The 57,671-nt window shown below is 71.7% G+C and carries 44 protein-coding genes and 2 tRNA genes (1 of these 46 running past the window's edge); 32 read left to right on the top strand and 14 right to left on the bottom strand.

Annotated elements, in window-relative coordinates; translation table 11 throughout:
• From pepN (ACZ60W_RS27745) to ACZ60W_RS27725, 5 genes are all read right to left on the bottom strand, one after another.
• On the bottom strand, nt 1-1,939 hold the 5' portion of the coding sequence (gene pepN / locus ACZ60W_RS27745) for an aminopeptidase N (RefSeq protein WP_469758102.1). 635 nt of this gene lie to the left of the window's left edge; 1,939 of the gene's 2,574 nt are visible here — the first part of the coding sequence; the start codon lies at nt 1,937-1,939; its stop codon lies off the left edge, out of view.
• A 52-nt stretch (nt 1,940-1,991) separates the two neighbouring features.
• Nucleotides 1,992-3,176, bottom strand: a complete 1,185-nt coding sequence (locus ACZ60W_RS27740) for a TerD family protein (protein ID WP_469758101.1) — start codon at nt 3,174-3,176, stop codon at nt 1,992-1,994.
• A gap of 91 nt (nt 3,177-3,267) precedes the next feature.
• Nucleotides 3,268-4,284 carry an aspartate-semialdehyde dehydrogenase gene (locus ACZ60W_RS27735; protein ID WP_469758100.1) on the bottom strand — a complete coding sequence of 339 codons (1,017 nt, stop codon included), beginning with the start codon at nt 4,282-4,284 and terminating at the stop codon, nt 3,268-3,270.
• A 164-nt stretch (nt 4,285-4,448) separates the two neighbouring features.
• Nucleotides 4,449-7,769 carry a S8 family serine peptidase gene (locus tag ACZ60W_RS27730; protein WP_469758099.1) on the bottom strand — a complete coding sequence of 1,107 codons (3,321 nt, stop codon included), beginning with the start codon at nt 7,767-7,769 and terminating at the stop codon, nt 4,449-4,451.
• Between the two features lie 194 nt (nt 7,770-7,963).
• Nucleotides 7,964-8,506 carry a CGNR zinc finger domain-containing protein gene (locus ACZ60W_RS27725; RefSeq protein ID WP_469758098.1) on the bottom strand — a complete coding sequence of 181 codons (543 nt, stop codon included), beginning with the start codon at nt 8,504-8,506 and terminating at the stop codon, nt 7,964-7,966.
• A 138-nt stretch (nt 8,507-8,644) separates the two neighbouring features.
• On the opposite strand from ACZ60W_RS27725, the gene ACZ60W_RS27720 reads away from it, so the two are divergent.
• The 3 genes from ACZ60W_RS27720 (at nt 8,645) to ACZ60W_RS27710 (ending at nt 11,469) form a co-directional block, all read left to right on the top strand.
• Nucleotides 8,645-9,508: a pyridoxamine 5'-phosphate oxidase family protein gene (locus ACZ60W_RS27720; RefSeq protein ID WP_469758097.1), complete on the top strand. Its 864-nt coding sequence runs from the start codon at nt 8,645-8,647 to the stop codon at nt 9,506-9,508.
• Nucleotides 9,509-9,755: 247 nt separating this feature from the next.
• Nucleotides 9,756-10,223, top strand: coding sequence for an NUDIX hydrolase (locus ACZ60W_RS27715; RefSeq protein ID WP_469758096.1), 468 nt, complete (start codon nt 9,756-9,758; stop codon nt 10,221-10,223).
• A 112-nt stretch (nt 10,224-10,335) separates the two neighbouring features.
• Nucleotides 10,336-11,469, top strand: a complete 1,134-nt coding sequence (locus tag ACZ60W_RS27710) for a serine hydrolase domain-containing protein (protein WP_469758095.1) — start codon at nt 10,336-10,338, stop codon at nt 11,467-11,469.
• A 3-nt stretch (nt 11,470-11,472) separates the two neighbouring features.
• On the opposite strand, the gene ACZ60W_RS27705 is transcribed toward ACZ60W_RS27710, so the two are convergent.
• Both ACZ60W_RS27705 and pepN (ACZ60W_RS27700) read right to left on the bottom strand, forming a co-directional pair.
• On the bottom strand, nt 11,473-12,477 hold the full coding sequence (locus ACZ60W_RS27705) for a hypothetical protein (RefSeq protein WP_469758094.1): 1,005 nt from the start codon (nt 12,475-12,477) through the stop codon (nt 11,473-11,475).
• Between the two features lie 158 nt (nt 12,478-12,635).
• Nucleotides 12,636-15,182, bottom strand: coding sequence for an aminopeptidase N (pepN, locus tag ACZ60W_RS27700; RefSeq protein ID WP_469758093.1), 2,547 nt, complete (start codon nt 15,180-15,182; stop codon nt 12,636-12,638).
• A gap of 148 nt (nt 15,183-15,330) precedes the next feature.
• On the opposite strand from pepN (ACZ60W_RS27700), the gene ACZ60W_RS27695 reads away from it, so the two are divergent.
• Complete coding sequence (locus ACZ60W_RS27695) at nt 15,331-15,966, top strand: mycothiol-dependent nitroreductase Rv2466c family protein (RefSeq protein WP_469758092.1); 636 nt, start codon at nt 15,331-15,333, stop codon at nt 15,964-15,966.
• 133 nt (nt 15,967-16,099) lie between these two features.
• On the opposite strand, the gene ACZ60W_RS27690 is transcribed toward ACZ60W_RS27695, so the two are convergent.
• From ACZ60W_RS27690 to ACZ60W_RS27680, 3 genes are all read right to left on the bottom strand, one after another.
• Entirely contained in the window at nt 16,100-16,744 is a 645-nt protein-coding gene (locus ACZ60W_RS27690) for a superoxide dismutase (RefSeq protein ID WP_469758091.1), read from the bottom strand.
• A 205-nt stretch (nt 16,745-16,949) separates the two neighbouring features.
• Entirely contained in the window at nt 16,950-18,362 is a 1,413-nt protein-coding gene (locus tag ACZ60W_RS27685) for an amino acid permease (protein WP_469758090.1), read from the bottom strand.
• A 115-nt stretch (nt 18,363-18,477) separates the two neighbouring features.
• Entirely contained in the window at nt 18,478-19,863 is a 1,386-nt protein-coding gene (locus tag ACZ60W_RS27680; RefSeq protein WP_469758089.1) for an amino acid permease, read from the bottom strand.
• 261 nt (nt 19,864-20,124) lie between these two features.
• On the opposite strand from ACZ60W_RS27680, the gene ACZ60W_RS27675 reads away from it, so the two are divergent.
• Nucleotides 20,125-20,718: a biotin transporter BioY gene (locus ACZ60W_RS27675; RefSeq protein ID WP_469758088.1), complete on the top strand. Its 594-nt coding sequence runs from the start codon at nt 20,125-20,127 to the stop codon at nt 20,716-20,718.
• A 75-nt stretch (nt 20,719-20,793) separates the two neighbouring features.
• On the opposite strand, the gene ACZ60W_RS27670 is transcribed toward ACZ60W_RS27675, so the two are convergent.
• Nucleotides 20,794-22,236: an amino acid permease gene (locus ACZ60W_RS27670; RefSeq protein ID WP_469758087.1), complete on the bottom strand. Its 1,443-nt coding sequence runs from the start codon at nt 22,234-22,236 to the stop codon at nt 20,794-20,796.
• Between the two features lie 196 nt (nt 22,237-22,432).
• On the opposite strand from ACZ60W_RS27670, the gene ACZ60W_RS27665 reads away from it, so the two are divergent.
• Together ACZ60W_RS27665 and ACZ60W_RS27660 are read left to right on the top strand one after the other, a co-directional pair.
• Nucleotides 22,433-22,927 carry a ribose-5-phosphate isomerase gene (locus ACZ60W_RS27665; RefSeq protein WP_469758086.1) on the top strand — a complete coding sequence of 165 codons (495 nt, stop codon included), beginning with the start codon at nt 22,433-22,435 and terminating at the stop codon, nt 22,925-22,927.
• Nucleotides 22,927-23,736 (top strand): Fpg/Nei family DNA glycosylase, encoded by an 810-nt coding sequence (locus ACZ60W_RS27660; RefSeq protein ID WP_469758085.1) that lies wholly within the window; start codon nt 22,927-22,929, stop codon nt 23,734-23,736. The genes ACZ60W_RS27665 and ACZ60W_RS27660 overlap by 1 nt, the downstream gene beginning before the upstream one ends.
• A 49-nt stretch (nt 23,737-23,785) precedes the next feature.
• On the opposite strand, the gene ACZ60W_RS27655 is transcribed toward ACZ60W_RS27660, so the two are convergent.
• Complete coding sequence (locus tag ACZ60W_RS27655; RefSeq protein ID WP_469758084.1) at nt 23,786-25,015, bottom strand: GNAT family N-acetyltransferase; 1,230 nt, start codon at nt 25,013-25,015, stop codon at nt 23,786-23,788.
• Nucleotides 25,016-25,121: 106 nt separating this feature from the next.
• Here ACZ60W_RS27655 and ACZ60W_RS27650 point away from each other — a divergent pair, with 106 nt between their 5' ends.
• Together ACZ60W_RS27650 and ACZ60W_RS27645 are read left to right on the top strand one after the other, a co-directional pair.
• Nucleotides 25,122-26,267, top strand: coding sequence for a PP2C family protein-serine/threonine phosphatase (locus ACZ60W_RS27650; RefSeq protein WP_469758083.1), 1,146 nt, complete (start codon nt 25,122-25,124; stop codon nt 26,265-26,267).
• Nucleotides 26,268-26,518: 251 nt separating this feature from the next.
• A complete protein-coding gene (locus tag ACZ60W_RS27645; RefSeq protein ID WP_056558898.1) occupies nt 26,519-26,713 on the top strand; it encodes a hypothetical protein in 195 nt (64 codons plus the stop codon).
• A 125-nt stretch (nt 26,714-26,838) separates the two neighbouring features.
• On the opposite strand, the gene ACZ60W_RS27640 is transcribed toward ACZ60W_RS27645, so the two are convergent.
• A tRNA-Gly gene (locus tag ACZ60W_RS27640) sits at nt 26,839-26,909 on the bottom strand.
• A gap of 131 nt (nt 26,910-27,040) precedes the next feature.
• Here ACZ60W_RS27640 and ACZ60W_RS27635 point away from each other — a divergent pair.
• The 5 genes from ACZ60W_RS27635 (at nt 27,041) to clpX (ending at nt 31,698) form a co-directional block, all read left to right on the top strand.
• Nucleotides 27,041-27,117 (top strand) — tRNA-Pro (locus ACZ60W_RS27635).
• A gap of 171 nt (nt 27,118-27,288) precedes the next feature.
• Nucleotides 27,289-28,674 (top strand): trigger factor, encoded by a 1,386-nt coding sequence (tig, locus tag ACZ60W_RS27630; RefSeq protein ID WP_469758082.1) that lies wholly within the window; start codon nt 27,289-27,291, stop codon nt 28,672-28,674.
• A gap of 238 nt (nt 28,675-28,912) precedes the next feature.
• Entirely contained in the window at nt 28,913-29,530 is a 618-nt protein-coding gene (locus tag ACZ60W_RS27625) for an ATP-dependent Clp protease proteolytic subunit (protein WP_352017586.1), read from the top strand.
• 65 nt (nt 29,531-29,595) lie between these two features.
• Entirely contained in the window at nt 29,596-30,258 is a 663-nt protein-coding gene (locus ACZ60W_RS27620) for an ATP-dependent Clp protease proteolytic subunit (protein WP_362572546.1), read from the top strand.
• Nucleotides 30,259-30,414: 156 nt separating this feature from the next.
• On the top strand, nt 30,415-31,698 hold the full coding sequence (gene clpX / locus ACZ60W_RS27615) for an ATP-dependent Clp protease ATP-binding subunit ClpX (RefSeq protein ID WP_030210686.1): 1,284 nt from the start codon (nt 30,415-30,417) through the stop codon (nt 31,696-31,698).
• A gap of 69 nt (nt 31,699-31,767) precedes the next feature.
• Here the strand turns inward: clpX and ACZ60W_RS27610 are convergent, their stop codons facing one another.
• Nucleotides 31,768-32,721, bottom strand: a complete 954-nt coding sequence (locus ACZ60W_RS27610; RefSeq protein WP_469758081.1) for a hypothetical protein — start codon at nt 32,719-32,721, stop codon at nt 31,768-31,770.
• A gap of 138 nt (nt 32,722-32,859) precedes the next feature.
• On the opposite strand from ACZ60W_RS27610, the gene ACZ60W_RS27605 reads away from it, so the two are divergent.
• From ACZ60W_RS27605 to obgE, 18 genes are all read left to right on the top strand, one after another.
• Nucleotides 32,860-35,481, top strand: coding sequence for a valine--tRNA ligase (locus tag ACZ60W_RS27605; protein WP_469758080.1), 2,622 nt, complete (start codon nt 32,860-32,862; stop codon nt 35,479-35,481).
• A 155-nt stretch (nt 35,482-35,636) separates the two neighbouring features.
• Nucleotides 35,637-36,776, top strand: coding sequence for a sensor histidine kinase (locus ACZ60W_RS27600; protein WP_469758079.1), 1,140 nt, complete (start codon nt 35,637-35,639; stop codon nt 36,774-36,776).
• Between the two features lie 285 nt (nt 36,777-37,061).
• On the top strand, nt 37,062-38,561 hold the full coding sequence (folC, locus tag ACZ60W_RS27595) for a bifunctional tetrahydrofolate synthase/dihydrofolate synthase (RefSeq protein WP_469758078.1): 1,500 nt from the start codon (nt 37,062-37,064) through the stop codon (nt 38,559-38,561).
• Between the two features lie 5 nt (nt 38,562-38,566).
• Nucleotides 38,567-38,932 carry a DUF4233 domain-containing protein gene (locus tag ACZ60W_RS27590; RefSeq protein ID WP_469758077.1) on the top strand — a complete coding sequence of 122 codons (366 nt, stop codon included), beginning with the start codon at nt 38,567-38,569 and terminating at the stop codon, nt 38,930-38,932.
• Nucleotides 38,933-38,998: 66 nt separating this feature from the next.
• Nucleotides 38,999-39,412, top strand: a complete 414-nt coding sequence (gene ndk, locus ACZ60W_RS27585; protein ID WP_015033594.1) for a nucleoside-diphosphate kinase — start codon at nt 38,999-39,001, stop codon at nt 39,410-39,412.
• 231 nt (nt 39,413-39,643) lie between these two features.
• On the top strand, nt 39,644-40,663 hold the full coding sequence (locus ACZ60W_RS27580; RefSeq protein ID WP_017239313.1) for a rod shape-determining protein: 1,020 nt from the start codon (nt 39,644-39,646) through the stop codon (nt 40,661-40,663).
• Between the two features lie 92 nt (nt 40,664-40,755).
• Nucleotides 40,756-41,754: a rod shape-determining protein MreC gene (gene mreC / locus ACZ60W_RS27575; protein ID WP_366305968.1), complete on the top strand. Its 999-nt coding sequence runs from the start codon at nt 40,756-40,758 to the stop codon at nt 41,752-41,754.
• A complete protein-coding gene (gene mreD, locus ACZ60W_RS27570; RefSeq protein ID WP_469758076.1) occupies nt 41,751-42,419 on the top strand; it encodes a rod shape-determining protein MreD in 669 nt (222 codons plus the stop codon). Before mreC ends, mreD begins: the two co-directional genes overlap by 4 nt.
• Nucleotides 42,420-42,438: 19 nt before the next feature.
• Complete coding sequence (gene mrdA, locus ACZ60W_RS27565) at nt 42,439-44,664, top strand: penicillin-binding protein 2 (RefSeq protein WP_469758075.1); 2,226 nt, start codon at nt 42,439-42,441, stop codon at nt 44,662-44,664.
• 4 nt (nt 44,665-44,668) lie between these two features.
• Complete coding sequence (gene rodA, locus ACZ60W_RS27560) at nt 44,669-45,868, top strand: rod shape-determining protein RodA (protein ID WP_469758074.1); 1,200 nt, start codon at nt 44,669-44,671, stop codon at nt 45,866-45,868.
• Nucleotides 45,869-45,887: 19 nt separating this feature from the next.
• Nucleotides 45,888-47,405, top strand: a complete 1,518-nt coding sequence (locus ACZ60W_RS27555) for a CYTH and CHAD domain-containing protein (protein WP_469758073.1) — start codon at nt 45,888-45,890, stop codon at nt 47,403-47,405.
• A 52-nt stretch (nt 47,406-47,457) separates the two neighbouring features.
• Entirely contained in the window at nt 47,458-49,389 is a 1,932-nt protein-coding gene (locus ACZ60W_RS27550; RefSeq protein WP_469758072.1) for a TIGR03960 family B12-binding radical SAM protein, read from the top strand.
• Between the two features lie 61 nt (nt 49,390-49,450).
• Complete coding sequence (locus tag ACZ60W_RS27545; RefSeq protein WP_469758071.1) at nt 49,451-50,113, top strand: hypothetical protein; 663 nt, start codon at nt 49,451-49,453, stop codon at nt 50,111-50,113.
• Nucleotides 50,114-50,342: 229 nt separating this feature from the next.
• Nucleotides 50,343-51,134: a TIGR03936 family radical SAM-associated protein gene (locus ACZ60W_RS27540; RefSeq protein ID WP_469758070.1), complete on the top strand. Its 792-nt coding sequence runs from the start codon at nt 50,343-50,345 to the stop codon at nt 51,132-51,134.
• Nucleotides 51,135-51,368: 234 nt separating this feature from the next.
• Nucleotides 51,369-55,184 carry an Rne/Rng family ribonuclease gene (locus tag ACZ60W_RS27535; RefSeq protein WP_469758069.1) on the top strand — a complete coding sequence of 1,272 codons (3,816 nt, stop codon included), beginning with the start codon at nt 51,369-51,371 and terminating at the stop codon, nt 55,182-55,184.
• Nucleotides 55,185-55,428: 244 nt separating this feature from the next.
• Nucleotides 55,429-55,749 carry a 50S ribosomal protein L21 gene (rplU, locus tag ACZ60W_RS27530; RefSeq protein WP_015033583.1) on the top strand — a complete coding sequence of 107 codons (321 nt, stop codon included), beginning with the start codon at nt 55,429-55,431 and terminating at the stop codon, nt 55,747-55,749.
• A gap of 13 nt (nt 55,750-55,762) precedes the next feature.
• Complete coding sequence (gene rpmA, locus ACZ60W_RS27525) at nt 55,763-56,017, top strand: 50S ribosomal protein L27 (protein WP_003976205.1); 255 nt, start codon at nt 55,763-55,765, stop codon at nt 56,015-56,017.
• A 112-nt stretch (nt 56,018-56,129) separates the two neighbouring features.
• Nucleotides 56,130-57,569: a GTPase ObgE gene (gene obgE / locus ACZ60W_RS27520; protein WP_469758068.1), complete on the top strand. Its 1,440-nt coding sequence runs from the start codon at nt 56,130-56,132 to the stop codon at nt 57,567-57,569.
• Nucleotides 57,570-57,671 lie beyond the last annotated feature (102 nt).

Here is a 57,671-nt window from a genome sequence, read left to right as displayed (position 1 = left end):
CAGCGCGCAGCTGCTCCTGGGCGAAGGCGCCCCAGCGCGCCAGGCCCGTGGCCCGCCACTCCGGCGCCGCGTACAGCTCCAGCGCCGCCTTGACCTGGCCCTGGAGCGACTGGACCACGCCGATGTCGGACTCCTTGGTGATGCCCGAGAGCACCAGGTCCAGGTAGTCGCGGGTGGCCATCTCGCCGTCGCGGGTCATGTCCCAGGCCGAGGCCCAGCACAGGGCGCGCGGCAGGGACTCGGCGAAGTCGCCGAGGTGCTCGGTGACGTGGGCGAGCGACACCGCGTCGAGACGGACCTTCGCGTACGACAGGTCGTCGTCGTTGAGGAGGACGACCGCCGGACGGGCCTTGCCCACCAGCTGCGGCACGGCGGTCAGCCCGGCCGCGTCGATGTCCAGCTCCAGGCGGTCGGTGCGGACCAGCTTGCCGGCCGCGTCCAGGTCGTAGAAGCCGATCGCGATGCGGTGCGGGCGCAGGACCGCCTCGCCCTTGGCGCCGACGGGCAGCGCCGGGGCCTCCTGGCGGACGGCGAAGGCGGTGATGGCGCCGCTCTCGTCGGTCTCGATCTCCGGGCGGAGGATGTTGATGCCGGCGGTCTCCAGCCACGCCTTCGACCAGGTCTTCAGGTCGCGGCCGGAGGTCTCCTCCAGCGCGCCGAGGAGGTCGGACAGGCGCGTGTTGCCGAAGGCGTGCGCCTGGAAGTACGCCTGGACGCCCTTGAAGAACTCGTCCTGGCCGACGTAGGCGACGAGCTGCTTCAGGACGCTCGCGCCCTTGGCGTACGTGATCCCGTCGAAGTTGACGAGCACGTCCTCCAGGTCGTTGATCTCGGCCATGATCGGGTGCGTCGACGGCAGCTGGTCCTGGCGGTAGGCCCAGGTCTTCTCCGCGTTGGCGAAGGTCGTCCAGGCGTGCGGCCAGCGGGTGCCCGCCACGGACGCCTGGCAGGCGACCGAGGTGTAGGTGGCGAACGACTCGTTCAGCCACAGGTCGTTCCACCACTCCATGGTCACGAGGTCGCCGAACCACATGTGGGCGAGCTCGTGCAGGATCGTCTCGGCACGCCGCTCGTACGCCGCGTCCGTCACCTTCGAGCGGAAGACGTACTGGTCGCGGATGGTGACCGCGCCCGCGTTCTCCATCGCGCCCGCGTTGAACTCCGGCACGAACAGCTGGTCGTACTTGGCGAACGGGTAGTCGTACGCGAACTTCTCCTGGAACCAGTCGAAGCCCTGGCGGGTGACGTCGAAGATGTGCTCCGCGTCCAGGAACTCGGCCAGCGACGGACGGCAGTAGATGCCCAGCGGGACGGTCTGGCCGTCCTTCTCGTACGAGGAGTGCACCGCGTGGTACGGGCCCACGATCAGCGCGGTGATGTACGACGAGATGCGCGGCGTCGGCTCGAAGACCCAGACGTCGTCCTTCGGCTCCGGCGTCGGCGAGTTGGAGATGACCTTCCACCCGGCCGGGGCCTTCACGGTGAACTGGAAGGTCGCCTTCAGGTCGGGCTGCTCGAACGAGGCGAAGACCCGCCGCGCGTCCGGCACCTCGAACTGGGTGTACAGATAGGCCTGGTCGTCGACCGGGTCGACGAAGCGGTGCAGACCCTCACCGGTGTTGGTGTACGCGCAGTCGGCGACGACCTTGAGCTCGTTGCGGCCCTCGGCCAGGTGGGCCAGCGCGATCCGCGAGTCGCGGAAGACGGCGGCCACGTCCAGCGAGCGGCCGTTCAGCACGGCCTCGTGGACGGCGGGGGCGACGAGGTCGATGAAGGTGGAGGCACCGGCCTCGGCGGAATCGAAGCGGACGGTGGTGACGGACCGGTAGGTGCCGCCCTCCTGCGCACCGGAGAGGTCGAGTTCGACCTCGTACGCGTCCACGGACAGCAGCGCCGCCCGCTGCTGAGCCTCTTCACGGGTCAGGTTTGTGCCAGGCACCCGGTCAACTCCTCGGTTTCGTGACGTTTGGCCCATCCTTCCACGGGGTGCCTCAGCGGCGCACCGCGCATTTCCAAGGGCCGTCGCCGCTGATCCGCAGCAGTCCGGGACCGGGCACCGGGGCGCCGACCCGGACCTCCCCGATCTCGTTCACCAGCAGGTCCTGCTCCTCGTCGTCGTAGAGCGGGTCCCGCGGAGGGGTGTGCTGGTGGACGGTGAAGTTCGACTCCCCGTGGTGCTGGAAGTCGAGCACCCCGCCCGGTCCGTCGTAGATCACCAGATCGTGGGCGAGTCCCTCGATGTGGCTGTCGAACCGGCGGGCGTGGGAGAGCGGCAGCACCCGCAGCGTCCAGGGGGCGTCGGCCTCCACCCGCAGCGACAGCGGGCGGGCGCGCGGCACCAGCGCGACCGTCCGGGCGCGCACGTCGTCCTCGTACGCCATGAGCAGGAACTCCTCGGCCCGCCCGTACGCGTCGCACGCCTCGACGGTGGTCGACAGCGAGTGGTACGACTCGATCTCCAGGAGCACCCAGTGCCCCGCCGGCAGGCCCGGGTCGCAGTGCACGGTCTCCTTCCCGCGCCCCTGGTACACGGCCGGCCGGAAGGTGCCCCCGTACGGGTCGGCGACCGGGACCGGCGGCGCCGCGGGCGCGGGCGGCGGGGGCGGCGGGACGTAGCCGGGGCCCGGGATGGGCGGCGGCGGTGACTCCACCACGATGCCGAAGTCCGTCGCGAGGCCGGCCAGCCCCGAGGCGTACCCCTGGCCGACGGCGCGGAAGCGCCAGCCGCCGGAGCGCCGGTAGAACTCGCCGAAGACGAACGCCGTCTCCGTCGTCGCGTCCCCGATCGCGCAGTACGCCACCGGGTTCCCGGCCGCGTCCGTGACCCGCACGTCGAGCGCCGGCACCTGACCGAAGGCACCGCCGTCGGCGGAGGCGGCGATGACCAGCCGCCCCACGTCCGGCTCCACGCGCGCGAGGTCCAGCCACAGCCAGTCCGCCGCCGGGCTGCCCGCCTCGCCGGGGGCCGACTTCCCCAGGTGCCGCACCGCGCCCGAGGGATGCTCCGCGTGGTTGTAGAAGACCAGGTCCGCGTCGCCCCGGACCCGCTCCCCGGCCCCCAGGAGCAGCGCCGACACGTCCACGTCGGGCACCCCGTACCCGGTCCGCCAGCTCACCGCGACGTGCAGGGCCTGCGGGGGCACCGGGACGTGCGCACCCTTGGGTATCTGGGTCATGGAGGCACTCTGGCACGCCCGGGCACGACGGAGGGGCGGCTCCCCGCAACGGGAAGCCGCCCCTCCGAAAGCCCTGGAGGCGTCCTGTCGGTCAGCCGCGGAGCTCGGCGGCGACGAGCTCCGCGATCTGCACCGCGTTCAGCGCCGCGCCCTTGCGCAGGTTGTCGTTGGAGAGGAACAGCGCGAGGCCGTTGTCGACGGTCTCGTCCACGCGGATCCGGCCCACGTAGGAGGCGTCCTTGCCGGCCGCCTGGAGCGGGGTCGGGATCTCGGAGAGCACGACGCCCTCGGCGTCCTTCAGCAGCTCGTAGGCGCGCTCGACGCCGATCGGCCGCTCGAAGCGCACGTTGACCTGGAGCGAGTGGCCCGAGAAGACCGGGACGCGGACGCAGGTGCCGGAGACCTTGAGCTCCGGGATCTCCAGGATCTTGCGGGACTCGTGGCGGAGCTTCTGCTCCTCGTCGGTCTCGAAGGAGCCGTCGTCGACGATCGAGCCGGCCAGCGGGACCACGTTGAAGGCGATCGGACGCTTGTAGACGGCGGGCTCGGGGAACGCGACGGCCTCGCCGTCGAAGGCCAGCTGGTCGGCGTTCTCGGCCACGGCGCACGCCTGCGTGCGCAGCTCGGCGACGCCGGCCACGCCCGAGCCGGAGACGGCCTGGTAGGTGGTGGCGATCAGCGCGGTGAGGCCGGCCTCCTGGTGGAGCGGCTTGAGGACCGGCATGGCGGCCATCGTGGTGCAGTTCGGGTTCGCGATGATGCCCTTGGGGCGGTCCTTGATCGCGTGCGGGTTGACCTCGGAGACGACCAGCGGGACCTCGGGGTCGCGGCGCCAGGCGGAGGAGTTGTCGATCACGACGGCGCCCTGGGAGGCGACCTTCTCGGCCAGGGCCTTGGAGGTGGCGCCGCCGGCGGAGAAGAGCACGATGTCCAGGCCGGTGTAGTCGGCGGTGGAGGCGTCCTCGACGGTCACGCCGTCGACGACGGAACCGGCGGAGCGCGCGGAGGCGAACAGCCGCAGCTCGTCCACCGGGAAGTTCCGCTCGGCCAGGATCTTCCGCATGACTGTGCCGACCTGACCGGTGGCTCCGACGATTCCGACCTTCACGGGGACTCCTCCGTACGTATGTGCAGGGTGCTGCCGGTCCATGATGCGTATGTCCCGGGGCGCCTTGTCCAATCCATTGTCCAAGGGCCGGGACGCGAAGGGGGGGGGGGGAGGGGGGGGGGGGGGCCCCCGCCCCCCCCCCCCCCCCCCTCACTCGTACGGTGCTACGGGGTGACGGCGCCGATCAGGACGCTGCCGGTGCCCGCGACGGTGCCGCGGGCGTTCAGGAGCTGGACCTCGCCGAAGAACTGACGTCCCTCGGGAGCCGCACCGGCGACGACGACCTCGGCCGAGACCGGGGCGGAGGCGCCGTTGGCCAGGGTGACCGGCTTGGAGCCGTCCACCTTCACGGTGCCGAGCGCGGACGAGTAGTACACGTCCTTGTAGTCGTACGTGGTGCCGCCCGCGGCCTGGACCGAGTAGCCGTCGATGACGACGGTGTACGTGCCGGCGGCCGGCTTCACGAGGGAGACGGCCTCCTCCGAGTCGCCGTCCGCGGCCTGGCCGACCTGCTTGCCGTCCAGCAGGACGGTGAGGTCGAGGTCGGCGGCCTTGTCCGAGGTGTTGCCGATGGCGATGTCGAGCCGCTCCACGCCCTCACCGATGGTGACGGTCCTGGTCTGCTGCTCGTGGTGCTGGATGGTCGGCGTCTCGCTCTTCTGCGAGCCGAGCGAGCCGCCCTTGAGCGTGCCCGAGAGGGCCGCGAAGCGGTTCGTGACCGTCCACTGCACGGCCGCCGGGGTGCCGATCTTCGCCTCCGGAACCGTCTGCACGGCCGGGTCGAAGTCGGCGCCGAGGGCGGTGACGTTCAGCTTGTACGGGTTGTCCAGGTCCGGCGACGTGCGACGGGCCTCGACCTCGACCTCCCAGACGCCGGGCGTCGGGTTCGCGTAGGACCGCAGGTCCGGGCGGCAGGTGTTGGCGGGGTTGTAGTGCGGGTAGCACTGCGTGGTGGCGCTGTCCTCGACGGCCACGCCGTACGGGTGGACGGAGATGAACCGGGTCTGGCTCTTCTCCTTCAGACCGCCGAGCGCGACCTCCAGCGTCTTGGTGCCCTCGGGCACGGTGACGAAGTAGGAGGTGCTGCTGTTGCGCTGCACCGAGCCGGTGGCGGTGAGGCCGTAGCCGGGGGCGGCCAGGTCGGTGGAGACGATCGAGGTGGCGAGGATCTGCTTGTCGACGCCCTCGGTGCGCTCGTCGTCGGCCTCCAGGATGACGCTGTGCGCACCGGCGGTGGCGGCGCGGGCCTGGAGCCTGACGGTGACCGGCTTGTTCAGCGGCAGGTCGATCTCGTCGTCGCCGAGGATGCGGAAGGTGCCGTCGTTGTACTTGAGGTCCAGCTCGTGCTCGATGGGCCGGTTCGGGCCGCTCGTGCGCGTGAGGGTGACGTCGTAGGTCCGCTTCTCGCCGACCTTGAGGCCGCCCTCGCGGTCGTACACGCCGGTGCCGGTGTGCGGGGCCGGGAAGATGACGGTGTCGACCGGGGCCTCGACCTTGTAGTCGTGCGCGGTCGCGCCGTCCTTGATCGACTCCCAGGCCTCCTCGATGTCCATGAGGCCGGCGCCCTGCTCGTGCGCCGCCACACCGGGGATGCGCTTCGCGGTCGAGGTGAGCGCGGTCCGCAGGGTGAGCGGGGAGAGCGCGAGGCCCTTCTGCTTCGCGGCCGAGATCAGCAGCGCGCTCGCGCCCGCCGCCTGCGGCGAGGACATCGAGGTGCCGTTGAGCATGCCGTAGCCGGCGGGCAGCTGGTAGCCGGACTCGGGCACGCCGGCGCCCGGCAGCCAGGTCGGGATGGTGTTCACGGCGGAGCCGGGAGCGGTGAGGGTCGGGGTGAAGCCGCCGTCCTCACGCGGGCCGCGCGAGGAGAAGGGGAACATGGCGTACTTCTTCTCGACGGCGGAGCCGTAGTTGGCGGCCCAGGTCTCCTTGGAGACCGCGGCGCCGACCGAGATGACCTTGTCGGCCAGGCCGGGGTCGCCGATCGTGTTGATGCCGGGGCCCTCGTTGCCGGCCGAGATGACCAGCTGGACGCCGTACTGGTCGATCAGACGGGTGTAGAGGCGCGAGCGGACGTTGTCGCCGTCGTTCTGCTGCGGCAGGCCGCCGATCGACATGTTGACGATGTCGACGCCGCGGTTGACGACGAGGTCCGTCATGCCCTCGGTGAGGGCGGTGTTGGTGCAGCCGCCGGACCAGGTGCACGCGCGCGAGGAGACGATCTTCGCTCCGGGGGCGGCGCCGCTCATCTTCCCGCCGAAGAGGCCGTGGGCGGCGGTGATGCCGGCCACGTGGGTGCCGTGCGAGGACTCGACGAGACCGATGTTGACGAAGTCCCGCTTCTGGCCGACCCAGGTCCCGCCGAGCGGGTCCATCGGGACGTCCTTGCGGATCTCCACGACGAACGGGGTCTTCTCGACGACCTCGGTGGCCGGGTCGTCGGTGCCGAAGTAGCCGACCTGGAACCCGTCCTTGTACGCCTTCATCGGCGCGTTGTCCGTGAAGTCGTTGTTCTGGTCGGTGTCCACGCGGACGGTGCCGGCGGCCGGGTCGTACAGCATGCCGAAGACGTCGGTGGTGTCGCCGTCCCGGTTGATGTCGCCCTTCGGGTCGCCGCCCGCCGTGACCGACTCGGTGAAGCGGCTGAACTGGTACGAGCCGGCCGGGGCCGTCCAGCTCTGCGAGGAGGCGGTGAAGACGGGGCCGGCGACCGGGGTGACCTGGGCGCGCCAGGTGGCGTCGCCCTCGGTCAGCGGGTCGGTGGCGGTGACCCAGTCGACGATCTTGCGCTCGCCGGTCGTGGTCTTCTGCAGGGCCGGGTGGGCGAGGTCCACGCCGGAGTCCAGGATGCCGATGGTCACGCCGCGGCCGTCGGCCTTCGGGTGCTCCTTGACGAAGTCGACCGCGCCCGTCTCGTGCGACGGGTTGTAGGGGTTCTTCGCCGGGGTGCTCCGGCCCGGGGCCGGGTACGTCCTGGCGACGGTGGTGCCGGCGACGGCACCCGTCGCGGCGCCCGCGTCCGGGGTCGGGTCGTCCAGGGGGATCTCGGCCTGGAGGTCGATCGACTGGACGGAGGAGAGCTGCGTGGCGGCCTTGATCGCCGCGGCGGCCTTGGCGGTCGGCAGGGTGGCGCGGACGTAGCCGAGCGCGTCCTGCTGCTTGCCGACGGAGGCACCGGGGACCGCGTCGAGCTGGCCGGCGACCTGCTCGGTGGCGCCGGGCACGGTGGCGACGAGGACGGTGACGTTCTTCTCGCCGCCGGCCTGGGCCTCGGTGAGGCGCTGGGCGTCGATGGCGCCGAGCTTGTCGGCGGGGTTCGAGGCCTTGACCGGGGGAGTGGTCTCCGGGGCGTCGGCGGCGAGCACGGGGGCCGCGCCGGTCGCGACCAGCGCGGCGACGAGACCGGCGGCGGCGGCGATGCGCGCCGCACGTCTGCGCCCGTGCGTCGAGCTGCCGGGTATGGAGCTCCGAGTTTCGGGGGTGGTCATCTACATCCCTGTTTGTGAAAGGAGAGGGTCCGGATTTCGGTGCCGGATGACCGCTCAGCCTTTCGCAAGTGACAGGGGTTTGTGGAGAGTTCCCCCGGGCCGGGTTGCCGCCGCGGCGCAAACCCGCCAGCGGGTCCGATGCGCCACGCCGGACGAAACCCCTCCAAGCAGGGCGAGTTGTCGCCCCGGGGCAGTCAGCTCTCCTTCGTCCGGGCGTAATGGCGGGACGCCTTGGCGCGGTTGCCGCAGACCGCCATCGAGCACCAGCGGCGGGTGCCGTTCCGCGAGGTGTCGAAGAAGTGGAGGATGCACGCCTCGTGGGCGCAGGCGCGGATCCGGTCGGGGGCGGTGCGCAGCAGGTCGAGGTAGTCGCGGGCGGCGGTCCAGCCGGGGCCCCACGCCGGGTCGGCGAACTCGGCCGTCTCGCCGGGTCCGTCGGCGGTGAGGGTGGCCCGGATGCGGCCGTGGCCGAGGACGGCGTCGACCCGTGCGGTGGCGGCGGGGTCGCCGGGGCGGTCGACGAGCGCGGCGAGCGCGTCCCGGGCGGTGAGCGTGTGACGCAGGGCCGTGGCGTCGGCGGGGAACCGTCCGGTCAGGCCGTTGGCGCCGAGCCAGACGGCGAGGCCCTCGACGCCGGTGAGCAGGTCCCGGCGGACGCCCTCGTCGTTCCAGCGGGTGTTGAGCAGGTCGAGGGAGACGGGCTCGCCGGTGAGCGGCCGGGGGTCGATGGCGGTCATGGGCGGGGCACCCTCCTCGGTGAACTAACCCCTCAAGAGTACGTGAGCGGTTGACGCGCTTCCTTTATAACCTCTAAAGTCAATGTGAGAGGTTATATCCCGAGAGATGTCCGCCCCCTCCCCCCTCCGGAGGCCCGCATGAACACCGCGTACCACCCCGGCTCCCTCGCCGTTCAGGAGCGCGAAGGCGTCCGCGACCTCGCCGACCACGTGGGCCGCTCCATCGCCGACGGCATCCGGCCCGTCGTCGCCGCCTTCCTCGAAGCCCAGCCGATGCTGGTGATCGGCGCCGCGGACCGCGACGGCCGCGTCTGGTCGAGCCTGCTCACCGGCGCCCCCGGCTTCGTCCGGGCGACCGGCCCGCACACCGTCCGCGTGGCCGCCGCCCTCCCCGGAGGCACACCCGACGGCGCCCCCGTCGGCACCCTCGCCCTCGACCCGCGCACCCGCCGCCGGCTGCGCCTCAACGGCACCGCGCGGGCCGGCGCGCGCGGCTTCACCGTCGAGACCGAGCAGGTCTTCTCCAACTGCCCCAAGTACCTCCAGAAGCGGGAGCTGTACGGTGCCCTCCCCGCCCGTCCCGAGGCCGGAGCCGTCCGGCACGGCACGGAGCTCACCCCCGGCCAGATGCGCCGGATCCGTGCCGCCGACACCTTCTTCGTCTCCACCGCGGCCCCCGACGGCGTCGACACCAGCCACCGGGGCGGCAACCCCGGCTTCGTCCGCGTCGCCGGCCCCCGGGAGCTGAGCTGGCGCGACTACCCCGGCAACGCGATGTTCCTGACCCTGGGCAACCTGGAGTCGGACGGCCGGGCCGGCCTGCTCCTCCTCGACTGGGAGACGGGCGCGACGCTCCGGCTCAGCGGCCTCGCGCACACCGAATACGGCCCGGAGGGGCGCGTCACCCGCTTCCGCGTCGCGCGCGTCGTCGAGGACCCGGCCGGCAGCCCGCTGCGCTGGTCGCCCCCGGAGTACTCCCCGGCCAACCCGGCCACCCCCTGACCACCACGAGACCCCGCCACCGGCCCCGCCGGGCACCCCGCACGGCGCCGGTGGCGGGCGCGCCCGAGCCGCCGCCCGCCCAGCCGCGCTCACCCGAGGCGGCGCCGTCGTCGCCCTCCAGGCCCCCTCGCCGTGGTCGTTTCTCGGCCTCCTCGCGCTCGCCTCGCTCCTCCTGGTCGCCGTCGCGCTCGTGGCGGCCCGCGTCACGGGGCGGACGTATCCGGCGTACTGGTTCTAACCTCGTCCCATGCAACAGGAGTTGAGGGTGGCGGCCTACGCCGTGTGCGTACGGGACGACGCGGTGCTCCTCGCCCGCTGGGTCGCGAAGGACGGCGTCAAGCGGTGGACCCTGCCGGGCGGCGGCATGGACCACGGCGAGGACCCCGTCCACACCGTCGTCCGCGAGGTCGAGGAGGAGACCGGCTACACGACCGAGCCCGCCGCCCTCCTCGGCATCGACTCCATCCGCCGCTCCTGGCTCCGCCGGCTCGCCGGCCCCGGCGACTGGCAGGGGCTGCGGATCATCTACGAGGCGCGGATCACCGGCGGGGCCCTGCGCAACGAGGAGGGCGGCTCCACCGACCTCGCCGCCTGGCACCCGCTCGCCTCCGTGCCCTCCCTCACCCGCGTCGAGCTCGTCGACATCGGCCTCCAGCTCTGGCGCGACCGGCCGCCCGTGGGCCGCTCGCACCTCACCGACCCCACCAACGGCTGACCCACCGCGAAACGGCCGAAAAGCGCCCCACCGTCCCCGGTGGGATCAACCTTGCGCACCCCCGCCGCCGTCCCCTCCCCCGACCGCAGCACGACGAACAGGGGAGCCCCGCATGTCAGCCGCACGCACCGCCGTCGCCGCCACCCTCGTGGCGGGTCTCACCGCCACCGCCCTCGCCACGCCGGCCCTGGCGGCGCCGGCACACCGGCAGGACCACGCGGCCACCCGGCAGGCCCTGGAGGCGGCCGTCGCCGACGGCGTGCCCGGCGTCGTCGCGCAGGCCCGGGACGGACACGACCGCTGGACCGGCACCGCCGGAGTCCGCGGCGGCGCCGACCGCTACCGGGTCGGCTCCATCACCAAGACCTTCACCGCCACCGTCCTCCTCCAGCTCCAGGCCGAGGGCCGCCTCGACCTCGACGACCCCGTCGAGAAGTGGCTCCCCGGCGTCGTCCGGGGCAACGGCCACGACGGCCGCGAGATCACCGTCCGCCGGCTGCTCAACCACACCAGCGGCATCTACAGCTACACGGAGGACCCCGCCTTCCAGGAGAAGGTCTTCGGCGCCGGCTTCCTGCGGCACCGCTACGACACGTGGACCCCGCGACAGCTCGTCTCCGTCGCCATGGCCCACCGGCCCGACTTCGCCCCCGGCACCGGCTGGAACTACTCCAACACCAACTTCGTCCTCGCCGGCATGGTGATCGAGAAGGTCACCGGACGCCCGTACGGCACGGCCGTCGAGAACCGCATCATCAAGCCGCTCAAGCTGCGCGCCACCACCGTCCCCGGGACCCGCTCGGCCATGCCGCGGCCCAGCAGCCCGGCCTACTCCAAGCTCTCCACCGACGTGAACGCCCCCGTCCACGAGGTCTCCGCGCTCAACCCGAGCATCGCCGGCGCGGCGGGCGAGATGATCTCCGACTCCCGCGACCTGCAGACCTTCTACCGGGCCCTGCTCTCGGGCCGGGTCCTCCCGAAGGGCGCGCTGAAGGAGATGACCACCACCGTCCCGATCTCCCCCGAGCTCCCAGGCGTGGAGTACGGCCTCGGGCTCATGAAGCAGAAGCTCAGCTGCGGCAAGGAGGTCTGGGGCCACGGCGGCGGCATCCACGGCTCGACCTCGGAGGCCCAGGTGACCCGCGACGGCGAGCACTCCCTCGCCGCCAACTTCAACGCCGACTGGGCGGGGGACAGCCGGCTGGTCGTCGAGGCCGAGTTCTGCGGCACCGTCCCGGAGAAGTAGGCGTCACCGGGGCAGGACGACGACGTACGTGGCGGGCTTGCGGTCCGGCGCGGCCATCAGGGCCGTGCGGACCACGGTGGCCTGCTGGTCCATCGCCTCGCGCAGCTTGCGCGGGGTGAGGTGGACGACCGTGATGCCGAGCCGCTCCAGGTGCTCCCGCTTGCGGGTGTGCTCGGACCACAGCGCGTCGTCGTCCTGCCGGGGCGCCCGGGTGTCCAGCTCGACGGCGACCGCCTGGTCCGGCCAGTAGGCGTCCACCCCGCCCAGGTGCGGCCCGCCCGGCAGCCGCAGGTCCACGTTCCACAGCGGGTCCGGCAGGCCGAACTCGCGCACCATCTCGTACAGCCGCTCCTCGGAGAGCGTCCGGCCCTCGGCGAGCAGCGCGTCCACCGCGTCCACCACGTGCGGCCGGGTCAGCAGCCGGGCGCGGTTCAACTCCCGCACCACCGCGCCCGGTTCGCAGTGACCGCCGCGCACCGCCTCGGTGAGCAGCCGGCGCACCAGTGTCGCGTCCGAGAGACCCGACACCGCGTCCACCACGGCCCGGGCGACCGGCGCGACCGGAAGGCCGGTGAGCTCCACCGGTTCCGGCGCCTCGTGGGCGCGCACCACCCGCACCCAGCCGGTGGAGCGCAGCCGACGGGTGCGCGGCACCAGCACGTCGATCCGGTCCAGGGCGGTGAGCGGGGGAGCGGCCGCGAAGCGGTGCAGGGTCAGGGCGGCCAGGCCGGTGATCATCGCGTCCGGCCCCTGCGCGGGAACGGCCCCGGTCCTGCGGGCGTACAGGAGCGCGGCGTGCAGCCGGTCCTCGCTGGTGGGCGGTCCGGGGTGGAGCAGGAACACTCCGGGCAGCAGCTGCTGCCAGGCGCCGGGCCGGCACTGCGCGGCCACCTCGGCGGCCGGCACCCCCTGGGTCCTCAACTGGTCCGCGGACGCGACGCGCTGCGGCCGTCCGGTGAGGGAGGAGAGGGGGAGGGGGCGGGGGGTGATGGGGGTGTTGTGGTTCATGCCGGGGGTCTTCCGCTCCCGAAGGCTCCCCTAACCCCTGTTACACGCTCGTCGACATTCAGGGACAAGACCGCCCTAAAGTACGCGCGTTCGACTGCCGATGAGGGCGGGTCCCGGGAGCGGCGCCCGACGGGGGCGCCGCTCCGGGGACCTCACGGCTACCCGGCCAGGCGGTCGCGGTCCTGGGCGCGCAGCGCCCGCGCCAGGTCGTCCCGCGCCTCCAGGACCAGACGGCGCAGGGCCGGCGCGGCCGACGCGTGCGCCGCGAGCCAGGCGTCCGTCGCGTCGAGCGTCGACGCGTCGTCCTGGAGCCCGGGGAACAGCCCGCGGACCACGTCCATGCCGATCTGGATGGAGCGCTCGGCCCACAGCCGCTCGATCGCGGCGAAGTACTTCTCCGCGTACGGGGCGATCAGCGCGCGCTGCGAGGGCTGGACGAAGCCCGCGATGGTCGCCTCGACCAGCGCGTTCGACAGGGTGTCCGACTCGACGACCTGAGCCCAGGCCTGTGCCTTGACCTCCGCCGAGGGGCGCGAGGCGAGCAGCCGGACCTGGTGGCGCTTGCCCGACGCGGTGTCGTCCCGGGACAGCTCCTCGCCGATCCGGGTCTCGTCGGCGCGGCCGTGCGCGGCCAGCGGGGAGAGCAGCGCCCAGCGCAGCTCCTGGTCGACGTCGAGCCCGTCGATCTTCGTTGTGCCGTCGAGCAGCCCGTCGAGGAGCTGGAGGTCGGCGTCGGACGAGGCCGTCGCCGCGAAGAACCGCGCCCAGGTCAGCTGGTGCTCGCTGCCCGGCTCGGCCACCCGCAGCTCGCGCAGCCCGCCCTCGGCGAGCAGCCGCCCGCCCTCCTCGCGCCAGTCCGGCGCCGCGTAGTGGGTGACGGCCGACTTCGTCCACGCGTGCACCATCTGGAGCACGCCGATGTCGCTCTCGCGGCCCGCGGAGGCGAGGGCGACGGCGACGAAGTCCCGGGCGGGCATGAGGCCGTCCCGGGTCAGGTTCCACAGCGCCGACCAGCACAGGGCGCGGGCGAGGGGGTCGGTGACGTCGCCGAGGTGCGCGCGCAGGGTGGCGAGCGAGCCCTCGTCGAAGCGGATCTTGCAGTAGGTCAGGTCGTCGTCGTTGACGAGCACCAGGTCGGGCCTCTCCTCGCCCGCGAGCTCGGAGACGACGGTCCGGGCGCCGGTGAGGTCGGCCTCGGCCCGCGCGTACCGGGTCAGCTGTCCGTCGGCGAGCCGGTAGAGGCCGACGGCCGCGCGGTGCGGACGGAGCTCGTCGCCCTCCTGGAGGACGGCGAGCTCGGTGACGCGGCCCTCGGCGTCGTAGGTGACGGCCGGCGTCAGCGCGTTCACGCCGGAGGTCTGCAGCCAGGACTTCGCCCAGGTCTTCATGTCCCGGCCGGAGGTCTCCTCCAGGATCGCGAGGAGGTCGGCGAGCCGCGTGTTCCCGTAGGCGTGGCGCTTGAAGTAGCGGCGCGCGCCCTCCAGGAACGCGTCCCGGCCGGCGTACGCGACGAGCTGCTTGAGCACCGACGCGCCCTTGGCGTAGGTGATGCCGTCGAAGTTGAGCTTGGCGTCCTCCAGGTCACGGATGTCGGCCGTGATCGGGTGCGTGGACGGCAGCTGGTCGGCGCGGTAGGCCCAGGACTTGCGGTTGTTGGCGAAGGTCACCCAGCTGTTGGTGAAGCGGGTGGCCTCGGCGTTGACGAACGAGCCCATGAAGTCCGCGAAGGACTCCTTCAGCCACAGGTCGTCCCACCACACCATGGTGACGAGGTCGCCGAACCACATGTGCGCCATCTCGTGGAGGATGACGTTGGCCCGGCTCTCGTACGCGGCCTGGGTGACCTTGCCCCGGTAGATGTACTCCTCGCGGAAGGTCACCATGCCCGGGTTCTCCATCGCGCCGAGGTTGTACTCGGGGACGAAGGCCTGGTCGTACTTCCCGAAGGGGTACGGGTAGTCGAAGTTGTCGTGGAAGAAGTCGAAGCCCTGCTTGGTGATCAGGAAGACGTCGTCCGCGTCGAAGTGCCGGGCCAGCGACTTCCGGCACATCGCGCCGAGCGGGATCTCCAGCTCGCCGCGCCGGTAGGTGTCGGTCACGTAGTGGTACGGACCGGCCACGACGCAGGTGATGTACGTGGAGATCGGCGCGGTCTCGGCGAACCGCCAGGTCCCGTCGGCGTCCCGCTCCCCGGCGCCGTTCGACCAGACCGTCCACCCCTCGGGCGCGGTCACCGAGAAGCGGTAGGGGGCCTTGAGGTCGGGCTGCTCGAAGTCGGCGTGGACCCGGCGGGCGTCGGCCGGCTCGTACTGCGTGTAGAGGTAGACCTCGCCGTCCTCGGGGTCGACGAAGCGGTGCATGCCCTCGCCGGTCCGGCTGTAGGCGCACTGCGCGTCCACCACGAGCGTGTTCTCGTCGGCGAGGCCGTCGAGCGTGATCCGCGAGCCGTCGAAGACGACCGCCGGGTCGAGGGAGCGTCCGTTGAGGGTGACCGAGGTCACGGAGGGCGCGATCAGGTCGACGAACGTGCTCGTGCCCGTCCCCGTGCGGCGGAAGCGGATCGTCGTCTCCGAGCGGAACGTGCGCACCGCCTCGGTGGTGTCGCCGACGGCCGAGCGGAGGTCGAGCGCGACCTCGTACCCGTCGACGGACAGCAGCTCGGCCCGCTCCTGGGCCTCGTCGCGGGACAGATTCTCACCGGGCACGGTCACTCCTTCGTGGCGCGTTCGAAACAGCACCGATCCTCCCATGTGCGGCTGTCACCCGGGATACGGGAATGCGCCCGGACCCCGGCGGGTTCCCTTCTTTCGGCGCACCGCCTACTTCCGAACCGTGGCCGTACCGAGGAGTGACATGTCCGAGAGCAGGACCACCGCCGACTTCTACTTCGACCCGCTGTGCCCGTGGGCCTGGATGACGTCCCGCTGGATGCTGGAGGTCGAGCAGGTCCGCCCGGTCGACGTGCGCTGGAAGGTCATGAGCCTGGCGGTCCTCAACGAGAACCGCATCGACGAGCTCCCGGAGGAGTACCGGGAGATGCTGCAGACCAAGGCCTGGGGCCCGGTCCGGGTCGTCATAGCCGCCCAGCAGCTGCACGGCGACGAGGTCGTCGGCAAGCTCTACACGGCGCTCGGCACCCGCTTCCACAACGACGGCGAGGGACCGACCCGCGAGGCCATCGCCGGCGCCCTGAAGGACGTCGGTCTGCCGGAGGACCTGGTCGAGTACGCCGACAAGGACACCTACGACACCGAGCTGCGCGCCTCCCACCAGGAGGGCATCGACAAGGTCGGCCAGGACGTCGGCACCCCCGTCATCGCGGTGCCGGGCCCGACGGGCGACGAGGTCGCCTTCTTCGGCCCGGTCGTCACCCCGACCCCGCGCGGCGACGCGGCGGCCCGGCTGTGGGACGGCACCCTGCTCGTGGCGTCGACGCCCGGCTTCTACGAGATCAAGCGCACCCGGACGGCGGCGCCCAGCTTCGAGTAGTCCGCCCGGCAGGCACGGAAGAACCCCCGCGATTCACGTCATCGCGGGGGTTCTTCCGTCGTTCCGTCCGCACGCGAAGGCTGAGAAGACGATCACGGGCAGGACGACGGGGGGAGCCCTCCCGGGCCCCGGATCAGAAGGAGATCAGCGGGGCGGAGGCCCGGGCGGCGTGGTAGCGCCTGCTCACGTCCTGCCAGTTGACGACCTGCCACATGGCCTCGATGAAGTCGACCTTCTGGTTCTTGTACTGCAGGTAGAAGGCGTGCTCCCAGGCGTCGAAGACCAGGATCGGGACGGAGCCCTGGCCGACGTTGCCCTGGTGGTCGTAGACCTGCTCGACGATGAGACGGCCGCTGACCGGCTCGTACGCGAGGACGCCCCAGCCGGAGCCCTGGGTGGTCGCGGAGGCCTTGGTCAGCTGCGCCTTGAACTTGGCGAAGGAGCCGAAGGACTCGGTGATCGCGTCCGCGAGGTCGCCGACACCGTCGGCGGCCAGCGGCTCGCCGCCGCCCCCGTCCTTCGGGCTGTTCATGTTGTTCCAGTAGATGGAGTGGAGGATGTGGCCGGAGAGGTGGAACGCGAGGTTCTTCTCCAGGCCGGTGACCGCGCCCCACTGGTCCTTGTCGCGCGCCTCTTCCAGCTGCTCCAGGGTGTCGTTCGCGCCCTTGACGTAAGCGGCGTGGTGCTTGTCGTGGTGCAGCTCGATGATCTGCGGATTGATCACCGGCTCCAGCGCCGCGTAGTCGTACGGCAGCTCCGGAAGTGTGTAGATCGCCATGTGCCCGGCCCCTTCGACTGCTCCTGCTTATTGCAACCTATATGCAAGTGCAGGTTAACAGTAGATGCGGGGAAAATTGATCAACCCTTCGTCCCAGGTCCCGCGGTCCGGTGCCGGCGGCCCCGGACGCCACGAAGCCCCCGGGCACGGCGAAGCCCCCGGACCCGAGGGGGTCCGGGGGCTTCGCGGGAGCCGGGGGGCGGGGTCAGACCGTCCGGCGGGCCGCCGCCCTCTGGCGGACCAGGCCGACCGCGGCGAGCAGCAGCGTCAGACCACCCGTCCAGTACAGCTGGACGCGCGTGCCCTCCTCACGGGCCATCAGGACGAAGATCGTCGCCATGCCGGCCAGCGCCACCCAGGTCAGCACGGGGAAGGCCCACATGCGCACGACCAGGCGTTCCGGGGCCTCGCGCTCGGTGCGGCGGCGCAGCACCAGCTGCGAGGCGGCGATGAAGAACCAGACGACCAGGATGATCGCGCCGATCGTGTTGAGCAGCCAGATGAAGATGTCGTCCGGCCGCCAGTAGCTCAGCAGCACGCAGCCGAAGCCGAAGACGGAGGAGACCAGCACGGCCGCGCGCGGCACGCCGCCGGACAGGCGGCCCAGCGCCTTCGGGCCCTGGCCGCGGGCGACGAGCGAGCCGGCCATGCGGGAGGCGCCGTAGATGTTGGCGTTCATCGCCGAGAGCAGGGCGACCAGCACGACGACGTTCATGATCTGGCCGGCCGCCGGGATGCCCAGGTGGTCCAGGGTGGCGACGTACGGACCCTTCTCCACGACCGCCGCGTCGCCCCACGGGACGAGGGTCACGATGACCGCCATCGAGCCGACGTAGAAGAGCGCGATCCGCCACATCGCCGTCCGGACGGCCTTGGCGACGCCCTGCACCGGGTGCTCGGACTCGGCGGCCGCGATGGTCACCGTCTCCAGGCCGCCGTAGGCGAAGACCGAGGCGAGCAGGCCCACGATCAGCCCCTCCGAGCCGTGCGGGAAGAAGCCGCCGTCGCCGGTGAGGTTGGCGGTGCCCGGCGCGTCCGTGCCCGGCAGGGCGCCGGCGATCGCCAGGACGCCGATGCCGAGGAAGAGGACGATCGCGCCGACCTTGAGCGCGGCGAACCAGAACTCGAACTCGCCGAAGTTCTTCACGGCCGCCAGGTTGGTCGCGCAGAACACCACCATGAAGAGCGCGACCCACGCCCACTCCGGGCTGCCCGGGAACCAGCCGGTCATGATCTTCGCGGCGCCGATGCCCTCCAGGCCGACGGCGACGCAGAGCAGGAACCAGAAGGCCCACCCCGAGGTGAAGCCGGCCCACGAGCCGAAGGCGCGCTCGGCGTGGACGGAGAAGGAGCCGGAGGCCGGGTTCGCCGCCGACATCTCGCCCAGCATCCGCATCACGAGCATCACGAGGACGCCGGAGAGGGCATAGGCGATCACGATCGACGGACCGGCGGCGGCGATGCCGGCGCCGGAGCCCACGAAGAGTCCGGCGCCGATGACGCCGCCGAGGGCGATCATCGAGAGGTGGCGCTGCTTGAGGCCGTGGGAGAGCCCCTCGGCGGGGGTCGCGGCGTCGTCCTCGCGGTCGACGGACGCGGGCGCGGTGGTCCGGGACATGGGCCGCCCTGTTCACTGGCTGAGACGGGGGAACGCGCCACAGTCTGGGTGCGTGCACCGCTCAGAGGGAACACGCGTCCGCTATACGGGCACGACCTTCACACAAAGTGAAGGCTCAAGCCCGCTTCGTGCGCAGCTCCCGCACCCCCGCGACCAGCAGGACCGCGCCGGTCGCCGCCGCCGACCACAGCACCTGCGGCCGCGCCCCGTCGTCGCACAGCATCAGGACGAGCACCGCCCCCATCGCGGCCAGCGCCACCCACGTCAGCCACGGGAAGCCCCACATCCGCAGCGTCAGCGTCTCGGGCGCCTCCCGCTCGATCCGGCGACGCAGCCGCAGCTGCGAGACCGCGATCAGGGCCCAGACGAAGAGCAGCACCGCCCCGACCGCGTTCAGCATGTACAGGAAGACGGAATCCGGCCACTTCAGATTGAGCAGCACCGACACGAAGCCGAACGCCACCGACGCCAGCACCGCCCGGCGCGGCACCCCGCCGCCGGAGATCCGCAGCAGCCCCTTCGGCGCCTCCCCGCGCTCCGCGAGCGAGAACACCATCCGCGAGGAGCCGTACAGGTTCGCGTTGAGCGCCGAGAGCAGCGCCACGAACACCACGACGTTCATGATCTGGCCGGCCCCCGGCACCCCGATCGCGTCCAGGACCGCCACGTACGGCGACTCCCCGGGCTTCATCGCGGTCCACGGCAGCAGTGTCACGATGACCAGCATCGAGCCCACGTAGAAGAGCAGGATCCGCCAGACCGCGCTGCGCACCGCGCGCGCCACGTTCCGCGCCGGGTCGTCGGACTCGGCCGCCGCGATCGTGACGACCTCCAGGCCGCCGAAGGCGAAGACGACCGCCAGCACCCCGGAGACCACCCCGGCCCAGCCGTTCGGCAGGAAGCCGCCCTGCCCGGTCAGGTTCGCCAGGCCCACCGGGTCCGTGTCGGGCAGCCACCCGGCGATCGCGAGCACGCCGAGGACGAGGAAGAGCACGATCGCGCCGACCTTCAGGGCCGCGAACCAGAACTCGAACTCGCCGAAGTTCTTCACCGCCGCCAGGTTGGCGAGGGTGAACACGACCATGAAGACCAGCACCCAGCCCCACTGCGGGACCCCCGGCACCCAGCCGTGCGCGATCCGCGCCGCGCCGGTCGCCTCCACGGCGAGCACCACCACCAGCAGGAACCAGTACAGCCAGCCCACCGAGAAGCCGGCCCACCGGCCGAGCGCCCGCTCCGCGTGCACCGAGAAGGCGCCCGAGGCGGGCATCGCCGCGGACATCTCGCCCAGCATCCGCATGACGAGCATCGCCAGCGCGCCCGCGATCAGGTACGAGACCACGATGCCGGGACCGGCGACGGCGATGCCCGCGCCCGAACCGACGAAGAGCCCGGCGCCGATCACCCCGCCCAGCCCCAGCATCGTCAGGTGACGCTGCTTCAGGCCGTGGGAGAGGGGCTCCGGTTCGGTGAGGGACGGGGACGGCGGGGCGTCGCGCATGGTGGGGGCTCGCGCTCTCGGAGAGGTGACACTTTATGGAGACCCCACAGTCTCTCCGCTGACGTCCCCTTGACGCAAAAGGGGCGTCTCCTCCTGATGGGCCAGTGACGAGGGTCACGTGGCGCACGAGGGTAAAGCCGTCCTTTGTCGGAACTCCATGAAGCGGTCCGCTCAGCCTTTGTCGGCGGCTGACGGTGATCGAGCGCTCACCGCTGGCATACGGTCGACCTGTCCCTCCCACCCTCACCCCGCGGAGTACCGATGAGCACCGCCGCCGCCCCCGCCCGTTCCCTCCGTACGGGCATCGTCCTCGCCGACCTCATCCCGGCGAGCCGCGCCCGCGACATCGCCCTGGTCGTCGGCGGCGCCGCCCTCACCGGCCTCGCCGCGCAGATCTCCGTCCCGGTCCCCGGCTCCCCGGTCCCCGTCTCCGGCCAGACCTTCGCCGCCCTCCTCGTCGGCACCGCGCTCGGCGCCCGCCGGGGCTTCCTCGCCCTCGCGCTGTACGCCGTGGCGGGCATGGCGGGCGTGCCGTGGTTCGCGCAGGCCACCTCGGGCTACGGGATGCCGTCCTTCGGCTACATCCTCGGCATGCTCCTCGCCTCGACCGTCGTCGGCGCGCTCGCCCGCCGCGGCGCGGACCGCTCGGTCCCGCGCACGGCCGGCGCCATGGTCCTCGGCTCCGCGATCATCTACGCGGTCGGCGTGCCCTACCTGGCCCTCGCCACCGGCATGACCTTCGGCCAGGCGGTCGCCGCCGGTCTCACCCCGTTCCTCATCGGCGACGCCCTGAAGGCCGCGCTCGCCATGGGCGCCCTCCCGGCCGCCTGGAAGCTGGCCGGCCGCAAGGGCTGAGCCCCGCGCGTACGAGGAGGGCCCGCCGTTCCCCGGGGAACGGCGGGCCCTCCTCGTACGCGGTGCTCCGCGGTCCTACTCGGTCAGGGACGCCCGGGACTTCGCGACGCGCTCCTTGACCAGCGACACGGCGATCACGAGCGCGGCCACCAGCAGCGAGAGCACGACCTGCTCACGGGCGCTGCCGCCGTCGTAGATCATGTAGCCGAGGACGAAGGCGATCATGCCGATCGTCGCCCAGGTCAGGTAGGGGAAGAGCCACATCCGCACGACGAGCTTCTCCGGCGACTCGCGCAGGATGATGCCGCGCATGCGCAGCTGGGTCACGCAGATGACCAGCCAGACGAAGAGCGCCACCGCGCCGGAGGAGTTGAGCAGGAAGGCGAAGACGGTGTCCGGCCACTTGTAGTTGAAGAAGACCGCGACGAAGCCGAAGACGACCGAGCCGAGGATCGCCGCCGTCGGCACGCCCCGCTTGTTGACCCGGGCGAAGGCCTTCGGCGCGTCACCGCGCCGGCCGAGGGAGAAGGCCATGCGCGAGGCGGTGTAGAGGCCCGAGTTCAGGCAGGACAGGACGGCCGTCAGGACGATCACGTTCATGATCTGGCCGGCGTGCGCGATGCCGATGGAGTCGAGGGCGGCGACGTACGAGCCCTTCTCGACGATCGACGCGTCGTTCCACGGCAGCAGCGTGAGGACGACGAAGATCGAGCCCAGGTAGAAGACGCCGATCCGCCAGATCACGCTGTTGGTGGCCTTGGTGACGGCCTTCTGCGGGTTCTCGGACTCACCGGCGGCCAGCGTGACGATCTCGCTGCCCATGAAGGAGAAGACGACCATCAGCACACCGGTGAGGATCGCGCCCGCGCCCATCGGGAAGAAGCCCCCGCTGTCGGTGAGGTGGGCGAATCCCGCGCCCGGGTTGTCCGAGCCCGGCAGCACGCCGAAGACCGCGAGCATGCCGATGACGACGAAGGCGCCGATGGCGACGACCTTGATGCCGGCGAACCAGAACTCGAACTCGCCGTAGGAGGCGACCGAGCCGAGGTTGGTGGCGGTGAGGACGACCATCACGATGAGGGCCCAGCCCCACTGCGGGACGGCCGGGATCCAGCTCTCCAGGATCTTGGCGCCCGCGGTCGCCTCGACGGCGAGGACGACCACCCAGAAGAACCAGTACAGCCAGCCGATGCTGAAGCCGGCCCAGCGGCCGAGCGCCTGGTCCGCGTAGGCGGAGAAGGATCCGGAGGACGGCCGTGCGGCGGCCATCTCGCCCAGCATCCGCATCACGAAGACGACCATCGCGCCGACGAGCGCGTACGACAGCAGGATCGCGGGGCCGGCCGCGGCGATGCCGGAGCCGGAGCCGACGAAGAGGCCGGCGCCGATGACCCCGCCGATGGCGATCATCGACAGGTGGCGGTTCTTGAGTCCGGCCTTGAGGCCGTCGGAGGACTGCGGGGTTCCGGGGGTGCCGGTCTCCTGGCCGTCCTTCGTCAGGGTCGGTTGCGTGTTCATCGACGCTTCCTTGTGTGTGGGGGCTGCTCGGGTCGCGAGCCCGAGCATTGAACACTGTGGGCGGGGGTGATCGGAAGCCCTCATTCCGGATCGTTGTACGGGCGACCTCGCGAGAGTCGAAGGTCCGTACCAGGCCGGGCGAAGGTCCCGACCCCGATGCCTGCTACCCGGGCCCTGACGTGCCACACTCGGCATCATGCGCGTCTATATCGGTTCCGACCACGCCGGCTTTGAACTAAAGAACCACCTCGTCGAGTGGCTCACCGCACACGGCCACGAGCCCGTCGACTGCGGTCCGCACATCTACGACGCCCTCGACGACTACCCGCCGTTCTGCCTGCGTGCCGCCGAGAAGACGGCCGCGGACCCGGACGCCCTGGGCATCGTCATCGGCGGCTCCGGCAACGGCGAGCAGATCGCCGCGAACAAGGTGAAGGGGGTGCGCGCCGCCCTCGCCTGGAGCGAGCAGACCGCCGCCCTCGGCCGCGAGCACAACAACGCCAACGTCATCTCCGTCGGCGGCCGGATGCACACGCAGGAGGAGGCGACGAAGTTCGTCGAGATCTTCCTCTCCACCCCGTACTCCGGTGACGAGCGTCACACCCGCCGGATCGACATGCTCACCGCGTACGAGACCACCGGCGAGCTTCCCCCGATCCCGGCCCACCACCCGCAGGAGCCCACGGCCTGATGCCCGAGGGGCACACCATCCACCGACTGGCCGCCGACCACCGGGAACGGTTCGGCGGCCGGTCCGTGCGCGTCTCCAGCCCCCAGGGCCGGTTCGCCGCCTCCGCGGCCCTGCTCGACGGCGCCGTCCTGGAGACCACCGAGGCGCACGGCAAGCACCTCTTCCTCGGCTTCGGGGAGCGCGGCTGGATCCACATCCACCTCGGCCTCTTCGGCAAGGTCGCCTTCGGCGACGCCCCCGCCCCGCCGCCCGCCGACACCGTCCGGCTCCGGCTCGCCGCCGAGGACGCCTACGTCGACCTCCGCGGCCCCACCACCTGCGCCTCCCTCACGGACGCCGAGAAGCAGGCGATACACGACCGCCTCGGCCCCGACCCGCTCCGCGAGGGCGACGACCCCGCCCGCGCCTGGCGCCGCGTCGCGAAGTCCCGGACGACCATCGCCGCCCTCCTGATGGACCAGAAGGTCATCGCCGGCGTCGGCAACGTCTACCGCGCCGAGGTCCTCTTCCGGCACGGCATCGACCCCTACCGCGCCGGCCGCGACCTCACGCCGGGGGAGTGGGACGCGATCTGGACCGACCTCGCCGCGCTGATGCGCGAAGGCGTCCGGCTCAACCGCATCGACACGGTCCGTCCCGAGCACACCCCCGAGGCCATGGGCCGCCCGCCCCGCGTCGACGACCACGGCGGCGAGGTCTACGTCTACCGCCGCGCGAACCAGCCCTGCCTCGTCTGCGCCACCGGCATCCGCACCGCCGACCTCGCCGCCCGCAACCTCTTCTGGTGCCCCGCCTGCCAGCGGCGCTGACCGCGCCCGGACCGCCCGGCGGGAACCCACCCGGCGAGAACCCGCGCGGCTAGAACCCGTGCGGCAGCCACGGGGCCACCGGCGACCCGAAGGCCACCGACGCCTCCACCAGCGCACCCTCGCGCAGCTCCCGCACCCGGCCGGCCGAGGCCAGCGACGCCAGGGACGTGCCGCCCAGATAGGCCGCGCCCAACTCGCGCACCGTCAGGGCGAGATCCGCCGGATCGGAGGTGCGGACGCACACGGCGCCCTTGGCGTCCCCGGTCAGCCGCCAGCGCCCCTCGTTCCACGGACAGAACGCGTCCTCCACCGCGAACACCAGGTCCACCGGCGCCTGGTAGGTCCGCCCCTCCAGCGCCGCGCCCACCTCGACGAGCCGCACGTGCAGCGCGTCCCGCAGCGTCGGCTGACAGCGCCGGAGGTCGCTCACCAGGTGCTGCCAGCCGTCGTCCACCGGCCGGCCGTGGACCCGCACCCGCGCCGTGAGGTCCACCGAGCACAGGTACCGCCACAGCGCGCCCTCGGCGGCCGGGTCGAGCGCCATCAGCCGGTGCACGATCACCGTGCCGTCGGCCCCCGCGAACGACCAGTCCGGCTTGATCGCGTACTGGGCGAACCCCACGACCTCCCCGTCCCGCTCCGCCAGCACGCAGAGCTTCGGCGAGGCGCCCTCCCGGTCCCCGGGCGGATCGAGCAGCGGCTCCCGCTCCCAGTGCGGCAGCCGCGCGATCATCCCCGGCCGCGACGGCACGAGACGCGCGTACACCTCCTCGCACGCCGGCGAGGAGTCCTCCAGACCCGCCAGTCGCAGCGTGACCCCGTCCGCGCCCTCCGGAACCGAGAGCCGCACCCGGGTCGTCTCGATCGACGCCCGCAGCGCGTAGGCGCCGACGCCGTAGCCGAACCGCCCGTAGATCTCCGGCTCCGAGGCCGTCAGCACCGCGAGCGGCTCGCCCGCCGCCCGCAGGTCGTCCAGCTGCCGCCGCATCATCGAGGTCAGGATCCCGCGCCGCCGGTGCGTCCCCGCCACGCTCACCATCGTCACCCCGCCGGCCCGCACCGACGCCCCGCCCGGCACCGTGACCCGGAACGAGAAGGCGCCCGCGGTCCCCACGCACCGGTCGCCGTCCCAGACCCCGAGGAACCGGTCGAACTCGGTCAGGTCGCGCCACAGCCGCCGCTGCTCCGGCGCCTCGGGTACCCCCCCGAACGCCAGCTCCAGGACCTCCCACCAGCGGTCCCACTCGTCCGGCTCCAGCACCCGCAGTTCAGTCGTCATATGCCATCGATACCAGCGGCGTCCGCCCGGGGCGACCCGATTTCACGCACCTTGTCACCGGGGTACCCCTGCGCGATGTCGGACCGTGTGGATAGGGTCCAGGCCAATGGGACACCGCGCGGGAGTGAACACGTACGCGGCCCGGATGCGCAGGCGCGCCCGCCGGGCCCGCGTCGCGCTGCGCAGAACGGGTGTCGACTACTTCCGCGGGGACGGTTCCGACCGGCTGGCCCTCGCCGGGCTCCTCCTGACGATCCCGGTCATCGCCTACTGCACGACCCTCGACCCCATCTGGTGCGCGCCGGCCGCGCTCGTCCTGCCGATCGTGGCCGGCGGGCTGCTGCTCCGCCCCGCCAGCCTCCTCGGTCTGTACGCCACCGCCGCCGGCGCCCTGATCGTCGAGTCCGTCGTCCTCGGCCCGTACACCCAGGGCCCCGCCCGGGTCACCCCGGGCACCGTCCTGGTCGTCGCCGCCTGCGGTCTCTTCGGCCTGCTCATCGCCCAGTTCAGGGCCCGCGTCGGGGTGCCCTGGCGGCGCGGCGGCACCATGCTCTTCGACCTGCGCGAGCGCATCCGCGTCCAGAGCGCACTGCCGCGCCTGCCGCAGGGCTGGCACCGCGAGATGGCGCTCCGCCCGGCCGGCGGCCAGTCCTTCTCCGGCGACTTCGTCGTCGCCGCCCGCACCCACGGCGGCCGGACCCTGGAGGTCGTCCTCACCGACGTCTCCGGCAAGGGCATGGACGCCGCCTCCCGCTCCCTGCTGCTCTCCGGCGCCTTCGGCGGCCTCCTCGGCTCCCTCCCGCCGCACGGCTTCCTCCCCGCCGCCAACGGCTACCTGCTCCGCCAGAACTGGGACGAGGGCTTCGCCACCTCCATCCACCTCGTCCTGGACCTGGAGTCCGGCGACTACGAGCTCTTCTCCGCCGGCCACCTCCCCGCCCTCCAGCTGCACGCGGGCAGCGGCCGCTGGGAGGAGAAGGCCGCCGACGGGCCGCTCCTCGGCGTCTACGACGGCGCCGAGTTCCACCCCGTCAAGGGCTCCCTGCGCCCCGGCGACGTCCTCATGCTCTTCACCGACGGCCTCGTCGAGGCCGCCGACCGGGACATCGCCGAGGGCATCGACCGCCTCACCGGCGAGGCCGACCGCTGCGTCGCCGAGGGCTTCGAGGGCGTCGCCTGGCACCTCATCGAAGCCGTCGCCAAGGACGTCAACGACGACCGGGCCCTCCTCCTGCTCTCCCGGCCGGCCTGAACGCCCACTCGTCCGCGGACCACCGTCAACAGGGCGTCGACATAGGGGACATAGGCCCCCGGAGTGACGCAACCGACCCTCGGCCGTACCAGTGTGGCAATCCTCGCGCTTCGCGATGACCGTCCCCGCGACGATTGGTCACCCGGCAGCGAGGGCAAGGGGGTTGGTGGCACGATGGAGACAGCGGGGGGTGTTCCGGGACACGGGCTCCCTGGTGGGCAACGTGGGACCGACCGAGGGTGTGATCAGTTGTGGCCATTTCACTGTCTGTGGTGTTGCTGTTGGCAATCATCCTGGTGGTGCTGATCCGCGGGGGGAACCTCAAGGCCGGTCCGGCGGTCGTCGCCGTCCTCTTCGGCTTCTTCCTCGCCTCCACCGGCATGGCCGACGACATCCAGCGCTTCCTGGACTCGATAACGCAGACGGTCGCGTCCATCAAGTTCTGAGGGCTTCCGAGACCACGACGGGCCCCCGCCGGCACCGGCGGGGGCCCGTCGTGCGCCCGCCCGGCCGGACGCGGAGGCCCGTAAACGAAGAAAACCCCAGGTGACCTGGGGTTTTCCTCTCGAAGAGCGGGTGACGGGAATCGAACCCGCGTAGCTAGTTTGGAAGACTAGTGCTCTACCATTGAGCTACACCCGCACAGCGTCGCGCCGCAGGTCACGGGACCGCGGCACGAGGAGCATGGTAGCCGGTCCGAGGCGTTCTCCGCACACCCCGAAAAGTGGGGGCGCCGCACAGTCTCCGTCCATGTACCCTACGTGTCGCACCGACGGGGTGTGGCGCAGCTTGGTAGCGCGTCCGCTTTGGGAGCGGAAGGCCGTGGGTTCAAATCCCGCCACCCCGACCATGACGATCACGCGCCCACCTCGCACGTTCTTGATCACGTTGTGGGCGTCATCCCGCTTGCGGTTACTATGCAAGCTGCGTGCCCGTGTGTCTTTCTGACCGGGCCGAGCCGCCGGAGCCGCCACACGCGGACCCGGCGGAATCCAGGAATCAGCCACAAGGAGACCGAACCGTGAAGAGCGCCGTGGAGACCCTGAACCCGACCCGGGTTCGGCTCACTGTCGAGGTGCCCTTCGAGGAGCTCAAGGACAGCCTCGACGCGGCGTACAAGAAGATCAACCAGCAGGTCACGGTCAAGGGCTTCCGCAAGGGCAAGATCCCGGCTCGCGTGATCGACCAGCGGTTCGGCCGCGGCGCCGTGCTGGAGGAGGCCGTCAACGACGCGCTCCCGAAGTTCTACACCGAGGCCGTCAACGAGGCCGAGGTCAACCCGCTGGGCCAGCCCGAGGTCGACATCACCGAGCTGAAGGACGGCGAGCTGCTGGCCTTCACCGCCGAGGTCGACATCCGCCCGGCGATCGAGATCCCGGACTACTCCGGCATCGAGGTCACCGTCGACGCGGTCGAGGTCACCGACGAGGACGTCGAGAAGTCCGTGGAGCAGCTCCGCGAGCGCTTCGCGTCGACCTCCCCGGTCGAGCGCGCCGCCCAGGACGGCGACGTCGTCACCATCGACCTGCAGGCCAAGGTCGACGGCGAGGTCCTGCCCGACGGTGTCGCCGACGGTGTCTCGTACACCATCGGTTCCGGCGAGCTGCTCGACGGCATCGACGAGGCCGTCAAGGGCCTGGAGGCCGGTGGCGAGGCCACCTTCACCTCGCAGCTGAAGGGCGGCTCCGCCGAGGGCAAGGACGCGGAGGTCACCGTCAAGGTCACCACCGTCGCCGCCCGCGAGCTCCCCGAGCTGGACGACGAGTTCGCCCAGCTGGCGTCGGAGTTCGACACCCTCGACGAGCTCAAGGCCGACAGCCGCAAGCGCCTCGAGAACATGAAGCAGTTCGACCAGGCCACCCAGGCCCAGGAGCGCGTCCTCGACGAGCTCCTCAAGCTGGTCGAGGTCCCGATGCCCGAGAAGCTTCTCGAGGACGAGATCAACACCCGCAAGCACAACCTGGAGCACCACCAGCTCGGCCAGATGGGCCTCGACCTCGCGAAGTACCTGGAGATCCAGGGCAAGACCGAGGAGGAGTTCCTGGCCGAGACCCAGGAGCAGGCCGAGAAGGGCATCAAGACCCAGTTCATCCTGGACGAGCTCGTCAACAAGGAGAAGCTCGACGTCTCCCGCGAGGAGCTCACCGAGCACCTGTTCCGCCGTGCCGCCTCCTCCGGCATGAGCCCCGACCAGTTCGCCCAGGCCGTGGCCGAGGGCGGCCAGGTGCCGATGCTCGTCGGCGAGGTCGCCCGCGGCAAGGCCCTCGCGGTCGTCGTCGAGGCCGCCAAGGTCGTCGACACCAACGGCGAGGTCGTCGACCTCTCCGACGACGAGGACGAGGTCGAGACCGCCGCCGAGGCCGTCGAGGCCGTCACCGGCGAGGCCGAGGTCTCCGAGGACAAGTAAGGGCCCCCGCCTCACGCGGACCCCGTTCCACGGGCCCGTACGCACCTCTGTGCGTACGGGCCCGTGGACGTACGCGGCGCCGTTACACGTCCCCAACTACCTTGCGCTCCCAGCGAACAGTTCGGGAACCGGGATGGCGTTGTCCTACCTGCGCGTTAGGGTCCATGAATACGAGGGCAGTGCCCTCTGAACGAGACGCTGAGACGGCCCGGGCCGTCGGAGACGAGCAGGTGGATACGTGACGAATCTGAAGCCTTACGCCGCGGGTGAGCCGTCCATCGGTGGCGGCCTCGGCGACCATGTCTACAACCGGCTCCTCGGTGAGCGCATCGTCTTCCTCGGCCAGCAGGTCGACGACGAGATCGCCAACAAGATCACCGCCCAGATGCTCCTCCTGGCCGCCGAGCCGGAGAAGGACATCTTCCTCTACATCAACAGCCCCGGCGGCTCGGTGACGGCCGGCATGGCCGTCTACGACACCATGCAGTTCATCCCGAACGACGTCGTCACCATCGGTATGGGCATGGCGGCCTCGATGGGCCAGTTCCTGCTCACCGCCGGCACCCCCGGCAAGCGCTTCGCGCTGCCGAACACCGACATCCTGATGCACCAGGGCTCCGCCGGCATCGGCGGCACGGCCTCCGACATCAAGATCCAGGCCGAGTACCTGCTCCGCACGAAGAAGCGCATGGCCGAGATCACCGCGCACCACTCCGGCCAGACCGTCGAGGCGATCATCCGCGACGGCGACCGCGACCGCTGGTTCACCGCGGAGGAGGCCAAGGAGTACGGCCTCATCGACGACATCATCACGCACGCCGCGGGTGTTCCGGGCGGCGGCGGCACGGGCGCCTGAGCGCCGGCAGCCCGCCCACGAGCCCCAGCCCCCCGCCGAACGCCACCAGGACGGTGAACACCCCGATGCTTAACAACCTCTCCGCGAGCGGCCTCTACACCGGCGCGCCCATGGACAACCGCTACGTCGTGCCGCGCTTCGTCGAGCGCACCTCGCAGGGCATCCGCGAGTACGACCCGTACGCGAAGCTCTTCGAGGAGCGCGTGATCTTCCTCGGCGTGCAGATCGACGACGCCTCGGCCAACGACGTCATGGCGCAGCTGCTGTGCCTGGAGTCCATGGACCCGGACCGCGACATCTCGATCTACATCAACAGCCCCGGCGGCTCCTTCACGGCGCTGACGGCGATCTACGACACGATGCAGTTCGTGAAGCCCGACATCCAGACGGTCTGCATGGGCCAGGCGGCCTCCGCCGCGGCCGTGCTGCTCGCCGCCGGCACCCCCGGCAAGCGGATGGCCCTGCCGAACGCCCGTGTGCTGATCCACCAGCCCTCCGGCGGCACCGGCCGTGAGCAGCTCTCCGACCTGGAGATCGCGGCCAACGAGATCCTGCGCATGCGCAGCCAGCTGGAGGAGATGCTGGCCAAGCACTCCTCGACGCCGATCGAGAAGATCCGCGACGACATCGAGCGTGACAAGATCCTGACCGCCGAGGACGCCCTCGCGTACGGCCTGGTGGACCAGATCGTCTCGACCCGCAAGAGCACCGCCTCCGCGGCACACTGACGCCCGACCTTCCCCTGGCACGGTGCACGTGGCCGAATCGCGACCATGTGAACCGTGCCAAGGGGGGCCCGAACGAGGGGCCCGGCAAGGTACCGTCGAATATGAGGCACCAGGAGTCGCTGAACCAAGCACTCCCAGGCGAAGGGGAAGCACCTCGTGGCACGCATCGGTGATGGCGGCGATCTGCTCAAGTGCTCGTTCTGCGGAAAGAGCCAGAAGCAGGTGAAGAAGCTCATCGCGGGACCCGGTGTGTACATCTGCGACGAGTGCATCGACCTCTGCAACGAGATCATCGAGGAAGAACTCGCGGAGACGAGCGAGGTGCGGTGGGAGGAACTCCCCAAGCCCCGCGAGATCTACGAGTTCCTCGAGGGGTACGTCGTCGGGCAGGAGCCCGCGAAGAAGGCCCTCTCGGTCGCGGTGTACAACCACTACAAGCGCGTCCAGGCCGGCGAGAACGGCGGCGCGCAGGGCCGGGACGACGCCATCGAGCTGGCGAAGTCCAACATTCTGCTGCTCGGCCCCACGGGCTCCGGGAAGACGCTGCTGGCGCAGACCCTGGCCCGGATGCTCAACGTCCCGTTCGCCATCGCCGACGCGACGGCGCTGACGGAGGCCGGCTACGTCGGCGAGGACGTCGAGAACATCCTGCTCAAGCTGATCCAGGCGGCCGACTACGACGTCAAGAAGGCCGAGACCGGGATCATCTACATCGACGAGATCGACAAGGTCGCCCGTAAGAGCGAAAACCCGTCGATCACGCGTGACGTCTCCGGCGAGGGCGTGCAGCAGGCCCTGCTGAAGATCCTGGAGGGCACCACCGCCTCCGTCCCGCCGCAGGGCGGCCGGAAGCACCCGCACCAGGAGTTCATCCAGATCGACACGACGAACGTGCTCTTCATCGTGGGCGGCGCCTTCGCCGGCCTGGAGAAGATCATCGAGTCGCGGGCGGGTGCCAAGGGCATCGGCTTCGGGGCGACCATCCGCTCCAAGCGCGAGATCGAGGCGAGTGACCAGTTCCAGGAGGTCATGCCGGAGGACCTGGTGAAGTTCGGGATGATCCCGGAGTTCATCGGCCGTCTCCCCGTCCTCACCTCGGTCCACAACCTGGACCGCGAGGCGCTCCTGCAGATCCTCGTCGAGCCGCGCAACGCGCTCGTCAAGCAGTACCAGCGCCTCTTCGAACTCGACGGCGTGGAGCTGGACTTCGACCGCCCGGCCCTGGAGGCCATCGCCGACCAGGCGATCCTCCGCGGCACCGGCGCGCGCGGTCTGCGCGCCATCATGGAGGAGGTCCTCCAGTCGGTGATGTACGAGGTCCCGTCCCGCAAGGACGTGGCCCGCGTCGTCATCACGGCCGACGTCGTCCGCGACAACGTCAACCCGACGCTGGTCCCGCGGATCGTCAAGAACGACGGCAGGCACGAGAAGTCCGCCTGACCCGTACGGACACGACGAAGGGGCGCCCCACCAGCCGGCGGGGCGCCCCTTCCGCGTGCGGGCCCGAGATCAGGCCTTGACGCGGACCTCCTTGCGGAGCTTGGCCGTCAGCGCGGCGGCCTCCTCGGCCGAACCGGCCTTGCCCGTCATCAGGGCGGCCATGTCGGCCGGGACGACCAAGCCGACGGTGCTGTGGTCGGCCCACACGCACATGTTGATGGTGAACGAGGGCGCGCCGTTGGACGGGTCGGCCTTCGTCTTGGCCTGCTGGCACTTCAGCACGGCGCCGTCGAGGTCGGCCGGCTCGTACGCCTGCGGGCTGCCGACGAGCTGCGGCTCGTCGCCGGAGCCGGAGTCCTTCTCGGCCTCCGTCTTGGCGTTGGCGAAGATGAGGTCGACGACCTTCTCCGGGTCGTCGATCTCACCGTAGAGGCCGTTGAACGAGATCATCTTGCTGGCGAGCGGGTTGGCCTTGTTCTCCACCTGGTAATTGGCCTTGACCTCCTTGGCGTTCTTGACGCCCTTCTCCTCGGCCTCCTTCAGGGAGTTCTTGCCGGAGGAGCCGCCCTTGTCCGGGGCCTTCTTGTACTCGGTCAGCACCGTCTCGGGAGTGATGAGCTTGTGCGGGCCGTCGTCGGCGACCGACGCGCCGCCGCCCCCGCCGATCACGAAGTACGCGCCGACGCCGATGGCCGCGACGACCGCGACCGCGCCGATGATCCAGCCGGCCTTGGACTTCTTGGGGGCCGGGGGGTGGGGCACGTAGCCGCCGGGGCCCTGGGGGGCGCCGTAGGGCGGCTGCTGGCCGTACGGGCCAGGCTGCTGCGGGTAGCCGTACGGCGGCTGCTGTGGCGGGACGCCCTGCGGAGCCTGCTGGGGGTACCCGTAACCCGGCTGGGGAGCCTGCGGCTGGCCGTACGGGCCGGGCTGCTGCGGCTGCTGGCCGTAGGGGCCCGGCTGGCCGTAGGGACCGGGCTGCTGGGGCGGCTGGCCGCCGTACGGGCCCGGCTGGTTGTAGCTCATCGACAGGTTCCCCTCACAGGATGTTTATGCCTACCGAACATCCTGGCGGAACCGGCGAGGGGGAAGTGCGGCGGGGGCCACACCGTTACCGAACCAAAGCGTTTCAGGACAAGGCGAAGACACCCCTAAACTGGGCCCGTGACCGAGAAAACTCAGCAGCAGACAGCGCCCACGACCGAACTGCCGACCCAGTACGCGCCGGCCGAGGTAGAGGGGCCGCTGTACCAGCGCTGGGTAGAGCGTGGGTACTTCGAGGCGGACGAGAACAGCGAGAAGCCGCCGTACACGATCGTCATCCCGCCGCCGAACGTCACCGGCTCGCTCCACCTGGGCCACGCCTTCGAGCACACGCTGATCGACGCCCTCACCCGCCGCAAGCGCATGCAGGGCTTCGAGACGCTGTGGCAGCCCGGCATGGACCACGCCGGCATCGCCACCCAGAACGTCGTCGAGCGCGAGCTCGCCAAGGAGGGCAAGTCCCGCCACGACCTGGGCCGTGAGGCGTTCGTCGAGCGCGTCTGGCAGTGGAAGGCCGAGTCGGGCGGCCAGATCTCGGGCCAGATGAAGCGCCTGGGCGACGGCGTCGCCTGGTCCCGCGAGCGCTTCACCATGGACGAGGGCCTGTCCCAGGCCGTCCAGACCATCTTCAAGAAGCTCTACGACGACGAGCTGATCTACCGTGCCGAGCGCATCATCAACTGGTGCCCGCGCTGTCTGACCGCGATCTCCGACATCGAGGTCGAGTACCAGGACGACGAGGGCGAGCTCGTCTCCATCCGGTACGGCGAGGGCGACGACTCGCTGGTCGTCGCCACCACCCGCGCCGAGACGATGCTCGGCGACACGGCCGTCGCCGTCCACCCCGACGACGAGCGGTACAAGCACCTCGTCGGCACGCAGATCAAGCTGCCGCTGACCGACCGCACCATCCCGGTCGTCGCCGACACCCACGTCGACCCCGAGTTCGGCACCGGCGCCGTCAAGGTGACCCCGGCGCACGACCCCAACGACTTCGAGATCGGCCAGCGCCACGGCCTGCCGAACCTCGCCGTCATGGACGAGCGCGCGGTCATCACCGTCCACGGCCCCTTCCAGGGCCTGGACCGCCTGGAGGCGCGCTCCGCCATCGTCGCCGCGCTGCGCGCCGAGGGCCGGATCGTCGCCGAGAAGCGTCCGTACGTCCACTCCGTCGGCCACTGCTCGCGCTGCAAGACCACCATCGAGCCGCGCCTGTCGATGCAGTGGTGGGTCAAGGTCGGCCCGCTCGCGCAGGCCGCCGGCGACGCGGTCCGCGACGGCAAGGTCGCGATCCACCCGCAGGAGATGGAGAAGCGGTACTTCGACTGGGTCGACAACCTCCACGACTGGTGCATCTCGCGCCAGCTGTGGTGGGGCCACCGCATCCCCGTCTGGTACGGCCCCGACGGCGAGGTCGTCTGCGTCGGACCGGACGAGCAGCCGCCGACGGGCGAGGGCTGGCACCAGGACACGGACGTCCTGGACACCTGGTTCTCCTCCGGCCTGTGGCCGTTCTCCACGCTCGGCTGGCCCGAACGGACCGACAGCCTCGCGAAGTTCTACCCGAACTCCGTCCTGGTCACCGGCTACGACATCCTCTTCTTCTGGGTCGCCCGGATGATGATGTTCGGTCTGTACGCGATGGACGGCACCCCGCCGTTCCACACCATCGCCCTGCACGGCATGGTCCGTGACCAGAACGGCAAGAAGATGTCGAAGTCCTTCGGCAACGTGGTCAACCCGCTGGACTGGATGGACACCTACGGTTCCGACGCGGTCCGGTTCACCCTGGCCCGCGGCGCGAACCCGGGCGTCGACGTCCCGATCGGCGAGGACTGGGTCCAGGCGTCCAGCAAGTTCGCCAACAAGATCTGGAACGCCACCCGCTTCGCGCTGATGAACGGCGCGACGGTCGAGGGCCCGCTGCCGGACGCCTCGGAGATGTCGGCGACCGACCGCTGGATCCTGTCCCGGCTCAACAAGACGGTCGCCGACGTCGACGCCTTCTACGACGACTACCAGTTCTCGAAGCTGTCGGACTCCCTCTACCACTTCGCGTGGGACGAGGTCTTCGACTGGTACGTCGAGCTGTCGAAGACGACGTTCTTCGCCGGCGGCGAGGGCGCCCGGGTCTCGGGCCGCGTCCTCGGCGAGGTCCTCGACGTCATGCTGCGCCTGCTGCACCCGGTGGTCCCGTTCGTCACCGAGACGCTCTGGACCACGCTGACCGGCGGCGAGTCCGTCGTGATCGCCGACTGGCCGAAGGACAGCGGCTTCCGCGACGAGGCCGCCGAGCAGCAGATCGCGCTGGTCCAGCGGGCCATCACCGAGGTCCGCCGCTTCCGCAAGGAGCAGGGCCTGCAGGACGCCCAGAAGGTGCCCGCCCGCCTCTCCCTCGACGGCACCCCGCTCGTCGCGCATGAGGCCGCCATCCGCCAGATCCTGCGCCTCCAGCCGGAGGGCGAGGGCTTCTCCGCCACCGCCTCCCTGCCGATCGGCGGCGCGACGGTCGCGCTCGACCTGTCGGGCACGATCGACGTCGCCGCGGAGCGCAAGCGCCTCGCGAAGGACCTCGCCGCCGCCGAGAAGGAGAAGGCCCAGGCGAACGGCAAGCTCGGCAACGAGGCGTTCCTCGCGAAGGCCCCGGACAACGTGGTCGACAAGATCCGCACCCGCCTCGCCAAGGCGGACGAGGACATCGCCCGGATCCAGAACCAGCTGGCGAGCCTGCCGCAGGCCTGATCCGCACGGCGTGAGGGGCCCGGGACCGTTCCACGGTCCCGGGCCCCTCTGCCGTATGCCCGGACTGCCCCGAAAGGGGTGAAGTGCCCGACCTCACACCGGACGGGACTTCAGGTCCACGGCGCCGGGCCGAAAGACCCTGGATGATGGAGGGCATGCTCCGCCTCCCCACCGTCCCCGCGCTCCGCCGCTGCGTGGACCGGTGGGCCGTATCGCCCCGCGCCCTCGACGTCGTGGCCGCCCTCAGCGCCTTCGGCCTGATGGTCCTGGACGTCCCCGGGCTGGCCCGCGAGGACAACTCCCTCACCGGCGTCACCGCCACCCTGGTCCTCGCGGCCGGCGCGGCCACGCTCGTGCTCCGCCGCCGGCTGCCCTGGGTGCCGTACGCCGTGGCACTCGCCCTCATGGGATGGCTGCACGAACTGACCATGATCCAGTTCGCGCTCTACTCGATCGGCCGGTTCCGCGGCCGCCGCGCCGCCACCGCCGCGACCCTGCTCTACGCCGGCGTGGCGTACGCCCTCTTCCTCACGCCCGGCTGGCCCGCCCGGCACGGAGACACCCTCAGCGACTTCCTCAGCCTGGTCGTCCCCATCGGCGTCCTCGCGGCCGGCGTCGGCATCGCCGCCTACCGGCAGGACCTCGTCCGCGCCCTGGAGGTCCAGCGGCGCGACGCCGCCGCCCGGCAGGCAGTCCAGGAGGAGCGGATCTCCGTCGGCCGGGACGTCCACGACCTCGTCGGCCGCGAACTCACCGTCCTCGCCGTCCGGGCCGAGGTGCTCTCCGTGCGCTCCCGCGGCGAGACGTACCAGAAGGACTTCGAGGAACTCGCGGACACCGCCCGGCGCGCCCACCTCATGCTCAACGAGACCCTCGTGCGCCGCGCCGACCGGGACGCCGCCACCCCCGGCCTCGAAGGGCTCACCGCCCTCGCCGCGGAGAGCGGGCGGATGGGCGGCGCCGTCACCCTCACCGTCGCCGAGGAGGCCAAGGCGCTGTCACCGCTCCGCCAGGCCGCCGTCCACCGCGTCGTGCGGGAGTGCCTGACCAACGCGGCCAAGCACGCGCCCGGCCTGCCCGTCACCGTCGCCATCACGGTCGAGGGCCGCGACCTGCGCGTCGAGGTGCGCAACGCGCTGCCCGCGACCCCGCCCGACCCCGCCCCCGTCTCGACCGGCACCGGACTGCTCTCCATGGAGGAGCGCGTCACCAGCATGGGCGGCACGCTCACCGCCCGCCGCGAGCGCGGCGCCTACGCCGTGACGGCCCTGCTCCCGACCGGCCTGGACCGCTAGGTCGTCTCTTTCGGATCTTGCCGGTCAGGCCGGCACGGGTCAGGCAAGATCCGGAAGAGAAGGCCCAGGGGGCGTCCCGCCGGTCATGCCGGGCTCGCGGCGTCCGACTCCCTCCTCCGCCCCGTGATCCGGACGGGTGCGTCCAGGAGCGTGTGGGCCGTACCCGGGCCGATCCGATGTCCATGATCGCCGAGTTTGCCCCGCGGCTCCGGCGGACGGCGGGGCGAACGTCCCGAAAGGGGTGGGTCCACGGTCCTGTCGGCACCGCTCCGTAGACTGGGGTCCGTGAGTGAGCCGAGGGACCCGAATGACCGGTTCGACGACATCGTCGACAACGAGACAGACCGCGACCCCGACCTGGCGGTGATCGAGGCCGGCAGCCGCACGCTGCGGACGCAGGGCGGCCCGCCCCAGGGCGACCCCGTGCCCGCCCGTCCCGAGGACCCCGAGCTCGACAAGGCGCTCCGCGAGGTCGAGACGGAGCTGTCCACCCGCTGGGGCGAGACGAAGCTGGAGCCCTCGGTCAAGCGGATCGCGGCCCTGATGGACGTCCTCGGCGAGCCGCAGCGCGCGTACCCCTCGATCCACATCACCGGCACCAACGGCAAGACGTCGACGGCCCGCATGATCGAGGCCCTGCTCGGCGCCTTCGAGCTGCGCACCGGGCGGTACACCTCGCCGCACGTGCAGACCATCACCGAGCGGATCAGCCTGGACGGCGCCCCGATCTCCGCCGAGCGGTTCATCGAGACGTACCAGGACATCAAGCCGTACGTGGAGCTGGTCGACGCCCGCGAGGAGTACCGCCTCTCCTTCTTCGAGGTCCTCACCGGCATGGCGTACGCGGCCTTCGCGGACGCCCCGGTCGACGTGGCCGTCGTCGAGGTCGGCATGGGCGGCACCTGGGACGCGACGAACGTCCTGGACGGCTCCGTCGCCGTCGTCACCCCCATCGACCTGGACCACACCGACCGGCTCGGCGGGACCACCGGCGAGATCGCCGGCGAGAAGTCCGGCATCATCAAGCAGGACGCCACCGTGATCCTGGCCCAGCAGCCGGTCGACGCGGCCCAGGTCCTCCTGAAGAAGGCCGTCGAGGCCGACGCGACCGTGGCCCGCGAGGGCATGGAGTTCGGCATCGTCTCCCGCGAGGTCGCGGTCGGCGGCCAGCTCCTCACCCTGCGCGGCCTGGGCGGCGAGTACGACAACCTCTTCCTGCCCCTGCACGGCGCCTACCAGGCGCACAACGCCGCCGTGGCGCTCGCCGCGGTCGAGGCGTTCTTCGGGATCGGCGCCGAGCACGCCCGGACGCTGGACGTGGACACGGTCCGCCGGGCCTTCGCCCAGGTGTCCTCGCCCGGCCGCCTGGAGATCGTCCGCTCCTCCCCGACGGTGATCCTGGACGCCGCGCACAACCCGCACGGCGCCCGCGCCACCGCGGAGGGCATCAGCGAGGCGTTCGGCTTCTCGCGGCTCATCGGCGTGGTCTCCACGAGCGGCGACAAGGACGCCCGGGGCCTTCTCGAAGCCTTCGAGCCGATCTTCGCCGAGGTCGTGATCACGGCCAACTCCACCCCGAGGGCCACCGACGTGGACGCGCTCGCCGCGGTCGCCGTCGAGGTCTTCGGCGAGGACCGGGTGGTCGTCGAACCGCGGCTGGACGACGCCATCGAGGCCGCCATCACCCTGGCGGAGGAAGAGGCCGAGTACGGCGGCGCGGGCGTCCTCGTCACCGGTTCGATCTTCACGGTCGGCGACGCCCGCCTGCTGCTCCGGAGGGGCTGAGTCCGATGCGCACGCTCTGTTCCTCGACGCTCATCGGCGAGTTCTTCGTCATCGGCTTCGCCGGTCTCGTCGCGATGAAGGACGACAGCCTCGCCCTGTCCACCGTGTGGTGGGTCTGCGGCCTCGCGATGCTCTTCTCCGTGCTGCTGTGCGGCATGGTCACCCGGCCCGGCGGCATCCAGCTGGGCTGGGCCCTGCAGATCGGCCTGGTCCTCAGCGGCTTCGTCGTCCCGACCATGTTCTTCCTCGGCGCGGTCTTCGCCGGCCTGTGGTGGGCCTCGGTGCACTACGGACGGCGGATCGACGAAGTGAAGGCCCGCTGGGCCGCCGCCGAGGCCGCCCAGGGCTCGGCAGGGCCTGACGCTGCGTAATCGGGGCACGTGCGGGACCTGTAGCCTCGGAGGTCCCGCACACCGCTTTTCCGAAGGAGTTCCCCCGTGAGCCAGCGCACGCTCGTCCTGCTCAAGCCCGACGCCGTCCGCCGTGGCCTGATCGGCGAGATCATCGGCCGTATCGAGCGCAAGGCCGGCTGGACCCTGGCGGCCCTGGAACTGCGCGAGCTGGACCAGGAGACGCTGGAGCAGCACTACGGCGAGCACAAGGGCAAGCCCTTCTACGAGCCGCTGATGGGCTTCATGTCCTCCGGCCCCGTCGTCGCGCTCGTCGTCGAGGGCGAGCGGGTCATCGAGGGCGTCCGGCAGCTCGCCGGCCCGACCGACCCGATCGCCGCCGCGCCCGGCTCCATCCGGGGCGACTTCGGCACGATCGTCCGTGAGAACCTGATCCACGCCTCCGACTCGGAGGAGTCGGCGCTCCGCGAGCTGAAGATCTTCTTCCCGGGCCTCGTCTGATCCGACGCGCCGAGGCTGACCCCTTGTCAGCCGATCGGCACAACTCTGTGGGGCGACCGAAGGAATTCGGCCGCCCCCAGGCATATGAACACCAATCCCGGGAACGGATCGCCGCGTCCTGCCGTCACCTGTACAGAGGTGGACCACCGCGCGCTCTTCACGCGGGCGGCACTACGATGGAAAACTCCATCGCCGCACCACTCTCAGCCATGGGAAATCAAGGGGAACTCAATGTCGTTCATCGGCCGTGACATGGCTGTCGACCTCGGGACCGCCAACACGCTGGTGTACGTCAGGGGTCGAGGCATCGTTCTGAACGAGCCGTCCGTCGTCGCGATCAACACCAACACCGGCGGCATCCTCGCGGTCGGCGCCGAGGCGAAGAAGATGATCGGGCGGACGCCCGGCAACATCGTCGCGGTCCGCCCGCTCAAGGACGGCGTGATCGCCGACTTCGAGATCACCGAGCGGATGCTCCGCTACTTCATCCTCAAGATCCACAAGCGCCGCTACCTGGCCCGTCCCCGCGTCGTCGTCTGCGTGCCCTCCGGCATCACCGGAGTGGAGCGCCGCGCCGTCATCGAGGCGTCGACCCAGGCCGGCGCCCGCCAGGTGCACATCATCGAGGAGCCCATGGCGGCCGCCATCGGCTCCGGCCTCCCCGTCCACGAGGCCACCGGCAACATGGTCGTCGACATCGGCGGCGGCACCACCGAGGTGGCCGTCATCTCCCTCGGCGGAATCGTCACGGCACAGTCGATCCGGGTCGCCGGCGACGAGCTGGACAACGCGATCATCCAGCACATCAAGAAGGAGTACTCGCTCCTCCTCGGTGAGCGGACCGCCGAGCAGATCAAGATCACCATCGGTTCGGCCTACGACCTCGACAAGGACGAGCACACCGAGATCCGCGGCCGCGACCTCGTCTCCGGCCTCCCCAAGACCGTGGTCATCTCCGCCGCCGAGGTCCGCAAGGCCATCGAGGAGCCGGTCAACGCCATCGTCGACGCGGTGAAGACCACCCTCGACAAGTGCCCGCCCGAGCTCTCCGGTGACGTCATGGACCGCGGCATCGTTCTCACCGGTGGAGGCGCCCTGCTGCGCGGCCTCGACGAGCGGCTCCGCCGCGAGACGGGCATGCCGATCCACATCGCCGAGGACCCGCTGGACTCGGTGGCCCTCGGCTCCGGCAAGTGCGTGGAGGAGTTCGAGGCCCTCCAGCAGGTCCTGGACGCCCAGCCGCGCCGCTAGGCGCGGCACCGCCCCGGCACGCGTACCGCCCCACCAGAGAACGACCGCACAGCCGAACAACCGAACCACGAGGAAAGGCACGGCCGCCGCACGTGAGGGACACACGAGAGAGCCGGCTGCTCCTGGTGCTGCTGATCGCCATCGCGTTCGCACTGATCACGGTGGACATCCGCGGTGGCCAGGAGTCACCCGTCGACGGTGCCCGGCAGGCCGCGGCAGCGGTCTTCGGGCCCGTCGAGAACGGCGTGGCGGCGGCCGTCGATCCGATCGGCAACGCCATAGGCGCGGTCCGGGACTCCGGGGAGCGGCACACCCGGATCGCCGCCCTGGAGAAGGAGAACGCCGAGCTCAAGGCCGAGCTGGGCAGCGACGACCGCAACCGCAACCGGCTGCGCGAACTCGACACCATGCTCAAGACCGCCGGCGCCGGCCAGTACGGCATCAAGGGCGCCCAGGTCATCGCCATAGGAGCGGCCCAGGGCTTCTCCTGGACCGTCACCATCGACGTCGGCGCCCGCGACGGCATCACGCGCGACATGACCGTGCTCAACGGCTCCGGGCTCGTCGGCCGCGTGACCACCGTCGGCCCCTCCACCTCCACGGTCCTCCTCGCCAACGACCCCGACTTCACCGTCGGCACCCGCATGGAGAAGTCCGACGAACTCGGCTTCGCCACCGGCCAGGGCGACAGCCCGCTCCTGGTCCAGCTCCTCAACGGCAAGGCCAAGGTCAAGCCCGGGGACCGGCTCGTCACCTTCGGCTCGCGCGCCGACAAGCCCTTCGTACCCGGCGTGCCGGTGGGCGAGGTCGTCCGCGTCGACCCGGCCGGCGGCGGACTGACCCGCAACATCTACGTCCGCCCGTACGTCGGCTTCACCAAGCTCGACATCGTCGGCGTCGTCGTCCAGGCACCCCGCTCGGACCCGCGCGACATGGTCCTGCCGCAGAAGCCCAAGCCGGCGCCGACCGTCACCGTCACGGTCACACCGCCACCACCGGACGGCCAGCAGGCCGCCGACGGCACCCGGCAGGGCACGAAGCCGGACACGAACCAGCAGGCACCGCAGGACCAGGGGGACGCGACACCGTGAAGTTCAACCGCATCCTCCTCTCCGCGACCCTGATCGTGGTCGCCCTCGTCGTCCAGGTCTCCGTCCTGGCCCGCCTCCAGCTCCCCGGCGCGGTCCCCGACCTCGTCCTGCTCACCGTCGTCGGCCTCGCCCTGGTCTACGGCCCGGTCAGCGGCTCCCTCGTCGGCTTCACCGCGGGCCTGCTCGCCGACCTGGCGCCGCCCGCCGACCACGCCGCCGGGCGCTACGCCCTGGTGCTCTGCGTCATCGGCTACCTGGTCGGCCTCGCCCGCCCCGACAACGGACGGCTGACCTCGGCGGCCGGCCCGATGGCCGTCGTCGTCGCCGCGGCCGTCGGATCCACCCTGCTCTACGCGGGCGTCGGCGCCCTCGTCGGCGACACCGCCGCCCGCCACGTCGGCCTCGGCTTCCTGCTGTTCACCGCGGCCGTGTACGACCTGCTCCTCGCGCCGTTCACGGTGCCGCTCATCATGGCCCTGGCCCGGCGGGCCGAGAACGATCCCCTGGCCGACGCCGGCGGGGGCAACGGCGCCGACGTCGCGTCGGGCTGGCTCTCCTCCGGCACCGGCCTGCGGATCGGCAACCAGCGCGGCGGCCTGCGCGTGAAGGCCGCCCGGAGCCGCGCCTCACGGGCCGGACGCATCAAGGGAGTCAAGCGACTGTGACCGAGGGGGCACCGGCGGTATGAGCAACATCCCCGAGACCGGGCGGACCCCGCGGGTCCAGATCCGGCTCGTCGTCATCCAGATCCTCGTCTTCTCGCTGCTGCTGACCCTGGGGGGCCGTCTCTGGTACCTCCAGATCCGCAACGGCAAGGAGTACACCGACGAGGCGAAGAACAACCACGTCCAGCAGGTCGTCCAGCCGGCCGTCCGCGGCTCGCTCCTCGACGCCCGCGGCGTCCCGCTCGCCGACAACGAGACCCGCCTCGTGGTCTCCGCGTCCCGCACCGAGCTGATGAAGATGAAGGACCGGGGCAGGGCCGTCCTGACCCGGCTCGCCGGCGTCCTCGACATGCGGCCCGACGACGTCATCAACAAGATCCGGCTCTGCGACTCCGAGACCCCCAAGCCCTGCTGGAACGGTTCGCCCTACCAGCCGATCCCGGTCACCGACGAGGCCACCACCCAGCAGGCCCTGCAGATCCGCGAGCGCGCCGAGGACTTCCCCGGGATCACCGCCGAACCCACCGCCGTCCGCCGCTACCCGGCCCCCGGCAAGTCCCGCACCTCGCAGGTCCTCGGCTACCTCTCGCCCGTCACCGACGCCGAGATCGAGAAGGCCAAGGACAGCGACTCGCCGTTCCTCCGCTCCGACCAGGTCGGCCGCTCCGGACTGGAGCGCACCTACGACAAGGAACTGCGCGGCAAGGCCGGCGTGACCCGCTACGAGGTCGACAACCTCGGCCGCGTCATCGGCCAGGCCAAGAGCGACCCCGCGGTCCCCGGCTCCAACGTCGTCACCTCCATCGACGCCCGCGTGCAGGCGGTCGCCGAGTGGGAGCTGTACAACGCGATGGTCGAGGCCCGCAAGACGTACGACAAGAACACCAGCGAGAACTACAAGGCCGACGCCGGCGCCGTCGTCGTCATGGAGACGAAGACCGGCCGGATCGTCGCCATGGCCTCGCAGCCCGACTACGACCCCAACGCCTGGGTCGGCGGCATCTCCGCCAAGGACTACGCGGCCCTCACCGGCAAGGACTCCAACTTCCCGCTGCTCAACCGGGCCATCCAGGGCCAGGCGGCCCCCGGCTCGATCTTCAAGGTCATCCCGACGACCGCCGCCGTCAACGCCGGCTACGAGTTCAACGGGCGCTACCCCTGCCCCTCCTCGTACGCCATCGGCGGGCAGGTCTTCAAGAACTTCGAGTCCCAGGGCCACGGCTCCATCACCCTCGGCCAGGCACTCGAGGTCTCCTGCGACACCGTCTACTACGCGCTCTCCCACCAGCAGTGGCTGAACGACGGCGGCATGAAGCCGAAGAAGGACGCCAAGGACTGGTTCTACAAGACGGCCCACCAGTTCGGCCTCGGCGCCGAGACCGGCATCGACCTCCCCAACGAGGTCACCGGCCGCGTCCCCGACCGGAAGTGGAAGCAGGACTTCTGGGCGGCCAACAAGGACTACTGGTGCAAGATCGGCAAGCGCGGCGGCACCTACGTGCAGCAGCTCTCCTACGAGAACTGCCTCGAAGGCAACCTCATGCGCGCCGGTGACTCCGTCAACTACTCCATCGGGCAGGGCGACACCCTCGTCACCCCCATCCAGATGGCCACCATCTACGCCGCCATCGCCAACGGCGGCACCCTGTGGAACCCGACCGTCGGCAAGGCCGTCGTCAGCCCCGACGGCAAGGACGTCACCGAGATCAAGCCCAAGTCCCACGGCAAGCTCCCCATGGACGCCAAGACGCAGGCGTTGATAGAGGAGGCGCTCGCGGGTGTCGCCACCCGCGGTACCGCCGCCTGGCGCTTCGGCGGCTGGCCCCAGGACAAGATCCCGATGCACGCCAAGACGGGTACGGCCGAGGTCTACGGCAAGCAGACGACCTCGTGGTTCGCCACGTACACCAAGGACTACGCGATCGTCATGACGATCTCCCAGGGTGGTACCGGCTCCGGAGCCTCCGGCCCCGCCGTGCGCAACATCTACGACGCGCTCTACGGGCTCGACGACGCCGGCAACCAGGACCTCAAGCGGGCCCTGCTGCCGCAGCCGCAGAAGAACCTGCCGAAGATCGAGGCCGACGGCTCCATCGACGCCCCGAAGATCGCGCCCTACGACCCCGAGGCCCAGAAGGTCGACCCCGACGCGCCCGCGAAGCAGGACGGCGCCACCCCGGCCGGGAAGCCGGACGACGACGACCAGGCACTCGCGGGCCCGCCCGCCGGCCGGACGAGGGACTGAGCCCATGACCGCACCCCACGGCTTCTCCGTCTCCCGGTACGCCCCCGAGCGCGGCACCCTCGCCAAACTGGCCGCCCGCGACTCGGTGGTCCGCCGGCTCGACTGGCCGATCCTGCTGTCGGCGATCGCGCTCTCCGGCATCGGCGCCCTGCTCGTCTGGTCCGCCACCCGCGGCCGCACCGAGCTCAACAACGGCGACCCGTACTACTTCCTCTTCCGGCACGTGCTCAACACCGGCATCGGCCTCGCGCTGATGATCGGCACGATCTGGCTCGGCCACCGCACCCTGCGCGGCGCGGTGCCGATCCTCTACGGCCTCTCGATCGTGCTGATCCTCGCCGTCCTCACCCCGCTCGGCGCCACCATCAACGGCGCCCACGCGTGGATCGTGATCGGCGGTGGTTTCTCCCTCCAGCCCAGCGAGTTCGTGAAGATCACGATCATCCTGGTGATGGCGATGCTGCTGGCCGCCAAGGTCGACGCCGGCGACCAGCTCCATCCCGACCACCGCACGGTGGCCAAGGCCCTCGCCCTGGCCGCCCTCCCCATGGGCATCGTCATGCTGATGCCCGACCTCGGCTCGGTCATGGTCATGGCCGTCATCGTGCTCGGCGTCCTGCTCGCCTCCGGCGCCTCCAACCGGTGGGTCCTCGGCCTCATCGGCGCGGGTGTCCTCGGCGCGGTCCTCGTCACCGCGCTCGGCATGCTCGACGAGTACCAGATCAACCGGTTCGCGGCCTTCGCCAACCCCGACCTCGACCCCGCCGGCGTCGGCTACAACACCAACCAGGCCCGCATCGCCATCGGCTCCGGCGGCCTCCTCGGCTCCGGGCTCTTCAAGGGCTCCCAGACCACCGGCCAGTTCGTCCCCGAACAGCAGACCGACTTCGTCTTCACGGTCGCGGGGGAGGAGCTGGGCTTCGTCGGCGCCGGCCTGATCCTCGTCCTCCTCGGCGTCATCCTCTGGCGCGCCTGCCGGATCGCCCGCGAGACCACCGAGCTCTACGGCACGGTCGTCGCCGCCGGCATCATCGCCTGGTTCGCCTTCCAGTCCTTCGAGAACATCGGCATGACCCTCGGCATCATGCCCGTCGCCGGACTGCCGCTGCCCTTCGTCTCCTACGGCGGCTCGTCCATGTTCGCCGTGTGGGTGGCGATCGGCCTCCTCCAGTCCATTCGCGTACAACGCCCGATGACGGCCTGACGGCGGTTAGATTCGAGGTATGGCCGAGACGAAGCGCGAGATCGAGCGGAAGTACGAAGCCACCGGGGAGACTCCGGTACCGGACCTGACCAAGGTCCGCGGGGTCGCCGAGGTCGCCGACCGGGGCGTCGTGGAACTGGACGCCGTCTACTACGACACCCCCGACCTCAGGCTGGCCGCCGACGCGCTCACCCTCCGCCGCCGCACCGGCGGCGGCGACGCCGGCTGGCACGTGAAGTTCCCCGTCGCCGCCGGAGTCCGCGACGAGATCAGGGCCCCGCTGACCGACACCCTTCCGGGTGAGCTGGCGGGGCTCCTGCGTTCCCGGGTCCGCGGCGGCACCGTCGTCCCCGTCGTCCGCCTCCGCTCCGCGCGCGACGTCCGCCACCTGCGCGCCGCCGACGGCACCCTCCTCGCCGAACTCTCCGTCGACACCGTCCACGCCGAACGGCTGCCCGCGGGCCCGGCCGCCACCTGGACCGAGATCGAGGTGGAGCTCGCCGACGGCATCGACGACCCCGCCTTCCTCGACGCCGTCGGCAGACGCCTGGGCAAGGCCGGCATCCACCCCTCCGCCTCCCCGTCCAAGCTCGCCCGCGCCCTCGCCGAGACGGGCTCCGCACCCGAACCGGCCCCCGCCCCCGGGAAGTCAGGGACCGCCGGCGCCGCCGTCCTCGCCTACGTGCGCGAACAGGCCGACGCCCTCGTCGCGCTCGACCCCGCCGTCCGGCGCGACCTGCCCGACGCCGTCCACCAGATGCGGGTCGCCTGCCGCCGCATGCGCAGCGCCTTCAAGACCTACCGCCGGGTCCTCGACCGCACCGCCACCGACCCCGTCGGCGACGAGCTGAAGTGGCTCGCCGGCGAACTCGGCGTCGCCCGCGACCAGGAGGTCCTCGACGAGCGGCTGAGCGCCCGCGTCGCGGAACTGCCGGCCGCTCTCACCCTCGGCCCCGTCCAGGCCCGGCTGCGCCGCCGCGACGCCGCACTCGCCAGGAACGCCCGGCACCAGGCCCTCACCGCCCTCGACTCCGACCGTTATCTCACCCTCCTCGACACCCTCGCCGCGCTCCTGGCCGACCCGCCGCTGCGCAAGGCCGCCCGCCGCGACGCCCCCGAGGTCCTCGCCCGCGCCGTCCGCAAGGACCACGACCGCCTCGGCCGGAGGATCGGCCACGCCCTCGCCCTCACCCCCGGCCACGAACGCGACCTCGCCCTCCACGAGGCCCGCAAGGCCGCCAAACGCGCCCGCTACGCCGCCGACGCGGCCCGCCCCGCGCTCGGCAAACCCGCGAAGCGGCTCGCGAAGCGCGTCAAGGCGGTGCAGTCGCTCCTCGGCGAACACCAGGACGCCGTCGTCGCGCGCGCCGCCCTCCGCGAGTTCGGGATCATGGCCCACGGGGTCGGCGAATCGGCTTTCACCTGGGGACTTCTCTACGGCCGCGAGGAGGCCGCGGCGGCCGCCGCCGAGCGGGAACTGCCCCGGGTCTGGGCCCGGGCCTCCGCTCCCGAACTCAAGGCGGCGCTGAGCCGCTGAGCACCGGGGTACGCTTGAGAGTCGCCCCCCTGCCAGCTCACGAAGGTTCGAGATGTCTGCTGCCGAGTCTGTCTTCCCGCAGCTCGAAGCTCTGCTCCCGCACGTGCAGAAGCCGATTCAGTACGTCGGTGGAGAGCTGAACTCCACGGTCAAGCCGTGGGAGTCCGCCGACGTCCGCTGGGCGCTGATGTACCCGGACGCGTACGAGGTCGGTCTGCCCAACCAGGGCGTCATGATCCTCTACGAGGTGCTGAACGAGCGCGAGGGCGTCCTCGCCGAGCGCACGTACAGCGTGTGGCCGGACCTGGAGGAGCTGATGCGGGAGCACGGCGTCCCGCAGTTCACCGTCGACTCGCACCGCCCCGTCAGCGCCTTCGACGTCTTCGGCCTCAGCTTCTCCACGGAGCTGGGCTACACGAACATGCTCACCGCCCTGGACCTGGCCGGCATCCCGCTGGAGGCGAAGGACCGGACCGTCGACCACCCGATCGTGCTCGCCGGCGGCCACGCGGCCTTCAACCCCGAGCCGATCGCGGACTTCATCGACGCGGCGATCATCGGCGACGGCGAGCAGGCCGTCCTCGACATGACCGAGATCATCCGCGCCTGGAAGGCAGAGGGCCGGCCGGGCGGACGCGAGGAGGTCCTCTTCCGCCTCGCGAAGACGGGCTCGGTCTACATCCCCGGCTTCTACGACGTCGAGTACCTGCCGGACGGCCGCATCGGCCGCGTCGTGCCGAACAGGTCCGGCGTGCCGTGGCGCGTCTCCAAGCACACCGTCATGGACCTCGACGAGTGGCCGTACCCGAAGCAGCCCCTCGTGCCGCTCGCGGAGACCGTCCACGAGCGCATGTCCGTCGAGATCTTCCGCGGCTGCACCCGCGGCTGCCGCTTCTGCCAGGCCGGCATGATCACGCGCCCCGTGCGGGAGCGAAGCATCACCGGCATCGGCGAGATGGTCGAGAAGGGCCTCAAGGCGACCGGCTTCGAGGAGGTCGGCCTCCTGTCGCTCTCCTCCGCCGACCACACCGAGATCGGCGAGATCGCCAAGGGCCTGGCCGACCGCTACACGGACGACAAGGTGGGCCTCTCCCTGCCGTCGACCCGCGTGGACGCCTTCAACGTCGACCTGGCCAACGAGCTGACCCGCAACGGCCGCCGCTCCGGTCTCACCTTCGCCCCCGAGGGCGGCTCCGAGCGCATGCGCAAGGTCATCAACAAGATGGTCTCGGAGGAGGACCTCATCCGGACCGTCTCCACCGCGTACGGCAACGGCTGGCGCCAGGTGAAGCTGTACTTCATGTGCGGCCTGCCGACGGAGACCGACGAGGACGTCCTCCAGATCGCCGACATGGCGATGAACGTGATCGCCGAGGGCCGCAAGGTCTCCGGCCAGAACGACATCCGCTGCACCGTCTCCATCGGCGGCTTCGTCCCCAAGCCGCACACCCCCTTCCAGTGGGCCCCGCAGCTCTCCGCCGAGGAGACCGACGAGCGCCTGCGCAAGCTCCGCGACAAGATCCGCGGCGACAAGAAGTACGGCCGCTCCATCGGCTTCCGCTACCACGACGGCAAGCCCGGCATCGTCGAGGGCCTGCTGTCCCGCGGCGACCGCCGCATCGGCGCCGTCATCCGCGCGGTCTACGAGGACGGCGGCCGCTTCGACGGCTGGCGCGAGCACTTCTCCTACGACCGCTGGATGGCCTGCGCCGAGAAGACGCTTCCCGACGCCGGCGTCGACGTCGCCTGGTACACGACCCGCGAGCGCACCTACGAGGAGGTCCTCCCCTGGGACCACCTCGACTCGGGTCTCGACAAGGACTGGCTCTGGGAGGACTGGCAGGACTCCCTCGACGAGACCGAGGTCGAGGACTGCCGCTGGACCCCGTGCTTCGACTGCGGCGTCTGCCCGCAGATGGACACCCACATCCAGATCGGTCCCACCGGAAAGACGCTGCTGCCGCTGACGGTCGTCAACCGGTAACGCTTGGATGACGGCCCGGCGGAGGGGAAACCCTCCGCCGGGCCGTCGCGTCATTTCCGGCATGGACACGGAGAACAGCAGGTCACGGTCGCCGCACGAGCCCGGGGGCTGCCTCACGGGGGTGGCGCGGGTCATCGCGCTGGTGGTCGTGCTGCCCGTCCGGCTGGTCTGGGACGTCTTCGCCCTGTGCCTGAAGCAGCTGTGGCGCTGGGTGCTCGCCCCGTTCGGCCGCGTCCTCGCCTGGCTGATCCACCACCTGCTCGTGATCCCGCTGCGGTTCCTGTGGGAGTGGGTGCTCGCCCCGGTCGGGCGAGCCCTGTGGTGGCTGGTCGACCTCCTGGTCGTGACGCCGCTGACGTGGCTGGGACGGTGGGTCCTCCTGCCCGTCGCCCGGGCCGTGTGGTGGGTCGTCGACCTGCTGCTCGTCACCCCGCTCGCCTGGCTCTGGCGTCAGGTGCTCGCCCCCGTCGGCCGGGCGGCCGGCACGGCGCTCGCATGGGCCTGGCGGGTCTCCGGCCTGATCGGCCGGGCCCTGGGGCGCGCCGTCGGGTGGCTGCTGTGGCACTCGGTCGGGCGTCCCCTCGCCTGGGCGTACCGGGTGGTCCTGACGCCGGTGGGCCACTGGCTGCGGACGTGGGTCCAGGCCCCCCTCGCCGCCGCCGGACGGGCCGTCCGCACGGCCGCGCGGGAGGTGCGCGTCGCGCTCTTCGGCGGACCCCGCTGACCCGGCCCGGGGAACCGGAGGTGGCCCGGGCGCGTACTCTGGGTAGTACAACGAACGTCCCCGGCGCGGCGCCCGCCCCCGAGATCTCCCCGCGACAGCGGGGGTGAACCGGGCGGGACCCCCGGGGCAACCCGTACATCTCGTGGACGGCGCCACCCGCGCCGCCCCGCACCGAGGAGAAGAACCACTGGGCAAGCGACAGCCCGAAGGCCCGCCGCCCGCACCGGCGGTGCAGCGCATCCGACTGCGCTACACCAAGCGCGGCCGCCTCCGGTTCACCAGTCACCGAGACTTCCAGCGCGCATTCGAGCGTGCGCTCCGCCGCGCCGAGGTGCCCATGGCGTACTCGGCCGGTTTCACCCCGCACCCCAAGGTCTCGTACGCCAACGCCGCCCCGACGGGCACCGGCTCCGAGGCCGAGTACCTGGAGATCGCGCTCACGCAGACGCGCGACCCCGAGACGCTGCGGGCGCTGCTCGACGAGTCCCTGCCGGCCGGACTCGACATCACCGACGCCGTCGAGGCCCGGACCTCCGGACTCGCCGACCGGCTCACCGCCTCCGTGTGGGAGCTGCGGCTCGAAGGCGTCACGGTCGAGGACGCCGAGAAGGCCGTCGAGGCGTTTCTCGCGGCCGAGACGGTGGAAGTACAGCGCAAGACCAAGAACGGCGTCCGCACCTTCGACGCCCGTTCCGCGGTCACCGAGCTGACGGCGGCCCGCCCCCAGGGTGATCCCCAGGGTGATAGGCCGCTCGACAGCGCCTGTGCGATACTGCGGCTGGTTGTTCGGCACGTGACACCTGCCGTACGACCCGACGACGTCCTGTCCGGTCTCCGAGCTGTGGCCGACCTGGCGCCGCCGGTCCCCGCTGCGGTGACCAGGCTGGCGCAGGGGCTCTTCGACGAGGAGTCCGGCACGGTGACCGACCCGCTCGCGCCCGACCGCGAGGCAGTCACGGCCGCACCTACCACGGCCGCCGCGACCGCCTCTGCGACGGCGCCGGGTGCAGGTACCGCGTAGGGAGCGGTCGTCGTAGCGCCGCCCTGGTACTCGGGAGCCACCTGGGTCGGGCAGCGCACTGACCAGAAGACTTTCGCCAGGCCGTCCGCACAGGGCGTACGGAACCGGCGAGCCAGACACAGAGCTCCCGTGCGGCGCCCGCGCCCCGGACGGCGGCACCGCGCCACAGGCGCGACCGTGCCGCCGGACCGGAACCAGGCGCGGCGCCCGGGAGCGTGACGGGAGAAACCCCGCATGCTCGAGTCCAACGAAGACACCAACGCCCCCGGTGACAAGCTGCCGCCGCGCCGCAGGCGCCGCGCCGCTTCCCGCCCCGCCGGCCCGCCGGTGACGGGCGCGACCGCCGACTCCGCCGAGACCCCGGCGGCCGTCGAGGCCCCGGCGGCCGAGGCCGCCCCGGTGGCCGAGGAGGCCGCGCCGCCGGCCCGTACCCGCCGCCGCGCGACCCGCAAGGCCACCGCCCCCGCCGCGGACACCGCGGCCGAGACCTCGGCCCCGGCCGCCGAGGCCGTGGCCGAGGCGCCCGCCGAGACCCCCGCCCCGGCCGCCGACGAGGCGCCCGAGGCCGCTCCGGCGCGCCCCGCGCGCCGCCGCGCCACCCGCAAGGCCACCTCGCCCGTGACCTCCACGGCCGCCGTCGAGGAGCCCGCCGAGACCGCCCCGGTCGCCGAGGCCCCGGCCGTCGAGGCCGCCCCGGTCGCCGAGGAGGCCGCGCCGCCGGCCCGTACCCGCCGCCGCGCCACCCGCAAGGCCACCGCCCCGGCCGGCGCCCCCGCCGTAGCCGAGGAGCCCGCGGCCGAGGCCCCCGCCGCCGCCCCGGTCGCCGAGGCCCCGGCCGTCGAGGCCGCCCCCGTCGTCGAGGAGGCCGCGCCGCCGGCCCGTACCCGCCGCCGCGCCACCCGCAAGGCCACCTCGCCCGAGGCCGCCGCCGAACCCGCCGTCACCGGCGAGTCGCTGCCCCAGGCCGCCGTCGAGCAGATCGCCGCCGACGACGCCGAGGTCACCGCCGCCGAGACCGCCGCCACCCGTGGCCGCGGCCGCCGCCGCGCCACCTCGCCGCAGTTCACCTCCGAGCCGGCTCCGGCCCGGGAGTCGCGCCGCGCCGCGCGCCCCTCCGTCGCCGTCTTCCAGGCCCCGGTCTTCACCGAGCCGATGTTCCAGACCCCGGAGACCGCCGCCGCGGCCGCCGCCGCCGTCGCGGTGGAGCCCGAGGAGGAGGAAGAGACGGTCGAGACCGTCGAGGCGGCCGAGGTGGCCGAGGCCCCGGAGGCCGCCGAGCGCGCCGAGACCGGCTCCCGCCGCCGTCGCCGTCGCCGCGGCGAGCCCGTCGCCGTCGAGCCCGTCCCGGCCACCGTCGCCGACGAGCCCGAGGTCGAGGCCGCCGCCGACGAGGCCGACGATGCCGCCGAGGAGTCCGAGGACGGCGACGAGTACGAGGACCGTCCGTCCCGCCGCCGCCGTCGTGGTGGCCGTCGCCGCCGCCGCGGCGAGCTCACCGAGGTCGAGGAGTCCGAGGAGGGCGACGAGCCCCACGCCGAGGACGAGGACGGCGACCACGAGGACGGCGAGGAGGAGTCGGAGGAGGCCGAGGGCTACGCCGGCGGCTCCAGCAGCTCCCGTCGCCGCCGCCGTCGCCGCCGCCGCAGCGGGGACGCCGCCGCCGACGCCGAGGGCGCCGACGACGAGGGCGTCCGCACGGTCGTCAAGGTCCGCGAGCCCCGTCCGGCCCGCGAGAAGGCCGAGCCCGGCACCGGCAGCGACGAGGTCCAGTCCATCAAGGGCTCAACCCGCCTGGAGGCCAAGAAGCAGCGCCGCCGCGAAGGTCGCGAGCAGGGCCGCCGCCGCGTCCCGATCATCACCGAGGCCGAGTTCCTCGCCCGCCGCGAGGCCGTCGAGCGCGTCATGGTCGTCCGCCAGAACGGCGAGCGCACCCAGATCGGCGTCCTGGAAGACAACGTGCTCGTCGAGCACTACGTCAACAAGGAGCAGGCCACCTCGTACGTCGGCAACGTCTACCTGGGCAAGGTCCAGAACGTGCTGCCGTCCATGGAGGCCGCGTTCGTCGACATCGGCAAGGGCCGCAACGCCGTCCTGTACGCCGGCGAGGTCAACTTCGAGGCGCTCGGCATGGGCCACGGCCCGCGCCGCATCGAGACCGCCCTCAAGTCCGGCCAGTCGGTCCTGGTGCAGGTCACCAAGGACCCGATCGGCCACAAGGGCGCCCGTCTGACCAGCCAGGTCTCCCTGCCCGGCCGCTACCTCGTGTACGTGCCCGAGGGCTCGATGACCGGCATCAGCCGCAAGCTCCCGGACACCGAGCGCGCCCGGCTGAAGACCATCCTCAAGAAGATCGTCCCCGAGGACGCGGGCGTCATCGTGCGCACCGCCGCCGAGGGCGCGAGCGAGGACGAGCTGCGCCGCGACGTCGAGCGCCTGCAGGCGCAGTGGGCCGACATCCAGAAGAAGGCCGCCCAGATCTCGACGTCCGCGCCGAGCCTGCTCTACGGCGAGCCGGACATGACCGTCCGGGTCGTCCGCGACATCTTCAACGAGGACTTCTCCAAGGTCATCGTCAGCGGCGACGACGCGTGGGAGACCATCCACGGCTACGTCTCGCACGTCGCGCCCGACCTGGCCGACCGCCTGTCCAAGTGGACGAGCGAGGTCGACGTCTTCGCGACCTACCGGATCGACGAGCAGCTCATGAAGGCGCTGGACCGCAAGGTCTGGCTGCCGTCCGGCGGCTCGCTGGTGATCGACAAGACCGAGGCGATGATCGTCGTCGACGTCAACACCGGCAAGTTCACCGGTCAGGGCGGCAACCTCGAGGAGACCGTGACGAGGAACAACCTCGAAGCGGCCGAGGAGATCGTCCGGCAGCTGCGCCTGCGCGACCTGGGCGGCATCGTCGTCATCGACTTCATCGACATGGTCCTGGAGTCCAACCGCGACCTGGTGCTGCGCCGCCTCCTGGAGTGCCTGGGCCGGGACCGGACCAAGCACCAGGTGGCCGAGGTCACCTCGCTCGGCCTGGTGCAGATGACCCGCAAGCGGGTCGGCCAGGGCCTCCTGGAGTCCTTCTCCGAGACCTGCGTCCACTGCAACGGCCGCGGTGTCATCGTGCACATGGAGCAGCCGGCGACCGCCGGCGGCGGTGGCGGCGGCAAGCGCTCGAAGAAGCGCGGCCGCGGCGGCGCCGAGCACGTCCACGAGCACGACCACGACCAGGTGGAGGCCGCGGAGGCCGAGACCGAGGCCGAGGTCGCGGCGGAGCTCGCCGCCCCGGTGGCGCTGCCGGAGCCGATCGCCGCGGACGAGGAGCTGTACGGCTCCGCCGCCGAGGCCGAGGCCGCCGCCACCCGTGGCCGCGGTCGTCGCCGGGCGACCCGTCGGGTGTCCGCACCGGCCGCTCCGGCGCCGGTCGTGGAGACCGACGCCGTCGTCCGCGAGCCGGAGCCGGTCGCGGAGACCGCGCCCGTCGCCGAGGAGCCCGCCGCCGAGCCCGAGCCGGTCGTCGAGCCCGCGCCCGTCGCGGAGCCGGTGGCCGAGGAGGCCGCCCCGGCCCCGCGTGCCCGTCGCCGCGCGACCCGCCGGGTGACCTCCCCGGTCGTCTCCACCACGGAGGCGGTCGCCGAGGTCGTCGAGCCGGTCGTCGTCGCCGAGCCGGTCGTCGAGCCCGCGCCCGTCGCCGAGCCGGTGGCCGAGCCCGTCGTCGAGGAGGCCCCCGCGGCCGCCGCGCCGCGTGCCCGCCGCCGGGTGGTCCGCAAGGCCACCGCTCCCGCCGGTGCGCCCGCGGGCGCCGAGGAGGCCGCCGTCCTGGTGGTGGCCGCGGCTCCCGCCGAGGACGCCCCGGCCGAGGCCGAGGCCGAGGCGGAGGCCGCGCCGGCCAAGAAGACGGCGGCGCGCAAGACCGCGAAGAAGGCCACGGCCAAGAAGGCCGCCACCAAGAAGACGGCGGCGACCAAGAAGACCGCGGCGAAGAAGACCACCGCCAAGAAGGCCCCGGCCAAGAAGGCGGCGGAGAAGACCGCGGCTCCGGCCCAGGACTGACTCCACCGGGTGCGGGCCGTCCCTCCACGGGGCGGCCCGCACCCGCTCGGGCGAATTTGACCCCTTGTGGCAGCCGCCCGTAACCTAGACCGTCGGCGTGTCTGATCGGCACGTCGCGCCTCTGAGCACCTCCCTCCCGCTCGCCGGGAGAGGCCGCTCGTCCGATTCCGGAACGCCGCGGGCCCTCGGGTCCGTGTGAGCGGCTGGCTTCAGAGGTTCCATCCCGAGTGAGAGAGAGATCCGCGTGTACGCCATCGTGCGCAGCGGTGGTCGCCAGCACAAGGTTGCTGTCGGCGACATCGTTGAGGTTGACAAGATTTCCACTGCCAAGGTCGGCGACACGGTCGAGCTCTCGACCCTGCTCGTGGTCGACGGCGACGCCGTCACCAGCGACCCGTGGGTCCTGGCCGGCATCAAGGTCACGGCCGAGGTCGTGGACCACCACAAGGGCGCCAAGATCGACATCCTGCGCTACAAGAACAAGACCGGCTACCGCCGTCGCCAGGGTCACCGCCAGCAGTACACGGCGATCAAGGTCACCGGTATCCCCGCGGCTGCGAAGTAAGAGGGACTGAGACATGGCACACAAGAAGGGCGCATCGTCCACCCGGAACGGGCGCGACTCGAATGCCCAGCGGCTCGGCGTGAAGCGCTTCGGCGGTCAGGCCGTCAACGCGGGTGAGATCCTGGTCCGCCAGCGCGGCACCCACTTCCACCCGGGCGCGGGTGTCGGTCGCGGTGGCGACGACACGCTGTTCGCCCTGCAGGCCGGCGCGGTGCAGTTCGGCACCCACCGTGGCCGCAAGGTCGTGAACATCGTTCCGGTCGCCTGATCGGTTCATTTGCGGAGGCGGACCTCACTTCCCGGATCGGGAAGCGGGTCCGCCTTTCGCGTGTTACTAGATAGACATTCCGCACGTAAGTAACTCTCTGGAGGCACCAACCATGACCACCTTCGTGGACCGCGTCGAGCTGCACGTCGCCGCGGGTAACGGAGGCCACGGCTGTGCCTCCGTCCACCGGGAGAAGTTCAAGCCCCTCGGCGGCCCCGACGGCGGCAACGGCGGCCGTGGCGGCGACGTGATCCTGGTCGTCGACCAGGCGGTCACCACGCTCCTGGAGTACCACCACTCGCCGCACCGCAAGGCCACCAACGGCCAGCCCGGCGCCGGCGACAACCGCTCCGGCAAGGACGGCCAGGACCTCGTCCTGCCCGTGCCGGACGGCACCGTCGTCCTCGACAAGCAGGGCAACGTCCTGGCCGACCTCGTCGGACAGGGCACCACCTTCGTCGCGGGCCAGGGCGGCCGCGGCGGCCTCGGCAACGCCGCGCTCGCGTCGGCCCGCCGCAAGGCCCCCGGCTTCGCGCTCCTCGGCGAGCCCGGCGAGGCCGGCGACGTCGTCCTGGAGCTCAAGACCGTCGCCGACGTGGCGCTCGTCGGCTACCCGAGCGCCGGCAAGTCCTCGCTCATCTCGGTCCTGTCGGCCGCCAAGCCGAAGATCGCCGACTACCCCTTCACGACGCTCGTCCCCAACCTGGGCGTGGTCACCGCCGGCTCGACCGTCTACACGATCGCCGACGTCCCCGGCCTCATCCCCGGCGCGAGCCAGGGCCGCGGCCTCGGCCTGGAGTTCCTCCGGCACGTCGAGCGCTGCTCGGTCCTCGTGCACGTCCTGGACACGGCGACGCTGGAGTCCGACCGCGACCCGGTCTCCGACCTCGACATCATCGAGGAGGAGCTGAAGCAGTACGGCGGCCTCGAGGACCGTCCCCGCATCGTCGTCCTCAACAAGATCGACATCCCGGACGGCCAGGACCTCGCGGACATGATCCGCCCGGAGCTCGAAGAGCGCGGCTACCAGGTCTACGAGGTCTCCGCCGTCGCCCGCACGGGCCTCAAGGAGCTCTCCTTCGCCCTCGCCGGCATCGTCGGCGAGGCGCGCGCGGCCAAGCCCGTGGAGGAGGCGACCCGCATCGTCATCCGCCCGAAGGCCGTCGACGACGCGGGCTTCACCGTCACGTACGACGAGGCCGAGGACGTCTACCGGGTGCGCGGCGAGAAGCCCGAGCGCTGGGTCCGCCAGACCGACTTCAACAACGACGAGGCCGTCGGCTACCTCGCCGACCGCCTCAACCGCCTCGGGGTCGAGGACCGGCTGATGAAGGCCGGCGCCCGCGCCGGCGACGGCGTCGCCATCGGCGCCGACGACAACGCCGTCGTCTTCGACTGGGAGCCCAGCATGATGGCCGGCGCCGAGATGCTCGGCCGCCGCGGCGAGGACCACCGCCTCGAAGCGCCCCGACCCGCCGCCCAGCGCCGTCGCGACCGCGACGCCGAGCGCGACGACGCCCAGCGCGAGTTCGACGAGTTCGACGCGTTCTAGCCGCACCCGGACGTGGGGGGGGGGGGGGGGGGGGGGGGGGGGGGGGGGGGGGGGGGGGGGGGGGGGGGGGGGGGGGGGGGGGGGGGGGGGGGGGGGGGGGGG

The sequence above is a fragment of the Streptomyces sp. NPDC104202 genome (assembly GCF_055584185.1).
The sequence above is the reverse complement of the archived record's forward strand: the minus strand, read 5'-3'. Positions and strand labels throughout refer to the sequence as shown.

Bases quoted from the DNA above. Each gene is read 5' to 3' on its own strand.
- ACZ60W_RS27725 (WP_469758098.1), bottom strand. From the start codon at position 8,506: ATGACCGCCATCGACCCCCGGCCGCTCACCGGCGAGCCCGTCTCCCTC.
- ACZ60W_RS27610 (WP_469758081.1), bottom strand. From the start codon at position 32,721: ATGAGCTACAACCAGCCGGGCCCGTACGGCGGCCAGCCGCCCCAGCAG.
- rpmA (WP_003976205.1), top strand. From the start codon at position 55,763: ATGGCACACAAGAAGGGCGCATCGTCCACCCGGAACGGGCGCGACTCG.
- obgE (WP_469758068.1), top strand. From the start codon at position 56,130: ATGACCACCTTCGTGGACCGCGTCGAGCTGCACGTCGCCGCGGGTAAC.
- rodA (WP_469758074.1), top strand. From the start codon at position 44,669: ATGACCGCACCCCACGGCTTCTCCGTCTCCCGGTACGCCCCCGAGCGC.
- ACZ60W_RS27730 (WP_469758099.1), bottom strand. From the start codon at position 7,769: ATGACCACCCCCGAAACTCGGAGCTCCATACCCGGCAGCTCGACGCAC.
- ACZ60W_RS27550 (WP_469758072.1), top strand. From the start codon at position 47,458: ATGTCTGCTGCCGAGTCTGTCTTCCCGCAGCTCGAAGCTCTGCTCCCG.
- ACZ60W_RS27675 (WP_469758088.1), top strand. From the start codon at position 20,125: ATGAGCACCGCCGCCGCCCCCGCCCGTTCCCTCCGTACGGGCATCGTC.
- ACZ60W_RS27690 (WP_469758091.1), bottom strand. From the start codon at position 16,744: ATGGCGATCTACACACTTCCGGAGCTGCCGTACGACTACGCGGCGCTG.
- ACZ60W_RS27710 (WP_469758095.1), top strand. From the start codon at position 10,336: ATGTCAGCCGCACGCACCGCCGTCGCCGCCACCCTCGTGGCGGGTCTC.
- ACZ60W_RS27600 (WP_469758079.1), top strand. From the start codon at position 35,637: ATGCTCCGCCTCCCCACCGTCCCCGCGCTCCGCCGCTGCGTGGACCGG.
- ACZ60W_RS27740 (WP_469758101.1), bottom strand. From the start codon at position 3,176: ATGACCCAGATACCCAAGGGTGCGCACGTCCCGGTGCCCCCGCAGGCC.
- ACZ60W_RS27535 (WP_469758069.1), top strand. From the start codon at position 51,369: ATGCTCGAGTCCAACGAAGACACCAACGCCCCCGGTGACAAGCTGCCG.
- ACZ60W_RS27590 (WP_469758077.1), top strand. From the start codon at position 38,567: ATGCGCACGCTCTGTTCCTCGACGCTCATCGGCGAGTTCTTCGTCATC.
- mrdA (WP_469758075.1), top strand. From the start codon at position 42,439: ATGAGCAACATCCCCGAGACCGGGCGGACCCCGCGGGTCCAGATCCGG.
- ACZ60W_RS27720 (WP_469758097.1), top strand. From the start codon at position 8,645: ATGAACACCGCGTACCACCCCGGCTCCCTCGCCGTTCAGGAGCGCGAA.
- ACZ60W_RS27555 (WP_469758073.1), top strand. From the start codon at position 45,888: ATGGCCGAGACGAAGCGCGAGATCGAGCGGAAGTACGAAGCCACCGGG.
- ACZ60W_RS27545 (WP_469758071.1), top strand. From the start codon at position 49,451: ATGGACACGGAGAACAGCAGGTCACGGTCGCCGCACGAGCCCGGGGGC.
- ACZ60W_RS27685 (WP_469758090.1), bottom strand. From the start codon at position 18,362: ATGTCCCGGACCACCGCGCCCGCGTCCGTCGACCGCGAGGACGACGCC.
- ACZ60W_RS27670 (WP_469758087.1), bottom strand. From the start codon at position 22,236: ATGAACACGCAACCGACCCTGACGAAGGACGGCCAGGAGACCGGCACC.
- ACZ60W_RS27680 (WP_469758089.1), bottom strand. From the start codon at position 19,863: ATGCGCGACGCCCCGCCGTCCCCGTCCCTCACCGAACCGGAGCCCCTC.
- ACZ60W_RS27620 (WP_362572546.1), top strand. From the start codon at position 29,596: ATGCTTAACAACCTCTCCGCGAGCGGCCTCTACACCGGCGCGCCCATG.
- ACZ60W_RS27715 (WP_469758096.1), top strand. From the start codon at position 9,756: ATGCAACAGGAGTTGAGGGTGGCGGCCTACGCCGTGTGCGTACGGGAC.
- ACZ60W_RS27665 (WP_469758086.1), top strand. From the start codon at position 22,433: ATGCGCGTCTATATCGGTTCCGACCACGCCGGCTTTGAACTAAAGAAC.
- ACZ60W_RS27655 (WP_469758084.1), bottom strand. From the start codon at position 25,015: ATGACGACTGAACTGCGGGTGCTGGAGCCGGACGAGTGGGACCGCTGG.
- ACZ60W_RS27650 (WP_469758083.1), top strand. From the start codon at position 25,122: ATGGGACACCGCGCGGGAGTGAACACGTACGCGGCCCGGATGCGCAGG.
- ACZ60W_RS27580 (WP_017239313.1), top strand. From the start codon at position 39,644: ATGTCGTTCATCGGCCGTGACATGGCTGTCGACCTCGGGACCGCCAAC.
- ACZ60W_RS27660 (WP_469758085.1), top strand. From the start codon at position 22,927: ATGCCCGAGGGGCACACCATCCACCGACTGGCCGCCGACCACCGGGAA.
- ACZ60W_RS27705 (WP_469758094.1), bottom strand. From the start codon at position 12,477: ATGAACCACAACACCCCCATCACCCCCCGCCCCCTCCCCCTCTCCTCC.
- ACZ60W_RS27695 (WP_469758092.1), top strand. From the start codon at position 15,331: ATGTCCGAGAGCAGGACCACCGCCGACTTCTACTTCGACCCGCTGTGC.